This is a genomic window from Methylocystis sp., assembly GCF_051061285.1.
In the GTDB taxonomy this organism is placed as follows: domain Bacteria; phylum Pseudomonadota; class Alphaproteobacteria; order Rhizobiales; family Beijerinckiaceae; genus Methylocystis.
Genome location: NZ_JBPFEA010000003.1, coordinates 1 through 48057, shown reverse-complemented (window position 1 = coordinate 48057; position 48057 = coordinate 1). Strand labels below are relative to the sequence as shown.

The window sequence follows — 48057 nt, the reverse complement described above, 5'->3', positions numbered from 1 at the left end:
GTCCCTGGCTGAATCAGCTTGATGACATTATCGTTGGACACGGCGTATCACTCCTTCAATGGAGAAGTGGAGGCTCGAACACCCCCACGATACGCCGCCTTACCGATTCATGCTGTCACCAACTTTCGGCCATAGCTCGCGCCGGTGGGCTTCTGCCAACTGGCGCTCGCGAATTTTCGAGGGCGGCATGAGCGGAATTCGCTCCAAAGGATCAGTCCAATGAAGCCAATCCTACAAGCCGCCCTCATCGCTCTTGTCGCTTTCTCCGCATCCGCGTCGCCCGCCGACGCAGCCAAGAGTCACAGGCAGCGACGACCTGTCGCGGTTGTAGCGGATGACAGTTCGCCGGCATGTCTCGGCGGCTATCTGGCGCAGACGGAAGCCCAGGACTACCTCAGAGACGACATCTGGGTTTTGGAGCCGGTTCCGGGCAGCGACAATCGCCCCTATCGCTTCGACTGTCGGCAGCCGGTTTTTCTCAGGCGCTAGTTCTTAGCGCCGAGTCTTTAAAGAGCGCCCTCGCGCGCTTGATCGTCATTGTTCGAGAGCTGGGAATAGAAGATGTCGCGAACCTCGCTTTTAGCCGCAATCTTCCTCCTGAGCGTTATGAATTCCGCCTTTGCGCAGATGGCGACGCAAAGCGCGCCTTTCAATTTCGCCATAGGCATCACCAGCGGATCGCAGTCGTCCATCGACCTTTCACAGTCGGGCTTCGTGAACGTCTATTACGGAATTCAGGACTCCAATCAGGCGAATCAAGCGGTGATCAGCCAGAACGGCCTCAACAACTATTCGCAGATGCAACAGATCGGCGACTCCACGGGAGCGTCTAGCGGCAGCGCGAGCCTTCGCGGCGACGGTGCGCGTTATGGCGGACAGAATTACGCGTCCGTGACTCAGAACGGCTTGGAGAACAGTTCGCAGATCACGCAAATGGGGGGCACGAATGTCGCCGCCGTTGCGCAAAACTCCGCCGTCGGCCATGGGGCCGCGCCTCGGGTGCAAATTCCGACCGACGGTCCAATCTACCAGTCCTATCAAACCCCGGAAGGTTATCTCTCTCTTTTCGCCACGGACAGCATGAGCCTGGCGATCTGGACGCCGCCAGGTCTGACGGCGACGAACAGCTTTGGACGAATGCACTGACGACGAACCTTTGATCGTAATGTCCAAAGGACTGGCTCCGTGAAAACGCGAATAAAGATCGTCGCAACATTCGCCTGCGCCGCCGGAATGGCTGGCGCTTCGGCGGCGCGCGCGCAACCGGCAAGTTTCGACAAGGGCGTCGACGCATCGATCCTGGAAGCCACACGCGCAATCGAAGAACTGAACGCCGCATCAAAAACGCGCGTGAAAGAGAAACGTCCCGCCAATCAGCCGGTAGCAAAAGCAGCGGCGCGGCCCGTTGTGAGAATGACCGGGCCATGCAACTTGAACGGCAATACCCAGTTTTTTCAAATTCCCTATATCGGCTTTTGCGGCGCGGTCCATGGATCCTTCACCGGATTCCTGGGCAAGGACTTTGCGACCGAAGACATTGCGTTCACGACGCAGCGGCTTCCTGCGTATCGATACGGATGGAGTGGGCTCGGATTGAGCGCCGCTGTGCCGATGTTGTACTATTATAAGAATCCGCTCGTCCGCAACGAAACGTCCGGCGCTTATACCGGCACTTACAGCATGGTGAATTTTCTGGCGTTCCGGAACACGGATTACGGAACGATCTCCGTGTTCGTTAACGCGGGATTGTTCGCCAGGACGGAAAAAAATTATCAAGGCGAAACGCGCATCACCCTGAATCAGATCAACGGGCACTATTGGAGAGGCGCCTTTGATCAGGCCTGGGTTCAATTCGGCGGGCTGCGCGTCGGACTGCAGCCCTCGCTCTTCAGCTTCAGCCGCACCGGCTACACCTTCATGCCCGGCTATGCGTCCTATCTCACGACGCCGGCGATTTCGTACACCCACAGAATCGAAAATCTCAACATTCTGCCGAGTCTCTTTCCGCGCTTGGGCGCCTCGATCAGCGTTTCGGCTGAAGACCCGACGATGAGGCGTTATCCGGAAGGCGTTCTATCAAGATATCCTACAGGCATGGGGGGCTATCCGGATTTCGTCGGGCAACTGCGCGTCGGCGCGCCCGCCTTCGTCGTCCACGCGTCGGGAGCGATGCACGAAATCAGGGATGTTTCCGCCAACACGTACAATTCGTTCATGCCGAAGAACGCCACTTGGGGCTGGGCTGCGCAGCTTGCCGGCGAATATCGTTGGAAGTGGAGCGGGCTCGTTGGTCCGATTGGCGGCGAGATGTACGGCAAGGCGATGCTGGCGGCGAGCGCGACTCAAGGCGCGCTGTCGTACCTCGGCATTCCGTATATGTCGATCGACTATGTGAGCAGTTCGACTGGAACGATCCAGAGGAGCACTGGACAGTCGATCATGGGATCCTACGAACATCTCTGGACTCCCGTGTTCAAGACTTCGATCACCGGCGCGGCGTTTCAGGCCTACATGGGCTCCGCCCCGGAATTTCTCGGATTCGGCAACGTAGCTTTCGGCTTCAATACGCAAGTCAGAGGTCAGCGCGTCGTCGGAAACGCCGAATATTGGGCCGGCGAGGGATGGGCGTTCGGACTGGAAGGCGGCTGGACATGGAGCCAGGCCAACGGCCAATACCTCGGCGGACGCGGTCTGCCGGTGGCCGTCAATTTCCCGAACGTCCTCACCTATATGCGGAAGGCTTTTTGACGAGGCCGGAGACATGTGGCGTTTCGGCCACATCGAGAATTCTATCGCAGTTTGTCGAACTCGAAACGATCGACCGCAGCGCGCTGCAAAGCTAGGGTGACAGTAGCCAGTACCGAACACTGAACGCTAACTTCCAGGGACCAGATCCATGAAAAAGCTGATCGCGACAATATCCTTGTGCATGCTGGCGGCCGGACCGGCCCTCGCCGACGGTCAGAACAATAATCAGAACCAAGCTCAGGCGTACGGCAATAATTATTCGACGGTCACACAGATCGGCGTGAACAATAACGCCGCCGTCGTCCAAAACGGCTCGGTTGCCGGAAGCCTCGTCGATCTTGGATCGGGCAACCAGAATCAGAGCAATGTAAGCATCGATAAGCAAGCCTTCGCGATCGGCAGCATCATCGACTCCGCAGGCGCGACGATCAGCAAGACGGGCTCGGACAATGTGAGCCTAAATAATAATTCGCAAGCCACGATCGTCACGCCCATCCAGTAGGCGCAGAGAAGCGAAAGACGGCCGAGACTCTATAAACCCCAGCCCCGCGGGCTGGGGTTTGCGATTTCATGCACTTCGCGTCAGCAAGGCGGCGCGCCCTGGCGATCACCTATGATCCTGCGCCCGCTGGCGAACCGAGCCTACGCGGTCTATTGGGGCTGATATTTGCCCGCGCTGAACAGTCCGGTCTGCGACTGCCCATCGGGCAAGATCATCGTTCCCTGCCCGTCCGGCTCGCCATTCTGGAACTCGCCGCGGTAGGAGGCGCCATTCGGCAGGGTGAGAATGCCCTTGCCGTGCGGGCGTCCGTCGCGGAATTCGCCCACATATTTCTTGCCGTCGGGAAATGTGTAAGCGCCCTTGCCGACGATCCGGCCATTGACGAATTCGCCGCTGTAGCTTTCGCCGTTGGCGATCGTGTAAGTGCCTTTGCCGTGACGAACGCCGTTGCGGAACTCGCCGACATATTGTCCGCCGGACGCGAACGTGATCGCGCCGCGCCCGGTCGCTTTTCCGTCGCGGAACTCGCCCGTATAAACGTCGCCGTTTGGAAACTTCAGTCCACCGACGCAACGCTTCCAAGGCTTGGCCAAGCTGACGTCGCAAGGCGGCAGACCGTTTTTCGGCCCCTTCTGTTCGCTTTGCGCCGCGCTGCCGGCTTTCGGCTTCACCGCAAGTTCGCCGTCTACGAACTTTCCGGTGAATTTCTTGCCGTCGGGCATGGTGACGGCGCCCTTGCCATGGGGAACGTCATCCTTGAACTGGCCGACATAAATTTTTCCGTCAGCGGCGACCAATTTGCCCTGCCCGCTTTTCTTCCCGTCTTTGAAATTGCCGGTGTAGGACTCGCCGTCAGGATGTGTGATGGTTCCCTTGCCGTTTGGCGCGCCGTCGCGGAATTGGCCCTCATATCTCTTGCCGTCCGTGAACATGAGCGCGCCTTTGCCGTTGGCTTTGCCGCCCTTCATCTCTCCGATATAGCGGTTGCCGTCCGGCGCCGTTATGACGCCGAAGCAGTGCTTCGAGATGTTTTCTTCCGTGCATTTGGGAACGATTTGCGCCGACGCTGGAAGCGAGCCGACAGCCCCCGCACAAAGCGCAAGCATGAATATGCCGTGGCGAAATTTGGAGACTGAGGCGTAAGGCATGGCAAAACCTGCGCTGGTGAGGCGGCGGAACCGTGAGCCTTATAGCCCAGTCGTAATTTAGAACAACGAACTTTTTCAAGGAAGAATTTGCTAAAATCCGCGAGAGCGGATCGTTCAGCGGTCTTTGGACATGCGCCTTAACAGCGCGACGCGGCTCATTGCGCGCCCGCGAGCTTCGTCGCCAGCAGGGCGATCGTTTTTACGTAGACGCGCGCCTGATTCCACTCGAGCAGAATCGCGAAGTTCGGCTCGCCTTCATTCCAGCCCGCGCCAGAGCGCCAGCCTTTGCCCTTGAGGAAATTCGCCGTCGAGGCGAGCGCGTCGGGCGTGGATCGTATGAGATCGCGTCTGCCGTCGCCGTCGAAATCGACGCCATATTTCAGATAGGAGGAAGGCATGAATTGCGTCTGGCCGATCTCGCCAGCCCAGTCGCCGCGCATCTGCGCCGGAGACATATCGCCGCGCTCGACGATTCTCAGCGCGTGCTTCAGCTCTTCGTTAAATTGCGCGGAGCGCCTGCAGTCATAGGCGAGCGTCGCCAACGCCTGCATCGTCCTGAAGCGCCCATTGTCGGCGCCAAAGCCCGTTTCCAGTCCCCAGATCGCCACGAGCACCGCTCCGGGAACGCCATAGCGCGCCTCGATCTGTGCGAGCAGGGCCGCGTGCCGCTGAAGTAGCGCCCGCGCCTTGCTCAAGCGGGCGGGCGTCACCAGGCGACTCGAAAACTTCTCGAAACTTTGGTGAAAAATCCGCTGTCCGCGGTCGCGGCCAATCACCGCGTGATCGTAGGTTACGCCGGCCAGCGCGGCGTCGAGCGTCCGCGGCGAAACGCCTTCCGCCGCGGCGTCGCGTTTCACCTCCTCGAGCCATTGGCGAAAACCGGCCGCAGACGATCCGCAGGGCGCGGCGCGCGCCGATACGGCGCAAGCGCCCAAAGCCAGCGCGCTGGCGGCGAGTAACGCGCCCCACGCCTTGGCGCTTTTCGACAGCCGGTTCATGGCCGGCAGTTTAGTGGGCCTGCGAAGGCGCTGCAATCAAGCTGCGTGCAACCTCACAGCGCCCGACGACCTTGGCGGAATGCGCGGCCAGCGCCGGCATTCCTCAAGCGAAGAGCTGAATCAGCGGCGCTTTGCCCTGAACTGGCGTTTGCAGGCGCTTGAAAGCTCGTTCATATGCGCGCGCAGGCACCTTTCGACGGCGATCGCATTGGGCTCTTCCGCCGCGCAGAACTTGTGGGAATCGCGCTCGCATGCCGCGCGCTGCTTGTCCATCGTCCGGGCTGTCGCGGGGTTGAACGCGGCGAGGCCAATGAAGGCCGCAAGAAGGAAAATCAGCTTGCTCATAGATCGACTCTTTGCTGTTGGCGCTTGACCGCCGCGGTTCAAGAGCGGCGCGGCCAAAGCGACAAGTGTAGCGGCTCCAGCCAATATCAAGGGCGTCGAGGCAAGGGCGTCGAGGCAAGTGCGCCGCACGGCCTACGCGATCAGCGGCGCATCGACGAACTGATGCTGATCGAGACAAAGAAGCCCGAGTCGGCTCCACAGATCATTGCAAATTCGAGACGCAAGAGAACGCCAACCGGCGTAGCGCTTTCAATCACTGAGAGTTCCGAAGCGCTTGTGCGCACAGACGCTGAGGCGAGTCGTCGTTCAGGCGGGCCTATCGACGATCGGCATCTCAGGCGTAACTTCCGGCACGATCAGCCGCGCGCCGGTGCAGGCGACGATATCCGCGACGCTGACGCCGGGCGCGCGTTCGCGTAGCGCCAGCCCTTCATCGGTCGACTCGATGACCGCGAGCTCCGTCACGATGAGGCTGACGCGCCGCGCCGCGGTCGGCGGCAAGGTGAGAGTTTCGACGATCTTCGGCTCGCTCTTGGCGACGTGTTGCATCGCTATGATGACGCGCTTTGCGCCCGCGACGAGGTCCATGGCGCCCCCCATCCCCGGTGTAAACTTTCCCGGAATCATCCAGCTGGCGAGATGTCCCGCGGCGTCGACCTGCAGCGCGCCGAGCACCGCCATGTCGACATGGCCGCCTCGAATCAGCGCGAAGCTCGTCGCGCTGTCGAAACTGGCGGCGCCCGGCAGCGACATGATGAGTCCGCCGCCGGCGTCAATGAGATCGCGATTCTCCATGCCATCCGGCGGCGGCGCGCTGAAGCCGATAAGGCCATTTTCGCTCTGCATGGCGACGGACATCCCCTTTGGGATGAAACGCGCCACGTGAGTCGGCAGGCCGATCCCGAGATTGACGAGCATGCCGTCGCGCAGCTCCAGGGCGACGCGGCGCGCGATGATTTCCTTGGCGTCCATCAGCGCGCCCTGCCCACGATGTGCGTGACGAGCACGCCCGGCGTGCGCACCGCGTCGGGCGGAATGACTCCGACGGGCACGATCTCGTCGGGTTCGGCGATGACGCAATCGGCGGCGAACGCCATGACCGGGTTGAAATTGGCGGCCGTGAGTCGATAGGTCAGATTGCCGTAATAGTCGGCCTCATGCGCGCGCAGCAGGGCGAAATCCGCCCGCAGCGGCTTTTCGATGAGAAAGCGTGCGCCGTCGATCTCAACCATCTGCTTGCCTTGCGCGACGACCGTTCCCACGCCGGTCGGCGTCAAGACGCCGCCAAGCCCCGAGCCGCCGGCGCGGATTCGTTCGGCGAGCGTGCCTTGCGGTATGAGCTCCACTTCGATCGCGCCGGCGCTCATCAACCGCTGCGTGGTCGGATTGGTGCCGATATGCGAGGCTTCAACACGCGCAACGCATCCCGCTTCGATCAGCCTGCCGACGCCGACGGTCGGATAGGCGGTGTCGTTGCCGATGATCGTCAGTGCGCGCGCGCCACGCGCGACGAGCGCGTCGATCAACCGATCAGGCGATCCGACGCCAAGAAAGCCGCCGATCATGACGCGCGCTCCGTCGGGAACGAGGTCGGCGGCAGCTTCGACGGCGATCGCGCTTTTTCTCATCTCGCTGAACCCTGGCGCGTGCGCTTGTCGAGATAATGCGTTTCGGAAACCTCACGCAGACGCGCCGCCGCCGTTTCCGGCGTGATGTCGCGTTGCGGTTCGCCAAGCATCTCGAATCCGACCATGAATTTCCGCACGGTGGCCGAACGCAGCAGCGGGGGATAGAAATGCGCGTGAAAATGCCAGTTGGCGTGCGGCGCGCCGTCGGTGGGGCGCTGATGAAATCCCATTGAATAGGGAAAGTCCGTTTCGAATAGATTTTCGTAGCGAATGGTCACGCGCTTAAGGATTTCGGCAAGCGCCCTCGCCTCGCTGCCAGTCAATTCGTCAAACGAACCGATATGCCGTGTTGGGATCACCATGGTTTCAAACGGCCAAATCGCCCAGAACGGCACAAGCGCAACAAAATGATCGTTACCGCAAACGATTCGCTCGCAGAGGCTTTGTTCAAGCTCGAGATAGTCGCACAGGAGACAGGAGCCGTTTTGGGCGAGATATGCGCCCTGCCGCTCCGATTCCTTGGCGGCTTCGTTCGGTATGCTGTGCGTCGCCCAGATCTGGCAGTGCGGATGCGGATTGCTGGCGCCCATCGCCGCGCCGCGATTTTCGAAAATTTGCACGTAGTTGATCGCATCGAGGGCGCCGAGCCGCATCGTTTCGTCGCGCCATGCGTCGACGACGCGAGTGATCTCTGGGACGCTCATGCGCGGCAAGGTCAGATCGTGGCGCTCGGAAAAGCACAGCACGCGGCATCGGCCGGTCTCGCTTTGCGCGACAAGAAGTCCGTCTTGAACGATCTCTTCCGCTGACGCCTGCGGCGTGAGCGCCGCGAAGTCGTTATCGAACGCGAAAACGCCCTCATAGGCCGGGTTGCGTTCGCCATTCGCCCGCTCGTTTCCAGGACACAGATAGCAGGACGGATCATATGTGGGCCGATCCGTTGCGCGATCCTTTTCGACCTGGCCTTGCCATGGCCGGCTGGTCCGATGCGGCGAGACGAGCACCCATTCGCCCGTGAGCGGATTGAGTCGGCGATGCGAGGCGTTACTCAGCAAAGACACGAGCCGCTCCTAATCGCCGACAGGGCCCGCGCCGGGACCGGGAACGCAGGTGAGGATGGGCGGCGTCACCCCAATCGCTGCGCGATATCTGTCGGCCATCGCCTGCGCGAAAGCTTCCGCGCGGCTCGCCTCCACGAGATTGATGGTGCAGCCGCCAAATCCGCCGCCCATCATCCGCGCGCCATAGACACCCGGAAGGCTGCGCGCGATATCGACCATGAGATCAAGCTCGGCGCAGCTCACCTCATAGTCGTCGCGCAGGCTTTCATGCGAAAGATACATGAGGCGGCCGCACTCCTTAAGATCCCCCGCGTCCAGCGCCGCGGCGGCGCGCAACGTCCGGTCGATCTCGCCAACGACGTGCCGCGCGCGGCGAAAGACGAGTGCGGGCATCGCGTCGGCGTGTCGCATCAATTGGGCGAATGTCACGTCCCGCAGCGCCGCTATTCCATCGATCCGCGTCGAGAGAACCGCGACCGCGCGCTCGCAGTCCGCGCGGCGCAAATTATATTCATCGCTCGCGAGCTGGTGGCGCACCATCGTGTCGCAAAGGACAAGACGCGCGTTCGGATCGATCGCAACCTTCCGCGAAACGAGACTGCGACAGTCGAGCAGCAGGGCGCTCCCAGCGACGGCGCAGCACGATATGTATTGGTCCATAATGCCGCAGCGAACGCCAACGAACTGATTTTCGGCGCGTTGACAGATTTTGGCGAGTTCGACTCTGTCGACCTCGCAGCCGGAGATCGTCAAAAGCGCGAAGCCCGCGGCGACTTCGAACGCCGCCGAGGCCGAAAGTCCCGCGCCGATGGGCAGATTTCCGTCGAGGACGAGATCGGCGCCGCTGAGTTCATAGCCGGCGCGTTCTAGAAAGATCGCGACGCCACGCACATAATCGGTCCAATCGCCGCGCGGCTGTGCGTTCGCATCCTCGAGATCGAATTCGACGACTTCGTCCATGATCAGCGAGCCTATGCGCAAGCGCCGGTCGAAGCGCGGCGCGATGGCGGCCCAGATCGAGAGGTCGAGCGCCGCCGGCATGACGAAGCCGTCGTTGTAATCGGTATGCTCGCCAATGAGATTGATGCGGCCCGGCGCCCGAAAAAGGCGCGGCTCGCGCTCGAAACTGCGGCGGAAGGCGGCTATCAGATCTTGCTCGATCCTCGACTCCATTCCGGCCACAGTCCCATTGTCATCAAACCGTCAAGGCGACGCCGCATCGGATCGGCGGTAGGGGATCAAATGATAGACCGCGCATGACACGTCAACGCCTTGGCGTTTGCTACTATCCTGAACATTGGCCTCAGTCACGCTGGAGCGAGGACGCGGCCATGATGAAGGGGATAGGTCTTTCCTTTGTGCGGATTGGCGAATTCGCCTGGTCACGGCTGGAGCCGAACGAGGGCGCCTACCGTTTCGAGTGGCTGAGCCGCGCCGTGGATACGCTGCATCGCGCCGGGCTCAAGGTCGTGCTCGGAACGCCGACGGCGACGCCGCCGAAATGGCTCGTCGACAAGATGCCGGAGATGGCGGCGCTCGACGCCGATGGCAGGCCGCGCAAATTCGGTTCGCGCCGCCATTATTGTTTCAGCCACGAAGGCTACGCTCAAGAATGCGACCGCATCGTCGAGCATCTGGCGCGAGCTTTCGGCGGCCATCCCGCCGTGGCGGCGTGGCAGACCGACAATGAATATGGCTGCCACGACACTGTGCTGAGCTATTCGCTGGCCGCGCTGCAGGCGTTTCGGCGATGGTGCGAGGCAAAATATCGCTCGATAGAAACGCTGAACGAAGCCTGGGGCAATGTCTTCTGGTCGATGGAATATCGACGTTTCGACGCGATCGAGCTGCCGAACCTGACCGTCACCGAAGCCAATCCGTCGCTTCTGTTAGATTTTCAGCGTTTCTCGTCCGATCAGGTCGTGGCCTTCAATCGACGCCAAGCGCGGATCATCCGGCGTCATGCGCCGGACGCGACGATCCTCCATAATTTCATGGGCGCGTTCGTCGACTTTGATCACTATGCGCTGTCGGATGATCTCGATATCGCCGCGTGGGACAGCTACCCGCTCGGCTTTCTCGAACGCTCTTCTCGAGACGATACCTTCAAGCTGCGCTACATGCGCGTCGGCGATCCTGACTTTCAGGCCTTTCATCACGATCTCTACCGCGCCTGCGGGCGCGGCCGATGGCAGGTGATGGAGCAGCAGCCGGGACCGGTGAATTGGGCGCCGTGGAATCCGGCTCCCGCCAAGGGCGCCGTGCGGCTCTGGACCTTCGAGGCCTTTGCCGCCGGCGCCGAGGCGGTGAGTTATTTTCGCTGGCGGCAGGCGCCTTTCGCGCAAGAGCAGATGCACGAGGGGCTGCTGCTGCCAAACGCCGCGCCGAGCGAAGCCTATGATGACATCGCGCGTATTTCGAAGGAACTCGACGCTCTCAACGCGCATGTCGAAACGGCGCACGCGCCAGTGGCGCTGATCTTCGATTATGAAAGCGCCTGGGCGTGGCGCATCGAGCCGCAAGGTCAGGACTTTTCTTATTTCGATCTTGTCATGTGCTTCTATCGGGCGCTGCGGCGCGCGGGGCTTTCCGTCGACGTCGTTCCGCCGACCGCGGCGGCGATCGCTGATCGAAGGCTGATCATTATCCCCGCGCTTTTTGCGCCGTCTCACGACTTCGCCGAGGCGCTGGCGAAAAGCGGCGCGACGGTGTTGCTTGGCCCGCGCACGGGATCGAAGACGGCTGATTTTCAAATACCCGCGGAACTGCCTCCCGGAATTTTGCGAAGCGTGATCGACATTCGCGTCAGACGAGTCGAAAGCCTTCGTCCAGGCGTACGGATTACGCTCTCCGGACAAGGCGCTTTCATGCGGTGGCGCGAATTCTTGGCTTTCGGCGAGAGCGTCGCGCCCGTGCTTGTCTCGGAGGACGGCGAGACTGCGCTCGCGCGATCCGACAACGTCTTTTATCTCGCCGGTTGGCCCGACGAAGAATTGCTGAGAAGCGTGCTGCGACGAGTTTTCGTCGTCGCCGGCATATCGACGCTCGATCTTCCGGAAGATATCCGCGTCCGCGACAATGGGGCGATGCGCTACATTTTCAATTACGGCGCGACGACGGATATTTCGGCGCTGGTCGAGGAAGAAACTCTCTTGATCGGCGAGCCGATTCTCGAACCTTGCGGCGTCGCCGCCTTCAGACGCGCACCGATCGCTGAATTCTTCGAAGTCTCTTAACGAACGGCTCAGAACACAAGAAAGGAAGCGACGACGAAGTAGGTCAGTAGCGAAAAGGTGTCCTGCACCACGGTCGCGACCGGGCCGGAGCCGAGCGCTGCGTCATAGCCGAGCCTTGCAAACAACCAAGGCATTAGAAATCCGAACGCCGTGGCGATGGTGCTCGCGACCGCCAGCGAAATCCCGACGGTCGCGGCAAGGCCCACGCTCGAAAAGAAGAACCAGACGATCGGAAAAGCGAGACAGCCAAGCATCGCTCCGAGCAACGCTCCGGTGCCGAGTTCGCCCGCAAAGAGCGGCAGCAGGGCGGAATCGGTCAGGGACAGCCCGCGCACGACCACGACTTCCGACTGCGTGCCAACGGAATCGGCGAGATAGATGATCGCCGGGATAAAGAAGGCGACCGCGATATGCGCGCTGAGCGCAGTTTCGAAGCGCGACATCATCGCGGTCGCAGCGGCGCTGCCGGCCATGCCGACAAGCAACCAGGGCAATCGATAGAGCGCGCGACGGTGCGGCGCGGCGGTCAGGGCGTCTTTTGCGGCCTCCGACTTGCCGAGGATGCCCACCATATGATGCAGATCCTCGAGATGCTCGTCGCGCAAGATGGTCATGAGCGCGCGCGCCGGCACGGCGCCGAGGAACCTCCCTTCCGCATCATCACAGACCGCCAATATTGACAGACCTGCACGAATGGCGACGCTCGCCGCAACTTCGCGATCGGCGTCGAACGAGACGCTATAGGCTTGGGCGTTTCGCGCGATGTCGTGCAGCGGCGTCGTCTCCGGCGCCCCAAGCAGATCGCGTATGGCGACGACGCCAATGAGGCGACCGTCTTCGGCAAGCACGAAAACATGCGAGGCGTCGTCGAAACGCTGGCCAATCAACCGCGCCCGCGCCTCGCCGGCGCTCTCCCGCGAGCGGGCCACCGGCACAGAGGTCACGAGATAGCGCCCCACGGTCTGGCCGTTCGTCTCCACTGGAGGCAGGCGGTCTAGCGTCGGGATACGGGACATTACGGTCATGGCTTCTTATGTTCTGAGAGACAAGCGGCGTCCGGGCCGATTGAAAAGCGGGCAGCCACAGCTCATAGGAACGCGCCACGTTACAGTTATGTGACCGCGTCGGCGCGCTCTTTTCGCGATCGCGTCGATTGTTGCTGATGGGATGTCTTGATAGAATTTCCTGGCCGTCACCGCTTGGTCCTGGCGGCCCTTAGCGAATCGGACCGGAGTCGAAGTGATGAAACCCTTTGGATTTGCGTTGGGCGCGTTGACGGGCGCCGCCGCCGTTTTGCTCCTGAACCGTCAGGGAACGCAGCGCGTGCGCCCGATCGCCAAGGCGGCGATGAAAGCCGCGGTGATGGCCTATCACGAAGCGCGCGTGCAAGGCGCCGAACTCGCCGAGGCCGCCGAGGATCTCTTCGCCGAAGCGAAGACCGAGGCCGCCGCCGATATTTTCGCGGCCGCGGTGGCCGCCGCCCAGGCCAAGGCCGCGCAAGCCAGAACCGAAGCGAAGACCGAAACGAAGCCCGAAGCGACGTCAAAGCCCGAGAGCGCGGCGCCAGCGAGCGAGGCTCCCGCGTCGCGGGCCGCAGGCGAGAGCGCGTAAATGAACGACGCAATCCTGCCCCTGGCGCAGGTGGCCCACGCCATGCCCGGCCGCGCGCGGCTGCGTGTCGCCGACCGCCGCGGCGACACCGCTTATTTCGCTTCGGTCTCCAAGGGCCTGTCGGCGATCGCCGGCGTTCGCAACGTCGAAGTGACGCCGCTGACGGGCAGCGTGCTGATTCAGCACAGCGGACCCTTGGCGCGCATCGGCGTCGCGGCGCAGGAGGCGCGGCTCTTTGTCGTCGGCGAAGCGCCTCACGCCGCGCGCGAGACGCCGGAAGTTTCCATCGACCCCAAGGTCGTCGCGGCGCTCGCGCTCTTTGCAGCGGCGCTGTGGCAAATGTCGAAGGAGCGGGTTTTGCCGCCGGCGATCACCCTGCTGTGGTACGCCACCCGCCTCAGTGGCGTTTGGTCGCTGGATGGCGACGGCGATAATGGCGAGTAGGCCTAGCCCTTAAGCGCATCAACGATGTCGGTCGCTTCCCACGGGAGATCGAGATCGGAACGGCCGAAATGCCCATAGGTCGCGAGCGGAAGATAGAAGCCCCTCGCGCCTGAGGCTTGCGGCGCGGTGCGCAAGCCAAAGCGGCGAACAATGGAGGCTGGCCGGAAATCGAGAAGCTCTGCGAGGCGCCTGGCGATTTTGTCATCCGCAAGATAGCCCGTGCCGAAGGTCTCGACCGAGAGACTGATGGGCTCCGCCTGCCCCGCCGCGTAAGCCAGGTGGACTTCGCAGCGCTCGGCGAGGCCCGCCGCGACGATGTTCTTGGCGGCGTGCCGCGCGGCGTAAGCGCCAGCGCGTTCGATGCGCGAAGGGTCCTTGCCTGACAGCGCCGAGCCGCTCTGGCGCGCGATCTCGCCATAGGCGTCGATGCCGTTCTTGCGCCCGGTCAGGCCGGCGTGGCGCGCCGGTCCGCCGATTTCAAAGGGTTCGCCGGCGTTGACGTGAACCGTCGTGCGAGCATCCGGCCTCATGTCGCCCGCAAAAAGCGCATCGAGCGCGATCGCGCGCAGCCGGTCGAACTTGTCGTCGTCCATCGCCGCGCCGTCAAAGGCGACGGTCAACGAAACCCCATAGATTCGTGCGGGGCGACCGCCGCGATATTCAATCGAGACTTGCGTCTTGGCGTCGGGCGAGAGCGAAGAAAATCCGCCGCGACGAGCGGCGTCGAGCGCCCGCGCGACCTTATGCGCGAGGCTGATCGGCGCCGGCATGAATTCAGGCGTATCGCGACAGGCGTAGCCGAAAACATTGGCCTGCTCATGCGCGACGCGCCTGCTGATCGCCGCGTCGTCGTCGAGCTCTTCGAGAGGCGGCTCGCGCGCCTCGAGCGGCAATTCGACGAAGCTCGTCAGTATCGAGCAATTGCGCGCGTCGAAGCTCCCGGCGGCGTAGCCGGCCTCCTGCATGACCGCGCGCGCGAGCGCCGGCAAATCGACGAGCGCGTCAGCGGCGTATCGCGCAGCGAGAAAGACGACGCCCGTCGCCAGGGCGCATTCCACAGTTGCGCGCGCGCGATCATCTTCACGCAGCAGCGCATCAATGGCCGCATCGCTGATCTGATCGCAGAGCTTGTCGGGGTGCCCCGGAGTCACCGACTCCGACGTGAAGATCATGTCAGGCGACATGGCTTTCTCCGTTGCCGCGCAGCGGCGTCTCTTCGCGATCGGCGACTCTGCCGATGATATCGTTGGCGAGCGAACTGCCGAGGGCGATGGCGCCGATCCGCAACAGGTCGCCGGCGCCGAGCGGCGACAGGCCGAGAAGGCGCCGGGCCAATGGAAAGAGTTGCACGCCCGCCTGCAGCAGTAGGGTCGCGCCGACGGCGCCATAGAGCGTCGGATTGGGGGGCCTGCCGATCTCGCAACTTAACCCCCGCAACTCGGAGCGACAGGACAGGCTATGGAGCAACTGGCCGCAGGTGAGGCCGTGAAAGGTGACGGTGCTGGCGCGCGCGCCGCCTGCGCCGCCGCCGAGGCTGAAATAGCCGATAAGCGCCGCGACGCCCATCACCGACCCCTCGCGAAGAATGCGCCTAAAATCGGAGGCGGCGAGAATCGCCGCCTTCGGATCATGCGGCGGCCTGTCGAGCACGTCCGGCTCCGGCGGCTCAAGCCCCAGCGCGATCGCCGGCAGCGCGTCGGTCGCCAGATTGAGCCAGAGCAGTTGCATCGGCGTCAACGGCTCGCCGCCGACAAGCGCGGCGCCGAGCATGGCGATGGTCTCGGACGCGTTGGTCGATATGAGATAGCGCAGCACCTTGCGAATATTCGCGTATGTGGCGCGGCCGAGTCGTATGGCCTCGACGACGCCATCCATGTCGTCGGTCGCGAGCACGATGTCGGCGACCTGACGGGCGACGTCGGCGCCCTCTCCGCCCATGGCGATTCCGACGTCCGCCGCGCGCAAGGCGGGGCCGTCGTTGACGCCGTCGCCGGTCATCGCCACGATATGGCCATGGCCTTGCAGCGCCTTGACGATGTTGAGTTTGTCGACGGGGGTGACGCGCGCGAAGACATGCGGCTGCCTCGCCAGCGCCTCAAGCATCTCGGGCTGCATCTTCGCCATCTGCCCGGCTTCGAGCACGCGCAGCTCGCCGCCGTGATTGAGATCGAGGCGCCGCGCGATGGCGAAGGCGGTCGCGCTTTGATCGCCGGTGATCATCACCGTGCGCACGCCGGCTCGATGCAGCTGCTTGAGCGCCGGGCCGACGCTGGCGCGAATAGGATTCGCCATGCCGGCGAGTCCGAGCCACAGGAGATCCCGCTCGTCACGGGGATCGCCGCCGGCTTCGCCGATCGCAACGCCAAGGACGCGCAGCGCATCGCCGGCCATACGTTCATTGGCCTTGAGAATGGCGGTCCGCGCCGGGCCGTCGAGCGGCGCGGCGCCATCGGCCATGCTGCGGGTCGCGCAACGCGCCAGCACCTCGACCGGATCGCCTTTGACGCAGAGCATGCGCGCGCCGCCGGACGCTTCGTGGAGCGTGCTCATGCGCTTGCGGCCCTCGCCGCGCGCCACGCTCGTCAGCAAAGGGGTAGATTGCCGAAGCGCGAGGGGATCGACTCCCATCGCCACGCCCGCCTCGATCAGCGCGGTTTCCGTCGGCGTGCCGTCGATCTCCCAATCTTTCGGCGCGGGCTTTGCGACGGCGTCGCTGCATAGCGTCGCCGCTTCGAAGAGGCGACGCGCAATAGCGACTGTTGCGGCGTCGGCATCGACGCCGTCGCGCAACAGTCGGCCTTCCTGCAGCTCAAACGCGCCATTGTCGACGTGAACGCGCACCGCCGCCATGCGGTTTTCGGTGAGTGTGCCTGTCTTATCGAGTCCGATCGTTTCGATCGCCCCAAGCGTCTCCACCGCGTCGATCTTGCGCACCAGAACCTTGCGCTTGCGCATGTCCTGCACGCCCAAGGCGAGCGTGGTGGTCGCGACGGCGGGGAGCCCTTCGGGGATGGCCGCCACCGCGAGCGAAATCGCGCTGCGCAAGGTCGGGATAAGCCCATGGCCGCGTAGAAGGCCAAGAGCGAAGACGCACGCGCAAATGGCGCCATTGACGATGACGAGTTCGCGCTCGACGTCGCCAAGTTCGCGCTGGATGGGAGTCTGGGGCCGCTGCAGCGCGCCGAGCAACTGCTGCACGCGGCCGATCTCGGTCTGCGCGCCGACCGCGGTGATAATGGCTACGCCGGATCCGCCGGTCACCGCCGTGCCGCGAAACACCATATTGCGACGATCCGGGACTCCCATGTCCGGCGATAAGACGAGCTTTGCGTCTTTTGGGGCCGGTTGCGCCTCGCCGGTGAGCGGCGATTCGTTCACGGTCAGATCGTCGCTGGCGATCAGGCGCGCGTCTGCCGGCACGAAGGCGCCGCGCTCGATCAGCAGGAGGTCGCCCGGCGCGAGATCGCGCGCGTCGACCCTCAATCGCGCGCCATTGCGGATCACGGCGGCGTCCGATAGCTCCTCCGAGGCAAGGCCGGAAATTGTGCGGTCCGCTTGACGCTCGGTGGCCGCGGCGATGCCGGCGTTGATCAGCACCACCGCAGCGATCATCACCGCGTCGGCGACGCCGCCGGTGGCCAGCGACACCACCGCCGATGCGCCGAGCAAAACGATCGGCAAACTGGTCAATTGCTCGGCGAAAACAATCGCAGCCGAGCGCGGCTCAGCGCGGCGGAGCTCGTTGCGTCCCCATTTCCGCAGTCGTTCCGACGCGTCCTCTGCCGTTAAGCCTCGACCGATGTCCGTCTCCAGCCGCGTCGCGAGCGCATCGATCGCCTCGGCGTGAGCGGCGTTTTCCGGCGCGAGCGACGCGCCGTCGCCGACGTCCCATGCCGGCTCTTCGGCGACCGCCGCTTCGAGCGCCTGCATCAGCCGCGCGCTTGTGAGAGGCTGCTGAAATTCGATGAGAGTCGAACCCGTCAATTCGCTGGCGCGAACGAAAAGGACGCCGGGCAGACGTCGAAGCCGCTTCTCGACGGCCCGCGCGAGCGCTGCGCGGCCGCGAAGACCCAGATGGCGAATCCGCGCGCGGCCGCAACAAGCATCATGAATAAGCTCGGCGCCAAATTGCGCACGGGACTCCACGCCGAAGCGAGGTGAACCTTTGGGCGCGTGATCTGAGTCCGCTTCAGCCAGGATCATTGAGCACATTGTCTGGCGCGCATCGAAGCCCGCTTTTCACGACCGTTCGATGACACTTTCGGCTCTGCGGAATCGCTCGCGCGAGAATAGCGCTTCTCCGCCGCGCCGCTGATCGCCGCGACACGCAACGCCGCAGCGCACTCCGCACGTTTGAGCCGCTACTATAGTTGTGCGAGGGATTGGCGCAACCGCGCGCCACTGCGCTGCAAATTCGACTGCCGGCGGAACCTTAGCGAAGGATCGGCGTTCCCCCACAAGCGGCAAGCTTATATTGCGCCTTTGTCAGTTTGCAAATCTGATAGTGTTTTCAGTTTCGTCGATTCGGGTGGGAGCGAACAATGTTCTTGAGAGAGCTGCTTGCGGCGAGCTTCGCCGCAACCGCATCCGCTATCGCGCCGCTCAACGTTCTTCACAACGTCGACAACGCCATTCTAGGCATGAAGTTCAAGCGGGCGTATAACGCCATTGCGGCGGACTTCTTTCAGATGCGCAATTCAAAAATCGCTTTCTCGAGGGGAGGACAATCATGACAAAGAGACGGAACGCGTCCGTCGCGGCCGCCATGCTTTTGGCCGTGTCAACAAGTCCGCGCCAAGGCGCCTGCGCCGAGCAGGCGGCGGCCGCCGTCGCGACGCCGCCCCCGCTCACCAAGTTTGAAAAGGCGCCTCCGGGCGAAGCCGAGCAGATTGGGCAGATCATTTCGCTCACCACGCAGCTTCTGCAGATGCGCTATCCTGAAGGCATGGCGCGGCGCGGCGTGCATCCAAAAGATCACGGATGCGTCAAAGCGACGTTCACCGTCAATCCCGACATTCCTCAGCAATACAGGGCCGGCGTCTTTGCAACGCCGGGGAAGAAATACCCAGCCTGGATTCGCTTCTCCAACGCGACGCCCTTTCTCGCGCCTGATCTCGGCAAAAATGGTCCCGACAGCCGCGGCATGGCGATCAAGCTCATCGGCGTCGAAGGCGAGACGCTGCTGAATGAACCTGGCGCGAAGACGCAGGATTTCCTGCTGATCAATCTTCCGGCTTTCGCCTTTCCGAATGTCTCCGAATATTTGGAAGTCACCAAAATCCAGCTTGCGAACCACGACGACATTCGGCCCTTTTTGGCGCCGCCGCTGTCGCCCGAGAGGAAGAAGACTCTGGGCGTCGTCACGAAGATCAAGCAAACCAACGTCGGCAATCCGCTCGAGAGTCCGTATTTTTCCGCTGCGCCGTTTCTTTATGGCCCCGACAGGGTCGCTAAATTCAGCGTGACGCCGAGAAGCGCGGAAAAGACGCCAGTGCCGCAGAATCCAACCACGAATTATCTGCGCGAGGCGATGAAGAAGAGCCTCGATCCCGCCAATGGCAAGCCGGCTGTGTTCGATTTCAAAGTCCAGCTGCGCAATGACGATTCGCTGCCGATCGAAGACGCGACCGCCGAATGGTCGGAGACGACCGCGCCGCCGCAAAATGTCGCGACGATCGAAATCGATCAGCAAGATTTCGACAATGCGTTTCAGGTGACGGAATGCGAGCATATGGCGTTCACGCCATGGCACGGGCTCACGGCGCATCAGCCGATCGGCGGCATCAATCGGCTGCGTCGCGACGTCTATATCGCCTCTTCGAAGTTCCGGTCCCAGCCCAAAGAGCCGACGGGATTCCCAAAATGGCCGTGGTGACGCGTCTCACTAGCGCGATCGCGCGCATTTCATTCGTCGCATGCTTGGCGCTGGCGTCACACGCCTGCCTGCACGCGCCGGTTTGGGCGCAAACGGCGCCGGCCGGGGGCGAGTGGCGCGCCGAGCAAGAAAGACGGTTGAAGGCGCTCGACGCCTATATCAGCCGCAAGCCGGTCGCCTATCGTTGGTTCGCGGATTTTCCCTTCGGCCTGACGGATGGCGCGCCCTTCATCATCCTGAAGCTGCTGCCGAAGCTCGCGCCCGAAGAATGGGGAAGCGGGAATAACTTTCTCGACGTCGCCGGCCTCTTCATCGATGAGCGCGATCCCACCTACCCTATCGCCCGCGGCTTCGGCTGGACCGGATTGGCGCGCAACGATCCCAGCGGGGCCGTCGATTACGCGGCGTTGAGTTGCGGCGCCTGCCATATCGGCCGCGTGCGTCTCGATGACGGCAGTTTTCGCTATCTCGACGGCGGCGTGAACGCGCAGTTCAATCTCGTACAATATCGCGTCAGAGTGAAAAACACGATCGAGAAGATCACCGCCGGCGCGACGACGCCGGAGGAGAAGATCGAACGCGCCACTCGGGCCATTCTTACAGCGCTCGACAAGGCGCATGCCCAAGACAGAAATTACTTCTACAAGAATTACTCCTTCGCTGGCCGCCGCTTCGACGCCGCCTATGAGACGCGTCAGATCGAGCTCTTCATGCAGGACGCGCCAGCGATCGTCGGCAAATACCTGACGCGCGCCGGACTGGAATACGTCTCGCTGCTCGACCTCGTCTACAAGAACTACAAAGGCTTCGAGGAGCAGATGACGCAAGGTTTCGGCGGCATGGCCGACGCGACCGGAGTCAGCACGTCGATGGTCTACGCCGCCGCCGAAGCGCGCGGCGAAAATCCGGATCCGAAGACAAGCCTGCCGCCGACGCCCGGCATCACCGACTTCATGGCCGTGTGGGAGCAGGAGAAGCGTCTGGCGCGCTGGTCCGCGGATCACACGCAACTTGTCGACGGCGGCGGGCAATGGAACGGCAATATTCCGATTCCGATCTTCCGCAACCTTGCCGCCGAACTGACGCTGGGGCTCGGACCCGACACCGACATTCGCATCGCCGCTTTCAGCGAGGATCTGCTGCGCGATCTGCCGGCGCCCGTCTATCCCTTCCCCGTCGATCTCGCGCTCGCGAAAAAAGGCGCGGCGCTCTTTGAAGAAAATTGCGCGGCGTGTCATCGGCCGCATAACGGCAAGGTCTACGACCTCGGCACGGATCTCGGCCGGGCGCGGGTCGTTAGCGACATAATTGCGAAAAACGCCCGCGACAGTTTCACGAAGATCTGTCCGCCAGCGAGAGTCGTCGAGATGCCGCCCTCGGGCGACCGGATCGCGCCCTGCGCGAAGTTCGAAGGGGTCTCGCTGGAGAACCGCGCCGACGTCTCCATGGCCGATCCGAAGGCGCATGACGGCTATAACGCGCTGCCGCTTGGCGGCGTCTGGGCGCAGGCGCCTTATCTGCACAACGGCTCGGTGCCGACGCTCTATCATCTCCTCGTTCCGCGCGAGCGCCCGGCCATCTTCATCAAGAGCCGGCTCGACTACGACAAGAAGCTCGTCGGCTTCTCCTGGGAGGTTCCTCAGACCTTGATGCGCGACGAAGGCTATCGTTTCGATACAACGGCCTTTCCGGCGCTCTCCAACAAGGGGCACGACAAGGACGTCATCGAGGACGGCAAGACCTTGAAGCTCAATTGGTCGGACGACATCCCCGGCGCCATGGCGATCGTCGAATATTTGAAGACGAAGTGAGAGTCAGAAGACCAAGCGAGTGCAGGCTAGGGTCGCGCCTATTCTTCCATGGCGATTGAATGAAGATTTCCTCATCCTGAGGAGCGTGCGCAGCACGCGTCTCGAAGGACGAGGAAATCTTCATGCGCCGCCCACTGGACCTCGCCCTCGTGCGCGCCTTGACGCAACTTCCGAGACCATCGCCTCGGTTCGACGCGACTCCTTCGATGTGGACTCGACAGGTCGTTCGTGTCGATCTGATCTGCAAGCGCGCGAGGCGCCATCGAAAGCTCTTGCTACCGCAGGATATACTCCCTGCTTATGATTTTGTTTAAGGTTGAATATGGTAACTCACACTGGCACATGCATTGTCCAAATCCGCCAAAGGCATAATCCCCGTAATAAAGCTTCGCAGATGAATCTGTAAAACTCCAGTATTCCAGATCGCGGGTCCTATCTGAAAGTTCTTCCCGTTCATCGTCGCTTAGATTCTCCTTAACGGATGATTTTTCTCCGCTCATGTCGTCACGTTCGTCCTTTTGCTCTTTTATCTGTGACGCGCAGAGCTGCAATATTTGCTTTGCGCCGGCCTCATCAAATAAATCATTAAAATTTAAAACACGCCCGGAATTGACGTCAAATGTCGTATTTACTGAATAACGGAATGGCTGTGGCTGACCAAACCAGCTATCATATTCAACGCCAATAGACGCAAGATTCGCAGAGAGATAATTCAACCGCGCTGACACGTCCGCATAAAATTCATTTCCCTGCGATGAAGAGACTTCGTCATTCTCCATTTTTGAGTCGCCCATCGCGCGTTGTATATGTTTGTTAATAAACCTATTTGCGTCCGCCATCCATCCCTCGCCGGCGTGAAACTGAAAGGCCTCAACAGTCAATCTAGCCTGACGCTTTGTGGCGGGACCGCGCTTAAATAATGGCCTCCCCACAACCAAGTGGCTGCCACTCCCTGACGGCGCACGCCCAGCCAAATAGGCCTCCCTTCGCTTGGTGCTTTCAATCAAACATTTTACATATGGCGCGGGCGCACGTTCTCTTTCACATGAGTTATCGCGCACCTGGATCCATTCAGTTTGAGATTCCTTTAATGCCGACCGTTCCTTAGCTTTAAGCTCTTCTCGCAAGCGATTGTATGCGAGACCCAACAAATCATCGGCAGCGCGAGCTTCTGTATCGGCGCAAATCGCTTTGTCGGCTCGGGTTTGCGCGAGCGCGCAATCAATTGCTCTGGCGGGCGCAGCCGAACAAAATAAAGAAATAGCCGAGATGCATGCGCCTGTCCCCGCTGACAAATAGTTTCGCTTATTACGATCCAGACTGGATTGAACCTCTCCATATGGAGCTGCACCGGCACGCGCCGCGACACTTGGAATATGAGTCGAAATCCGACGGGGCGCCGCGACCCCAATTGACCTCGCGGAGGCATCGTTGCCCGGAAATTCTTTACCGGCCGTCGTGACGATCGCCAGCATCGATTCAGTTGTCGAGGAGGACATGACCATTCTCTCGCGCGCGTCGTTAATTCACATCTCAATGGCATACGTCCCATCTAACACAGCCGCTCTCGCTGAAGCACGCGTTGCGCGCCGCGCCGCGACCAGCTCTGCTGCAGCTTATTCGCGCGCGTTGAGCAATGGGGAATTCTCCCCAAGAGATTTGTGCTGGCGCCGTCGCGCCCCTTCCGTCTCTCGCCCCGGCTTGACTCTCCCGCATCGGGAGTCATTATAAGAACATAACAGGAACTCATGAGATGACCCAACCGCTGGCGTCGCTGCGGAAAAGCCTGGCTTGCGCCTATCCGGCCGCAGCCGCCGAGACGATCGCGCTCGGCGCGCCCGCTCTCGATCGGCGGCTTGGCGGCGGAATTCTCCGCGCGGCGCTGCATGAGGCCTATGCCGAGACCGCCGCCGACGCCCCGGCGGCGACGGGCTTCGCTTTGGCGCTCGCCAGGCGCGCACTGGCGGGCGCGGAAAAGCCGCTGCTCTGGGTCCGGCAGGAGGCGCTGACCGCCGAATCCGGCGCGCCCTATCCGCCCGGCCTCGCCGACATCGGCATTGATCCGGCCGCCGTCGCCTTCATTCGCGTGCGCGACGCCAAGGAAGCGCTGCAGGCGGGCCTGGAGGCCGGGCGCTGCGCAACTGTGGGCGCGACGCTGATCGAACTCTTCGGCGAGGCGCGCGCCTATGACCTCACCACGAGCCGGCGCCTCGCTCTGGCGGCGGCCGCCGCCGGCGCGCCGATCTTCGTCACGCGCATCGCCGCCTCCCCCACGCCGAGCGCCGCCGCGAGCCGCTGGCTTGTGCGCGCCGCGCCTTCCCGCGCGCTTGCGGCGAATGCGCCGGGATCAGCGGCCTTTGCGATTTTTCTGCTGCGCCAGCGTGGCGGCGCGGCGGGGCAAGAGCAGCATGAGTGGCGTGTGGAGTGGAACCGTGACCCTGGCGCCTTCGAGGACAGAACATTCGACGCATCGTCGCTATCTGGCCCTGTGGCTTCCCTTCCTGTCGGCGGAGCGTCTGGCGAAAGCGCGCCGCAGAGGGCCGGACGCAAATTCGGATGATTCGCCGCTCATTCTCGTCAAGAAAGAACGCAGCGCGCTGCGCGTCAACGCCCTCGATCGAAAGGCGATCGCGCTCGGCCTGACGCCGGGCATGACGCTCGCCGACGCCAGGGCGCGCGCGCCCCATCTCGCCGTCGCCCAGGCCGACCCTGACGCCGACGAGCGGCTGATGCTGCGGCTCGCCGCCTTTGGCGAACAGTTCACGCCGCTCGTGGCGCTCGATCCGCCCTGCGGCCTCATGCTCGACGCGACCGGCTGCGCGCATCTTTTCGGCGGCGACGCGATGATGCGGACCAGCGTCCTGCGGGCGATGGCGCGCCTCTCCTTCACGGGCCGCGCCGCCCTCGCCGGAACGCCGGACGCCGCGCGCGCCCTGGCGCGTTTTGGCGCGGAAGGCGTCACGCCTCCGGGCGAAGATGAAATTTTCACCCGCCCGCTCTCCATCGCCGCGCTCGAAGCGCCAAAAGAAACGAGCGTGGCGCTGACGCGCGCCGGACTTACGACATTGGGCGATCTCGCCGATCGTTCCTCGGCCGCGCTGACAGCGCGTTTCGGCGCCGAAACCATGCGGCGGCTGACGCGCATTCTGGGACGCGAGGACGCCCGCATCACGCCCTTGCGGGCCTTGCCGGAATGCATGGTCGAGCGGCGCTTCGCCGAACCCTTTCTCGATCTCTCTGCGATAGAAAACGTTCTGCGCCCGCTGATCGCGGAAGCGATGGGCATTCTCGAAAGGCGCGGGCAAGGCGGCCGCGCTTTTGAAGCGCGCTTCTTTCGCACCGACGGCGCCGTCGCGTCCCTGCGTTTCGAGACCGGCGCGCCCTCGCGCAATGTCGAAGCGCTGCTGCGGCTCTTTCGCCTGAAGGCCGAGTCGCTCGCCGATCCGCTCGATCCGGGATTCGGCTTCGACGTCATCCGTTTTTGCGTTCTTTGCGCCGAAACTCTGGCGCAAGGCCAGATCGGCTTCGAGCGGCAAGGCGCGCAGGAGAACGACGTCGCCGATCTCGTCGATCGCCTGGCGGCGCGTTTCGGACGCGAACGCGTGCTGCGCTTTGCGGCGCATGAGACGCATGATCCCGTGCGCGCGGCTTCCTATGTTTACGCCGCCGCGTCTCCGTCTTCTCGGCCCTATTCCTGGGTGAAGCCGGAACAGGGCGAGCCGCCCTTGAGGCCGCTGTTTTTGTTCGATCCGCCGCACCCCATCGAAACCATGGCGGAGACGCCGGACGGTCCGCCGATGCATTTCAAATGGCGGCGCGCGCGCCACATGATCGCCCGCGCCGAGGGGCCGGAGCGCATCGCGCCGGAATGGTGGCGCAACGCAGTCGGCAGCGACAGGCGAACGCGCGACTATTACCGGCTGGAGGATCGCGACGGCCGCCGCTTCTGGGTGTTTCGCGAGGGCCTCTATGAAAGCGAAACCGCCGCGCCGCGCTGGTTCCTGCATGGGCTCTTCGCATGAACGCGCCTTTCGCCGAACTCGTCGCGGCGACGAATTTCTCCTTCCTGCGCGGCGCGTCGCATCCGTCAGACATGGCGCTGACGGCGCTGCTGCTCGGCCATAGCGGAATTGGAATCGCCGACCGCAACAGCGTCGCCGGGGTCGTGCGCGCCTACGCCGCGCTTAAGGAGCTACGCGAAAAATTAAGCGATCCGCCGGCTGGCGACGACGCCGCGCTTCTGGCGCAGATCGACGCAGCGCGCATTGACTCCTTCAAGCTCGTCGTCGGCGCGCGGCTCGTCTTCGCCGACGAGACGCCCGACATCGTCGTTCATCCACAAAATCGCAACGGTTGGGCGAGGCTCACGCGGCTGCTGACGAGAGGGAATCTGCGCGCCAAGAAAGGCGAATGCCGTCTTTATGTCGACGATCTCGCGCAGGCCGCCCGCGATCTGCTGCTGATCGTCATGCCTTCGCGCAATCTGGCGCGCCTGCCGTCGACTCTGGCGCGTCTGAGCGATCTGACGCAAGGCGACGTCTGGCTGGGCGCGACCATGCCGCGGCGCGGCGACGACAGGCGGCGTCTTGCAAAACTGGAAGAGATCGCCGCGCGGACGCAGACGCCCTTGCTCGCGACCAATGACGCGCTTTACGCCGATCCCGGCCAGCGCGATCTGCAAGACGTCATGACCTGCATTGGCGAAGGCGTGACGCTCGCGCAAGCCGGGCGCCGGCTGGAGGTCAACGCCGAACGCCATTTAAAGACGCCAGAAGAAATGGCGCGTCTCTTTACCGACGCGCCGGAGGCGATCGAGGAGACGCAATGTTTTCTCGCGCGCGTCGATTTCTCGCTCGATCAGTTAAAATATGAATATCCGGACGAGCCTGTTCCGCCCGGGCGCAATCCGCAGGACTGGCTCGAGGAGCTGACCTATCGCCACGCGGCGATGCGCTATCCGCGAGGCGTGCCGGAGAAGGTCGAGAAGCTCCTGCGCGAAGAACTGGCGCTCATCAAGACGCTCGACTACGCGCGCTATTTTCTCACCATCCACGACATCGTGCGGATCGCCGAAGACAAGGGGATTCTCTGTCAGGGACGCGGCTCCGCCGCCAATTCCGCCGTCTGCTACGTGCTCGGCGTCACCTGCGTCGATCCGGCGGAGAATGATCTGCTCTTCGCCAGATTCATCTCGCAGGAGCGCAAGGAGCCGCCCGACATCGACGTCGATTTCGAGCATGAGCGGCGCGAGGAGATCATTCAGCATATTTACGGCAAATACGGCCGCGAGCGCGCCGGACTCGTCGCGACCGTCATCAGCTACCGGCCGCGCAGCGCCATTCGCGAAGTCGGCAAGGTCTTCGGATTGACTGAGGATGTGACCGCCGCTCTCGCCAGCACGCAATGGGGGAGTTGGGGATCGGACATTCCGCAGGCATACATTCGCCAGACCGGGCTTGATCCCGAAAATCCCGTCATTCGCCGCGCCATTCATTTCGCTCAGCGGCTGCTCGGCTTTCCGCGCCATCTCTCGCAGCATGTCGGCGGTTTCGTTCTCGCGCGCGGGCGGCTCGACGAGCTGACGCCCATCGCCAACGCCGCGATGCCGGAACGCACCTTCATCGAATGGGACAAGGACGACATCGACGCGCTCGGCCTGATGAAGGTCGATGTGCTGGCGCTCGGCATGCTCACCTGCATTAGAAAATGTTTCGATTATTTGCGCGCGCATGAAGGAAAGGACATCGGCCTCGCCGACGTGCCGGCCGACGACAAAGCGACCTACGACATGCTGTGCCGGGGCGATTCGATCGGCGTCTTTCAGGTGGAGAGCCGCGCCCAGATGAACATGCTGCCGCGCCTGAAGCCGCGCGAATTCTACGATCTCGTCATTCAGGTGGCGATCGTGCGGCCGGGACCCATACAGGGCAATATGGTGCATCCCTATCTGCGCCGCCGCTCCGGAAGCGAGCCAGTGATCTATCCTTCGCCCGCGCCGGAGCACGGGCCGGCGGACGAATTGCGCAAGGTTCTCGAAAAGACCAAGGGCGTGCCGCTCTTTCAGGAGCAGGCGATGAAGCTCGCCATGGTCGCGGCGAAGTTCTCAGACGTCGAAGCCAATCGCCTGCGCCGCGCCATGGCGACCTTTCGCAATCTCGGCACCATCCATCAATTCGAGGCGCTGATGGTCGAACGCATGGCGGCGCGCGGCTATGACCGCGGCTTCGCGCAAAGCTGCTTCGAACAGATCAAGGGCTTCGGCTCCTATGGCTTTCCGGAAAGCCACGCCGCATCCTTCGCCAAGCTCGTCTACATCTCCTCCTGGATCAAATGCCATCATCCGGCGATCTTCGCCTGCGCGCTGCTCAATTCGCAGCCGATGGGCTTTTACGCGCCGGCGCAGATCGTGCGCGACGCGCGCGAGCATGGCTTCGACGTGCGCCCCCTCGACGTCAATTTCAGCGACTGGGACAATAGGCTGGAGCGCGCCGTCGACGGCGCTCTCGCGCTGCGTCTCGGCTTTCGGCAGGCGGACGGCGTGCATGAGAATGAAGGACGACGCATCGTGGAAGCGCGCACGAAACCCTACGACAGCGTCGAAGATCTGGCGCGGCGGGCGGCGCTCAACGGCGCGACGATGCGCGCGCTCGCCGACGCCGACGCTTTCCGCTCCTTGCAAAGCGACCGTCGCGACGCGCTCTGGGCCGTGCGGCGTCTGCCAGACGCCAAACCCCTGCCGCTCTTTGCGGCCGCCGATGCGCGCGAACTCGCCAAGGAACAAGATCCGCTGCTGCCGCAGATGTCGCTTGGCGAACATGTCGCCGCCGATTATCAGACGCTGCGGCTCTCGCTGAAAGCCCATCCAATGGCGGTGCTGCGGCCGATTTTCGCGCGCGAAGGGATCATGGCCTGCGCGGAAGTTTCGGCGCTTGCTGACGGCGCCTTTGCGCGCGGCGCCGGCGTCGTGCTGGTGCGGCAGCGGCCGGGACAAGGCAACGCCATTTTCGTGACGCTCGAAGACGAAACCGGCGTGCTCAATATCGTCATCTGGGCGCGGCTCTTCGAGCGCTACCGCCGCGAGACGATGGCGTCACGACTCATGCTGGTGGAAGGACGGGTGCAGAAGAGCCCCGAAAATGTCGTGCATCTGATGGCGCGGCGCATTATCGACCGCAGCCAGGACCTCAATAGACTGTCAGAAGCGCATCGGCCGGAAATCGTCCTGTCTCGCGCGGACGAATTCATCCATCCCCAGCATCCGCGCGGCGGCCATCCGCGCAATGTCCGCATCCTGCCGAAATCGCGGGACTTTCACTAAAGCAGGTTCCGAAAAAGGTGACAGACCTTTTCGATGACAACCTGCTCCAATTTTGATTTTGAGCGATTCCTTATCGATCACATGATTCCATGTGATCGATAAGCGCTCTAAGGCGCGGCGACACAGGAAGCCGCTTAACTGCTCTTCACTCTCTTATCGGCCGGCAGGCTCGCCAACGCCTGCTGACGCAGCTTATCGATCTCCACACGCGTCTTGCGCGCCTCGGCGCGAGCGACCTTCGCGGCGCGGCGCACGGAGAGATGCCCAAGCCAGGAAGAGATCCCGCCCGCGAGCACGCCAATCGCCATGGACGCCAGAACGACAAGGAAGATCGGCGCCTCGAAAGAAGGACCCGATCCGTCGCTCGGCGCGAAGGGATCAAGCCCGATGCGCACCGAGCCGCGGTTGGCCATCGAGAAAAACAGAATGATGAGCGCCAGAGGAACGAAAACGATGACGCGCAGGATGGACTTCATAACATTTCCCTCTTGCCGGCGCCGCGCAACACGCTGGGCAGCCGCCACATACAGCCGCCGCTTCGCCGCTGCCGCGCGTCCCGAGACCGAGAGGACGCAGCCGCTTTAAATCGCCTCAGCCCGGATAATTCTCGTTGAGGCGCTCGCGCATCTCTTTACCGGTTTTGAAGAACGGCACGCTCTTTTGCTGCACCGAAACCTGCGCGCCCGTGCGCGGGTTGCGGCCGGTCCGCGCATCGCGCTTCTTGACCGAAAAAGCGCCGAAGCCCCGCAATTCGACGCGATCGCCCCGCGCCAGCGCAGAGGTGATCTCGTCAAGAATCGTGCTGACGATCGTCTCGACATCGCGCTGGTACAGGTGGCCGTTTCGGCGCGCGATACGTTGAATAAGTTCCGACTTTATCATGAGCCGATCCAATGTGTTGGCGTCGAAAGCAACGCGACGCCCGAGTCAGTTGGCGGCTGAATGCTGCCAAATCGCCAAAAGGCCGTCAAGCTCGCCGCTCCGTTCGAGGAGAATTGATTTTTCTAAAAAACCGGCGATCGACTCCAGTCCGGCGACCCGCGCGACGCCGGCGGCGGCGCCCATAAGCCCAAGCCGCTCCAGGCTGGATTTCTTCTTCCATTCGCGCACAGGCATGTCTTTGGCAATTCCCTTGTTGGCGACCAGCCAGTCGATGGCCTCGCGCTGCCCGCCGATGAGATCGACGAGCTTCAGCGGCACACCCTGCCGCGCGGTGAAGACACGGCCGTCAGAGACCTTCGCGAGCTCCGCCTCGTCGAGATTACGCCGCTCTCGAACGAGGCCTTTGAACCAAGCGTAGGAATCGGCGACAAGACTGGCGACCGCCTCGCGCGCCTCCGGGCTCGTCGGTTCGAGCCCGTTGGGCGCGGCCTTGAGCGGCGACGATTTTATCGTCTCGACCTCGACGCCCCAATTATTGAGCAGCTTCGAGACGTTGGGATATTGGAACAGCACGCCGATCGAGCCGACGAGCGAATTGCCGCGCGCAACGATCGTATCGGCGGCAAGCGCGGCGATATAGGCGCCGGACGCGGCCACCGTTCCGACAACGGCGACGACGGGCTTCTTTTCCGCGACGCGCCGAAGCTCCTCATAGAGCCGTTCCGAGCCTGTCGTCGTGCCGCCGGGACTCTCAATCTCCAGCAGCAGAGCCTTCGTCTGGTTCGACTCCCCGATCTTCTTGATCATATCGATTGTATCGTCGTCGCCGGTAATGACGCCCTGCAGTTCGAGACGGGCGATATGCGGCGTGAGCTTATCCGCAGAGTCGGCGCCGCCGAGCCGCACCACGGCGACGAGGCCGGCAAGACCTAAGGCGATCAGGGCGGCGAGACGCCACCAGCCGAGCTTGCGGCGAAGCCTGCGGCGATCAACGAAATAGTCGGTGGGAAGTGACATCCAAGGGTCCCGAAGGCTGGCGCGGCGCACGGAGCGTCGCCGCGCAGGAAAGGTAATGCCGAGATCGGCGATTTGGAAGACGCGCCGCCGGCGCGCTTACCGTCGCGTCGCCTCCATCGCCCAGGCGAGATATGCTTGGTCCGCCTCGGCGACGTCGATGCGCAGAATTTCCGGCGTCTCATAGCTATGCAGACGGCGGACCAGTTCGGCAAGCGCGGGATAGTCGTCGCCGCGCGCTTTCATGTGCAACAAGAACTCAGGCGCTTCGCGCATCTCGTCCTTCCAGACGTAATGGCTGCGAATGGGATGTATCTGAACGCAGGCGGCGAGCTTCGCGAAGAGCGCCGCCCGGGCAAGCGCGCGCGCCTTTTCCTCGTCGTCGATCGTCGTTGCGAGGATCGCAAGCGCGCTCATCTTAGCCGCCGATAACGGTCGTGAACACCTGCCCGCCGCGCGCCAGGGTGATCTTCCAATAGTAGGCGCGCCCTGCCGTTACGCTCTCCAGGTCGCGCGTCGTCCCGATCTTTTGATCATTGACGGCGAGAATTATGTCGCCGCGCTGCAGATTGAGCTGCTGCGCGTAGGAGCCGTCGTCGACCTCGGACACGACGACGCCATTGTTCGTTCCCTGCACCGACATCTCTTCGATGACCGCGGGCGAAATATTCATGACCGTCGCGCCAGCGAAGGGCGACGCGCCCTTTATCCTTATCGCGTCGCGCGGCGGCGTTTCCGGCGCCGGCGCGAGTCGAATTTGCGCGACAATCTTTTTGCCGCCCCGCAATACGCCGAGCGTCGCCTGCCCGCCAATCGGCTTGGTGGCGAGCCGATAGCCGACCGCCTCTGGGTCATCGGCCGTCTGGCCGTCGACCGAAATAATGACGTCGCCGCGCTTTAGACCGGCTTCAGCCGACGGCCCCTTTGGATCGACGTCGGCCAGCAGAGCGCCGGTGGGACGATCGAGCCCGAGGCCGTCGGCGATCTCCTGCGAGAGCATTTGCAGCGTCGCGCCCATCCAGGCCCGTCGCACCTGCTTGCCGCCGCCCTTCGCGGCGGCGATCACGCTCTTCACCATATTGACGGGGATGGCGAAGCCGATGCCGACCGATCCGCCGGACTTCGAGAAGATCGCGGAATTGATGCCGACGACGCGCCCGTTCATGTCGACCAGCGGTCCGCCCGAATTGCCGGGATTGATCGCCGCGTCCGTCTGAATGAAGAAGCCATAGTCGCTGATGCCGACATGGGTGCGCGCCAGCGCCGAAATAATGCCCTGCGTCACCGTTTGACCGACACCGAAGGGATTGCCGATCGCGAGCGTCAAATCGCCGACTTCGAGCGCATCCGAATCGCCAAGCTCCATCGTCGGAAAATTGGCGCCGTCGACCAGCTTCAGCACCGCGAGATCGGTCCGCGGATCGCGTAACAAAATCTTGGCGGCGAATTCGCGTTTGTCGGCGAGCGCCACCTTCACGTCGGTCATGCCCTCGATCACGTGATTGTTGGTGACGACAAGGCCGCTCTGATCGACGATCACGCCTGAGCCCAGCGATTGGGCCATGTTGCGTCCCGGCATGCCGCCGCCCTCGCCAAAAAAGCGACGAAAGATCGGGTCATCGAAAAGCGGGTTGGCGGGCATGCGCTCGACGCGCGACGCGAAGACGTTGACAACGGCCGGCTGCGCCTTTTTGACCACTGGCGCGAAGGAATAAATCAGTTCGCCGCGGCTCGTCGGCACGGCGCGATCAGGGGCCGGCGGCGTAAAGCTCTCGACACGGCCAGGCGGCCTTGGCGAGGCGGTCTGGGCCGGTTCAGCCGAGACTTCGGCGCGCGCGGAGGCAAAGAACGCCGCGAGGGCGCAGGTAAGCGCCGCAGCCATAATCTGACGCGCCGAAATCGTCATGAAGCGCTCCGTAGCTCGTTTTCCCGGCGCATTTATAGACGCAAAGACGCGAGACGATAAGAATGCGCCGCAATGATCCTGCTGCGCGAGATGCGTCATCGAGCGCCATCCCGAAGTGTGGTCGTCGGCCACGCAACTTTCGCGCGGGGTTCTCGGACTTGCTCTTAAAACGCTTTCGGCGCCGCATCCCGATGACCGGGACACGACGCCGCGATTGCTGATCATCATGACGATCGAAGCGGTCGCCCCCGGAGCCGTTTACGCCGCCGCCTCCTCTTCGTGGACCGGCCCGGAATCCTGCCCCTTGGCGTTCACGTCGCGATCGACGAATTCGATGACCGCGAGCGGCGCGTTGTCGCCGTAGCGGAAGCCCGCCTTCAGCACGCGCGTATAGCCGCCGTTGCGATCCTTGTAGCGAGGTCCGAGCACGTCGAAGAGCTTGCCGACCAGCTTGACGTCCTTGATCTTCGCGATCGCCTGCCGGCGCGCATGGAGGTCGCCGCGCTTACCCAGCGTCACGAGCTTTTCGACGACGGGACGCAGATCCTTCGCCTTCGGCAGCGTCGTGACAATCTGCTCATGCTTGATGAGCGCCTGCGCCATATTGGCGAACATCGCCTTGCGGTGCTCATGCGTGCGCCCGAAGCGGCGCTTCTTGTGACCGTGATACATGCGGCTCTCCGTTGATTATGCGGCCGCCGTGCCAAGGAACGGCCGTCTCCATTATTTCCCTCTCCCGCTCGCGGGAGAGGGTGGCCCCGCGAAGCGGGGTCGGGTGAGGATATTTCCCGCGCCCTCATCCGTCGCGCATTCGCGCGACACCTTCTCCCGCAAGCGGGAGAAGGGGGAAACTCAATAATGCTCCTCGAATCTCTTCGCGAGATCGTCGATGTTCTCCGGCGGCCAGCCGGGTACTTCCATGCCCAGATGCAGACCCATCTGCGCCAGCACCTCCTTGATCTCGTTCAAGGACTTGCGGCCGAAATTCGGCGTGCGCAGCATCTCGGCTTCCGACTTCTGGATAAGGTCGCCGATATAGACGATATTGTCGTTCTTCAGGCAGTTCGCCGAACGCACCGAAAGCTCCAACTCGTCCACCTTCTTCAGCAGCGCCGGATTGAAAGCGAGCTGCGGAATCGACGGCGCGGCCTCCTCGCGGCGCGGCTCTTCGAAATTGACGAAGACGTTGAGCTGGTCCTGCAGAATGCGCGCCGAATAGGCGATCGCGTCTTCCGGGCTCATCGCGCCATTTGTTTCGACCGTCAGCGTCAGCTTGTCATAGTCGAGAACCTGGCCCTCGCGCGTGTTCTCGACGCGATAACTGACCTTTTTGACCGGCGAATAGAGGCTGTCGATCGGAATGAGGCCGATCGGGGCGTCTTCGGCGCGGTTGCGGTCGGCGGGCGCATAGCCCTTGCCGTTGGCGACGGTGAACTCGATGCGGATCTCGGCGCCTTCGTCGAGCGTGCAGATGACGAGTTCAGGGTTGAGAACCTGCACGTCGCCCGTCACCTGGATATCGCCCGCGGTGACGGCCCCCGGTCCCGTCTTCTTGAGCGTCAGGCGCTTCATGCCATCGCCCTGGTATTTTATGGCGATGTCCTTGATGTTGAGGACGATGTCGGTTACGTCCTCGCGCACGCCGGGGATCGACGAGAACTCGTGCAGCACGCCGTCGATGTGAATCGACGTGATCGCCGCGCCCTGCAAGGACGACAGCAGAATGCGGCGCAGGGCGTTGCCAAGCGTCACGCCGAAGCCGCGCTCCAGCGGCTCGGCGACGGCGGTCGCGACGCGCTTGGGATCGTCTCCGGCGGTGACTTCGAGCTTGTTCGGCTTGATGAGTTCCTGCCAGTTCTTCTGGATGCTCACGTGGAGGCCTTTCCTTGAAGCTCCTGAGTGCGGCGTTGGGGCATGCGCCGCGCCGCGCGAAATCAAATCAGACAATCTGAATGAACTCAGACGCGGCGGCGCTTGCGCGGCCGGCAGCCGTTGTGGGGAATGGGAGTCACATCGCGGATCGAAGTGACGGTAAAGCCCGCCGCTTGCAGCGCGCGCAGCGCCGACTCACGGCCGGAGCCCGGACCCGAGACTTCGACTTCAAGCGTGCGAACGCCATGCTCGCCAGCCTTGCGGGCGGCGTCTTCGGCGGCCATCTGCGCGGCGTAGGGCGTGGATTTGCGCGAGCCTTTGAATCCCATCGATCCGGCAGACGACCACGACACAGTATTGCCCTGCGCGTCGGTTATGGTGATCATGGTGTTGTTGAACGTCGAATTCACATGCGCGACGCCGGAAACGATGTTCTTGCGCTCGCGGCGACGAACGCGCGTTGTGTCCTTGGCCATTTTTTCTTGCGTCCTTCAAACGCGCCCGTAGTTCCAGGCGCTAGGGATTTCGGTTGTCATGGCCGGGCGTGTCCCGGCCATCGATGATTGTTCTGACGGCCGATTACTTCTTCTTGCCGGCGATCGGCTTCGCCTTGCCCTTGCGGGTGCGGGCGTTGGTGTGCGTGCGCTGGCCGCGCACGGGGAGTTGGCGGCGATGGCGCAGGCCGCGATAGCAGCCGAGATCCATCAAACGCTTGATGTTGATCGCGACCTCGCGGCGCAGATCGCCCTCGACCATGTAGTCGCGGTCGATGGTTTCGCGAATTTGCAAAACTTCCGCGTCGGTGAGCTGCGCCACGCGGCGTTCAGCCGGGATGCTCACCTTTTCGCAGATTTCCTCGGCCTTCTTGGCGCCAATGCCGTGGATATATTGGAGCGCAATGACGACGCGCTTGTTCGTCGGGATATTGACGCCTGCAATTCGGGCCACTTTGTCTCTCCATGTGAGAAGGAGCCTTAAGCTCCGGGATGACGCCCGCGTCCGGTGGAGCCCGGCCCATGCGGACGGTTGCGAACCGTCTTCATACGAAAACGGGCCCCGTCCCCCAATCCGGGAGCCGGAGCCGCCTGTCCAACAACGTGAAGGCTGTCTATTTAGGGGCCAATGGCGAGATGGTCAAGCGATTCCGCGAAAAAACCTAGCCGGCGCCCGACAGGGCGCGATCAATCTCCGCGGTTACATCCTCGATCGGCGCCATGCCGTCGATCTTGGTCAGTTCGCTACGCTTGGCGTAGTGCGCCGACACCGGGGCCGTCTGGGCCCGATAGGCTTCGAGCCGCGTCTTGAAGCTTTCCGGATTGTCGTCTGCGCGCACCGCGCCGCCCGCGGCGCGGGTTTCGTCGACCCGCTTGCGCATCCGGTCGACAAGCGCGCCTTCGTTGACGGCGAGTTCGAGCACGGCGTCGAGCGACAAGCCCCTGCGCACGAGAAGCTCCTGCAGCGCCTCGGCCTGCGCCACAGTGCGCGGGAAGCCGTCGAGAATGAACCCGTTGGCGCAGTCAGCCGAGCCGAGCCGTTCGTCGATCAAGCCGATCACGACCTCGTCCGGCACCAGCGCGCCAGCGTCCATGATCTCCTTGGCCCTCAGTCCAATCGGCGTTTTCGCCGCGACCGCGGCGCGCAGCATGTCTCCCGTCGACAGCTGCGGCACGCCGTGCTTTTCGACCAGACGCGCCGCCTGCGTTCCCTTGCCGGCCCCCGGCGGACCGAGCAGCACCAGCCTCATCGGGCGCGTTTCCCGCCGCGAAGCTTGGTCTTGCGAATCAGCCCCTCATATTGCTGCGCCTGCATATGACCGTGGATTTGCGCCACAGTATCCATGGTGACGCTGACGACGATGAGCAGCGACGTGCCGCCGAAATAGAACGGCAGATTGGCGTAGGCGATGAGCCCTTCCGGAATGATGCAGATGACCGCCAGATAGGCCGCGCCGAGCACCGTGATCCGCATCAGCACTTCGTCGATGAATTTCGCCGTGCGTTCGCCTGGGCGAATGCCCGGCACGAAACCGCCATGCTTCTTGAGATTGTCCGCCGTCTCGACCGGATTGAAGACGATCGCGGTGTAGAAGAAGGCGAAGAACACGATCAATCCGACATAGGCGAGCATATACAGCGGCCGCCCGTGGCCGAAATAGGCTGAGATCGTCGCGAAGACGCTTTCGCTGCCGGTCGACTGGTAGAAATTCGCCACGGTCGTCGGCAAGAGCAGCAGCGACGATGCGAAGATCGGCGGGATGACGCCGGACGTGTTCAGCTTCAGCGGCAGGAACGACGTCTGTCCCTCATAGACCCGGTTGCCATGCTGGCGCTTGGGATAGGTGATCAGCAGGCGCCGCTGCGCCCGCTCCATGAACACGATGAAGGCGACGACGGCGAAGGACATGACGATGACGCCGATGATCAGCGCCGTCGAAATGGCGCCCTGCCGGCCCAGCTCCAAGGTCGACACAATCGCCGACGGAAACGCGGCGACGATGCCCGCGAAGATAATGAGCGAGGATCCGTTGCCGATGCCGCGAGAGGTGATCTGCTCGCCCAGCCACATCAGGAACATCGTGCCGCCGACCAGCGTCACGACCGTGGTGATGCGGAAAAACAGGCCCGGATCGGTGACGACGCCCTGCTGGCCCTCCAGCCCGATCGCCATCGCGTAGGCCTGGAACGTCGCGAGCGCGACGGTGAGGTAGCGGGTATATTGGTTGAGGACCTTGCGGCCCTGCTCGCCCTCTTTCTTCAGCGTCTCAAGCGTCGGAATCACCGACGTCAGCAGCTGGATGATGATCGACGCCGAAATATACGGCATGATGTTGAGCGCGAAGATCGCGCGGCGCTGCACGGCGCCGCCCGCGAACATGTTGAAGAGCTCCAGCATGCCCTTCGACTGGCCGAAAAAGCTTTTCGCGAAAGCCTCGGGGTCGATCCCCGGCAGCGGCACGTAAGTGCCGAGGCGATAGACGATCAGCGCGCCCAGCGTGAACAGGATGCGCTTTTTCAATTCCTCGGATTTGCCGAAGGCGGAGAGATTGACGTTGGCCGCGAGCTGCTCGGCTGCCGATGCCATGAAGGAACTCCCCTTTCGCGCCGCTGTCGACGCGACGCATTTTGTTGGGCTCAGCGCTCGGAGCGTAGCAGTCGAGGCTCGCCCGCTCCGTTCGGAGCGTTTGGTATAAAACAGCGCAGCCGCTCATGCGAGAGCGGCCGCACATTTTGCTTTATTGCGCCGGCGTCTCGCCAGCGAGAAGTTTCACGGAGCCGCCTGCGCCCTCGATGGCCGCGACCGCCGATTTGGAGGCCGCCGAGACCTCGAAGGCGAGCTTTGTCTTCAACTCGCCCTGGCCGAGGATCTTGACGCCGTCGCGCGGCCTGGTGACGACGCCGGCCGCAAGCAGCGTCTCGATCGTCACCGGCGCGTTGGCGTCGAGCTTGCCGGCGTCGAGCGCCTGTTGAATGCGCCCGAGATTGACTTCGTTGTAGTGCGTCGAGAACGGATTGTAGAATCCGCGCTTCGGCAGGCGCCGATGCAACGGCATCTGACCGCCCTCGAAGCCCTTGATCGCCACGCCGGTGCGCGCCTTCTGGCCCTTGACGCCGCGCCCGCCAGTCTTGCCCTTGCCGGAGCCGATGCCGCGGCCGACGCGCATGCGGTTCTTGCTCGCGCCGGGATTGTCGGTAATTTCATTGAGTTTCATGGCCGCGTCCTCACTTCCCGTCGACGGTTTTGGCGTCGACGATTTTCACGAGATGCGCCACCTTAGCGATCATCCCGCGCACGGCCGGCGTGTCTTCCAGCGCGCGGCGGCGGCCGATGCGCGTCAGGCCGAGGCCAAGAAGCGTACGGCGCTGCCGTTCGGGACGGCCGATCGGGCTGCCGATCTGTTCGACGACGATCTGCTGCGTGCTCTTCGTCATGGGTCGTCTCCTTACGCGTCGACGGCGTCGGCGTCGACGCCTTGACGGCGCGACTGCAGCACCGAAACTTTAAGCGAGCGGCGCGCCGCGACGGAGCGCGGCGAGTCTTCGCGGCCGAGCGCATCGAAGGTCGCGCGGATCATGTTGTAGGGATTGGACGACCCCTGGCTCTTCGCCACGACGTCATGCATGCCCAGCGTTTCGAAAATCGCGCGCATGGGACCGCCGGCGATGATTCCGGTGCCGGCCGGCGCCGCGCGCAGGATGACGCGGCCCGCGCCATGGCGGCCATGAACGTCATGATGCAGCGTGCGGCCTTCGCGCAGCGGCACGCGGATCAACGCGCGCTTGGCCGCTTCCGTCGCCTTGCGGATCGCCTCAGGCACTTCGCGCGCCTTGCCGTGTCCATAGCCAACGCGGCCCTTCTGGTCGCCGACGACGACGAGCGCGGCGAAGCCGAAACGCCGGCCGCCCTTCACCACCTTCGCGACGCGATTGATGTGGACCAGACGATCCACAAATTCGCCGTCGCGATCGTCACGATCCCGATCGCGGCCGCGACCGCCTTCTCCTTCACGCGCCATTGTCTCTTCCGTCACTTACGCGGCGTGATGCGCCGCTCGCTTCCTTCACTGCCGACCCATCGGATCGACGCCCGGCGCATCTGCGCCGGCACGCATTCCGCGCGAGAAGCGCACGCCCTCAACGGCGCGCGCCCCCAGTTAGAACTCCAGACCGCCCTCGCGGGCGCCGTCGGCCAGCGCCTTGACGCGTCCGTGATACATGTAAGCGCCACGGTCGAAAACGACCTCTTTGACGCCCTTGGCGACGGCGCGCTCCGCGAGGAGCTTGCCGACGACCTTCGCCGCCTCGACGTCCGCGCCGGTCTTCAGACCCTCGCGGTTCGCCTTCTCGAGCGAAGAGGCGGCGACGACCGTCGCGCCCTTCTCGTCATCGATGATCTGCGCGTAGATCTGCTTGGACGAGCGAAACACCGAAAGGCGCAACCGCCCCTTGGCGCGTTCACGGATCGCCCGGCGCACCCGCGCCTTTCGACGCTGTTCGACTTTGACATCCCTGGCCATGGCGGGTCCTTACTTCTTCTTGCCTTCCTTGCGGAAGATGAATTCATTGGCGTATTTGACGCCCTTGCCCTTGTAGGGCTCGGGCGGGCGCAGGGCGCGGATCTCGGCGGCGACTTGACCGACCTGGCGCCGGTCCATGCCGCTGATGCTGATTTCCGTCGGCTTCGGCGTCACGATCGCAATGCCGGCCGGAATCGGATAGCTCACGTCATGCGAATAGCCGAGCGCGAGCTGCAGCGTTTTTCCCTGCACCGCGGCGCGATAGCCGACGCCGGTGATCTCGAGCTTCTTCTCAAAGCCGGTGGTCACGCCGACGACGATATTGTTGATCTGGGCGCGCGTCGTTCCCCACAGCGCGCGGGCGCGCTTGGTTTCATTGCGCGGGTCGACCGAGATGGCGTTGTCCTGCTGGACGACGGAAACGTCGTCGGGCGCCAGGAACTCCAGCTGGCCCTTCGCGCCCTTCACCTGCACGAGCTGACCGTCCACCTTGGCGGTGACGCCGGCGGGAATGACGACAGGCTTCTTGCCGATACGAGACATGGTTGCAAATCCTGTTTGATGAGGCGCAAGGTCTAGAAGACCTTGCACAGCACCTCGCCACCGACATTATTCTCGCGCGCCGCGTGATCGGCCATGACGCCCTTCGGAGTCGACACGATGGTGACGCCGAGGCCATTCGCCACGCGCGGCACTGCGTCAACCGCCGCATAGACGCGGCGGCCCGGACGCGAAACGCGTTCGATCTGCTTGATGACCGGTTCGCCGTCGAAATATTTCAGTTCGATCTCGAACTCGGTCCGGCCATTGCCGAAGTCGGTGCTGCTATAGCCGCGGATATAGCCCTCTTCCTTCAGCACGTCGAGCACATGCGCGCGCAGCTTCGAGCCGGGTGAGGACACCTTATCCTTGCGGCGCATCTGCGCGTTGCGGATGCGGGTGAGGAGATCGCCCAATGGATCGTTGATCGCCATCTGCGTCTCCTTACCAGCTTGACTTCACGAGGCCGGGCACCAGGCCGCGGGACCCCAACTCGCGCAGCGCAATGCGCGACATTTTCAGCTTGCGATAAAAGCCGCGCGGACGGCCCGACACTTCGCAGCGGTTGCGCACGCGAACCGGCGCCGAATTGCGCGGGAGCTCAGCAAGCTTGAGACGCGCCTCGAACTGCTCTTCGACGCTCAGCGTCTTATCATTCGCAACCGCCTTCAGCCGCGCGCGCCGCCCGGCGTAAGACTTCACGAGCCTTCGCTTCCGCTTGTTGTTCTCAATCGCGCTTTTCTTCGCCATTACCAGTTTCGCCTTTCAGTATCCGCGTTTGAGGAGCTGTTACGCCCTCACTGCCGGAACGGGAAATTGAACGCCTTCAGCAAGGCGCGCGCCTCTTCGTCGGTCTTGGCCGTCGTACAAACGATCACGTCCATGCCCAGGATCGACTCGGCCTTGTCGTAGTCGATTTCGGGGAACACGATGTGCTCCTTGATGCCGAGCGCATAATTCCCGCGCCCGTCGAACGACTTCGGATTCAATCCGCGGAAGTCGCGCACGCGCGGCAGCGCCACGGTGATGAGACGATCCAGAAACTCATACATCCGCGTCTTGCGCAGCGTCACCTTCGCGCCAATCGGCATGTTCTCGCGCAGCTTGAAGGTCGAGATCGCCTTGCGCGCGCGGGTGACGACCGGCCGCTGGCCGGCGATAAGGCTAAGGTCGGCCGCCGCCGACGTCGCCTTCTTGCTGTCGTTGACGGATTCGCCGACGCCCATGTTGAGCACGATCTTCTCGATCGTCGGCACTTCCAGCGCGTTCTTATAGCCGAACTGCTTCTGCAGCGTCTCGCGCACGACCTCTTCGTAATGCTTCCGCATGCGCGGCACATAGGCGCCGTCCACGCCGACCGCAGCCGCGTCGTCGCCGGCCTTCGCCGGCTTTTCCTTGGCCGCAGGCTTTTCAGCCGATTTGGCGGCGGCCTTCTTCGGCTCCTTCGCCTCCGCGCCCTCGGCGGCGGGCTTTTGAGCCTTGGCGGGCTTTTCGGCCTTGGGCTTCTTTTCCTCAGCCATCGATCAATTCTCCGGAACGCTTGGCGACGCGGACCTTGCGGCCGTCGTCGAGAATCTTGAATCCAACCCGCGTCGCCTTGCCGTCCTTGGGATCGGCGACCGCCAGATTCGACAAATTGATCGGCGCGGCCTTGTTGATGATGCCGGCTTCGCGATCCTTGGTCTGACGCTGATGGCGCTTGACGATATTGACGCCGTCGACGACGGCGCGGCCCTCGTCGGGAATCACGCGCAGCACTTCGCCGCTGCGGCCCTTGTCGCGGCCGGCGAGAACGACGACTTTGTCGCCCTTCTTGATCTTGGCGGCCATTACAAAACCTCCGGGGCGAGCGAGATGATCTTCATGTGGTTCTTGGCGCGCAGCTCGCGCGGCACCGGCCCGAATATGCGGGTGCCGATCGGCTCTTTCTGATTGTTGATCAGCACCGCGGCGTTCGAATCGAAACGGATCACGGAGCCGTCGGCACGCTTGATGTCCTTCGCGGTGCGAACGACGACGGCCTTCAGCACATCGCCCTTCTTCACGCGGCCGCGCGGAATCGCCTCCTTGATCGACACGACAATAATGTCGCCGACGCCGGCGTATTTGCGCTTGGAGCCGCCCAGCACCTTGATGCACATCACGCGGCGCGCGCCGGAGTTGTCGGCGACGTCGAGATTGGTTTGCATCTGAATCATGGCTTACCCGCCTTTCGTTCCGGTCTGGTTTCGGCAAGCCCCACTTTGGACTCGCCGACTTCGTCCGGACAGTTCGTTCTAACGACTACGCCTCGGCCGTCACTTCGACGACCCGCCAGCGCTTCAATTTCGAGATCGGCGCGGTCTCTTCGATCGTCACCGAATCACCCACCTTGAACGCGCCGTTTTCGTCATGGGCGTGATAGTTCTTCGTGCGGCGCACCGTCTTCTGGAACAGCGGGTGGGTGAAACGGCGTTCGACCTTCACCACCACGGTCTTGTTCTGCTTGTCGCTGACGACGACGCCCTGGAGAATTCGCTTCGGCATGGCGCTTTAACCCTGCTTTTCGGCGCGCTTATGCGCGGCGATGGTTTTCGTGCGGGCAATGTCGCGACGAACGACGCGCACGCGTGAGGTGTTCTCGAGCTGGCCGGTCGCCCGCTGGAAGCGCAGATTGAACTGCTCTTTCTTGAGCTTCAGCACTTCGTCATTGAGCTGATCTTCGGTCATCGCCTTGATGTCGGAGAGGCGCTGTTTGGATTTCATCACGTTCCCCTTATTCGGCGATGCGTTCGATGAAGCGCGTCTTGATCGGCAGCTTCGCGGCGGCGAGCGTCAAGGCCTCGCGCGCGAGAGGCGCCGGCACGCCGTCGATCTCGAACATGATGCGTCCGGGCGCAACGCGCACGGCCCAGAATTCCGGCGCGCCCTTGCCCTTGCCCATACGCACTTCGGTCGGCTTCTTGGAGACCGGCACGTCTGGAAAGATACGGATCCAGACGCGGCCGGCGCGCTTCATATGGCGCGTCATGGCGCGGCGCGCGGCCTCGATCTGGCGCGCGGTGATGCGCTCCGGCTCCAGCGCCTTAAGGCCGAACTGACCGAAGTTCAGCGAAAAGCCCGCCTTGGAGGCGCCACGGATGCGGCCCTTGAAGGCCTTGCGGAACTTGGTGCGTTTGGGTTGCAGCATGATTGCGCTCTTTAATCTTGTTCGTTACGCCGCGTCGCGCGGTTCGCGGTGCTCGCGACGGCGGCGTTCGCCGCCGCGGTCGCGATCGCCATGATCGCCGCCGGACGCCTGTTCGGCCGCCTTCTTGTCCTGCGCCATCGGATCGTGCTCAAGGATTTCGCCCTTGAAGATCCAGACCTTGATGCCGCAAGCGCCATAGGCGGTATGCGCGGTGGCGGTGCCGTAATCGACGTCGGCGCGCAGCGTGTGCAGCGGCACGCGTCCTTCGCGATACCATTCGAGACGGGCGATCTCGGCGCCGCCGAGACGGCCCGAGCAATTGATGCGAATGCCCTGCGCGCCCAACCGAATGGCCGATTGCACGGCGCGCTTCATCGCGCGGCGGAAGGCGACGCGGCGCTCCAGCTGCTGCGCGATCGACTCGGCGACGAGCGCCGCCTCGGTTTCAGGCTTGCGCACTTCGACGATATTGATGACGACTTCGCTGCCGGTGAGCTTGCCCACGAGCTTGCGGATCTTGTCGATGTCCGCGCCCTTCTTGCCGATGACGACGCCGGGACGCGCCGAATAGATCGTCACGCGGCACTTCTTGTGCGGGCGCTCGATGACGATCTTCGACACCGCCGCCTGCTTCAAGGTTTTCGACACGGTTTCGCGGATCGCCATGTCCTCATGCAGGAGCTTGGCGTATTCGCCCTTACTGGCGAACCAGCGCGAGTCCCAGGTGCGGTTGACGCCCAGTCGCAGCCCGATCGGATTAACCTTCTGACCCATGGTTTTAAATCCTTTAGGCGTTGGCTTGCGCTTGGACTTCGCGCACGATGATCGTCAGATTGGCGAAAGGCTTCTCGACGCGGCTTGCCCGGCCGCGGGCGCGGGCGTGGAAACGCTTCATCACCAGCGCCTTGCCGACAAAGGCCTGGGCGACGACGAGATCGTCGACGTCGAGACCGTGATTGTTCTCGGCGTTGGCGATGGCGCTTTCAAGCGCCTTCTTCACCTCATGCGCGATCCGCTTTCTGGAGAACTCCAGATCGGAGAGCGCGCGTTCCACCTTCTTGCCACGGATCAACTGCGCGAGCAGATTGAGTTTCTGCGGCGAGACGCGCAGCATGCGCGCGACGGCCTTCGCTTCATTTTCCGCAAGCCGGGGCGGATTGGCTTCCTTCGACATCGTGAGCCTCTCTTAGCCTCTCTTAGCCCCTCTTGGCCTTCTTGTCGGCCGCATGGCCGTGGAAGGTGCGGGTCGGAGCGAATTCGCCGAATTTGTGCCCGATCATGTCTTCCGACACGGACACGGGAATATGTTTCTGGCCGTTATGGACGCCGAAGGTCAGTCCCACGAATTGCGGGATGATCGTCGAGCGGCGGCTCCAGATCTTGATCACCTCGGAACGGCCTGAACCGCGCGAGGTCTCGGCCTTCTTAAGAAGATAGCCGTCGACGAACGGGCCCTTCCAAATCGAGCGCGCCATGGGTTAGCCCTTCTTCTTGCGATTGTGTCGCGAGGACACAATGAAACGGTCGGTGGATTTATTGGTGCGGGTCTTCTTGCCCTTGGTCGGCTTGCCCCAGGGCGTGACCGGGTGACGACCGCCAGAGGTGCGGCCTTCGCCGCCGCCATGCGGATGGTCGATCGGATTCATCGTGACGCCGCGATTGTGCGGGCGGCGGCCGAGCCAGCGCGAACGACCGGCCTTGCCGATCGAGGTGTTCATATGATCGGGATTGGACACGGCGCCGAGCGTCGCGAAGCACTGGCCGTGCACGAGGCGCTGCTCGCCAGAATTCAGTCTGATGATCACATAGCCTTGATCGCGGCCGACGATCTGCGCATAGGTGCCGGCCGACCTCGCGATGGCGCCGCCTTTGCCGATCTTCATCTCGACATTGTGCACGATGGCGCCGACAGGGATGTTGGCGATCGGCATGGCGTTGCCGGGCTTCACGTCGACCTGATTGCCGGCGATCACTTCGTCGCCGACGGAGAGCCGCTGCGGCGCGAGAATATAGGCAAGCTCATTGTCCGCGTAGCGAATGAGCGCGATGAACGCCGTGCGGTTCGGATCATATTCGAGCCGCTCGACCTTGCCCGCAACATCGAGCTTGCGCCGCTTGAAATCGACGACGCGATAGGCCTGCTTATGGCCGCCGCCGCGAAAACGCACGGTGATCCGGCCGGCGTTGTTGCGCCCGCCCTTTGAACTCTTGCCCTCGGTCAGAGTCTTGACCGGCTTGCCCTTGTAGAGCTCTCTGCGGTCGACAATGACGAGCTGGCGAAGGCTCGGCGTGACCGGCTTGAATGTCTTCAGCGCCATCGTTCTATCCTCACGCCTTCCTTACAGTCCGGTCGTCACGTCGATCTTGTGGCCCTCGGCGAGAGTCACGACCGCTTTCTTGACGTCGCTCTGCTGGCCGCGCTGACCGCGGAAGGTCTTGACCTTGCCCTTGCGCACCAGCGTATTGACCGCTTCGACTTTGACGTCGAAGAGACCTTCGACCGCCGCCTTGATCTGCGGCTTCGTCGCGGTCTTGGCGACCTTGAAGACCACCTTGTTGCTCTCCGAGGCGAGCGTCGCCTTCTCGGTGATGACCGGGGCGACGATCACGTCGTAATGGCGAACGTCCTTGCTCATTTCAGTCGCGCCTCCAGCGCGTCCACGGCGGCGCGGGTCAACACCAGCTTCTCGCGGCGGAGGATGTCGTAAACATTGACGCCTTCGACGGGCAGAATGTCGATCTTCGGGATATTGCGTGCGGCGAGCACGAAATTGTTCTGCGGCGCGCCGCCGACAATGATGATCGCGTTCTCGAGGCCGGTCTTGGCGAAACTCGATGCGAGCAGCTTCGTCTTGGGCTCGGCGAGCTCCGCCGTCTCCCAGACGATGATGCCGCCGTCCTTGGCTTTCGCGGACAGAGCATGTTTCAGCGCGAGCTGGCGCACCTTCTTGGTCAGGTCATGCGCATGGCTGCGCACCACCGGGCCGAAGGCGCGTCCGCCGCCGCGGAACTGCGGCGCGCGCGCCGAGCCGTGACGGGCGCCGCCGGTGCCCTTCTGCTTGTGCAGCTTCTTGCCCGAGCGCGCGATCTCGGCGCGGTTCTTCACCGCATGGGTGCCGGCGCGCCGCTTGGCGAGCTGCCAGCGGATCATGCGGAAGATCAGGTCCTTGCGCGGCTCAAGGCCGAAGACCTCATCGGAGAGTTCGATCGAACCGGCCGCCTGGCCGTCGAACGACGTGACGTCGATCTTCACGGCTCAGTCCTCCTTCTTCTCTTCTTGCGGAGCGGCGTCCAAATTCGCGGCTTCACCCTGTCCGTTGCCGAGGCGGAATTTGCCCGGCTGCGGCGCATCCTTCGGCAGCGCGCGTTTCACCGCGTCGCGCACGAAAATCCAACCGCCGGCCGTGCCCGGCACCGCGCCCTCGACCAGCAGCAGTCCCCGCGCCGGGTCGGTCTGCACCACCCGCAGATTTTGCGTGGTGACGCGCTCGACGCCCATATGGCCGGCCATTTTCTTGTTCTTGAAGGTTTTGCCCGGGTCCTGACGGCCGCCGGTCGAACCATGCGAACGATGCGAAACGGAGACGCCGTGGGTCGCGCGCAGACCGCCGAAGCCCCAGCGCTTCATCGGGCCGGCGAAGCCTTTGCCGGTGGAGGTTCCGGTCACGTCGACGAACTGGCCGACGACGAAATGATCCGCCGTGATCTCGGCGCCGATCGGCAGCAACTCTTCCTCTTTCACCCGAAACTCGGCGAGCTTCATCTTCGGCTCCACCGAGGCCGCGGCGAACCGCGTGCGTTCAGCCTTCGAGACATTCTTGACCTTGGCGCGGCCGATGCCGAGTTGAACGGCGGTGTAGCCGTTCTTCTCTTGAGTCCGCTGCGCGACGACCTGGCAGCCGTCGAGCTTCAGGACCGTGACCGGCACATGCTCGCCCGCCTCCGTGAAGATGCGGGTCATTCCGACCTTTTGCGCGATGACGCCCGACCGCATGATCCAATCCTTCGCAAAGCGCGCTCGCATCCTTAGCGAGCGCCGCTTGAATTCCGTTTAGAGCTTGATCTCGACATCCACGCCGGCGGCGAGATCGAGCTTCATGAGCGCGTCCACCGTTTGCGGGGTGGGATCGACAATGTCGAGAACGCGTTTGTGCGTTCTGATCTCGAACTGTTCGCGCGACTTCTTGTCGATGTGCGGCGAACGGTTCACCGTGAATTTTTCGATGCGCGTCGGAAGCGGAATCGGACCGCGGACCTGAGCGCCCGTGCGCTTGGCCGTCGAGACGATCTCCTTCGTCGACGTGTCGAGAATCCGGTGATCGAACGCCTTGAGGCGAATCCGGATATTTTGACCGTTCATTGTTCCGTCCTTTAGGACCGCGAGCGGTTCTGCTCGCCTTCATGCGCCGCGCGCTTTTGCGCGCGGCTTCTTTCACAAGAGCGAGCGCTTGGCCCGCGGCCCGGGATTCGCTTTACTCGATGATGCTGGCGACGACGCCGGCGCCGACGGTCCTGCCGCCTTCGCGGATGGCGAAGCGCAGCTTCTCCTCCATGGCGATCGGCACGATCAGCGCGACTTCCATCGTCACATTGTCGCCCGGCATCACCATCTCCACGCCCTCAGGCAATGTGACGATGCCGGTCACGTCCGTCGTGCGGAAATAGAACTGCGGGCGATAGTTGGTGAAGAACGGCGTATGACGGCCGCCCTCTTCCTTGGTGAGGATATACGCCTCAGCCTTGAACTTGGTGTGCGGCTTCACCGAGCCCGGCTTGCACAGCACCTGGCCGCGCTCGACGTCCTCGCGCTTCGTGCCGCGCAGCAGGCAGCCGACATTGTCGCCCGCCTCGCCCTGGTCGAGCAGCTTGCGGAACATCTCGACGCCCGTCACCGTCGACTTCGTCGTCGGACGGATGCCGACGATCTCGACTTCC

57 protein-coding genes are annotated in these 48057 nt (G+C 63.1%); 13 read left to right on the top strand and 44 right to left on the bottom strand.

Annotated features, from left to right (window positions below):
* Positions 1 to 219 precede the first annotated feature (219 nt).
* From ACR65T_RS00670 to ACR65T_RS00655, 4 genes are all read left to right on the top strand, one after another.
* The gene (locus ACR65T_RS00670) at positions 220 to 489 is read left to right on the top strand and encodes a hypothetical protein (protein ID WP_434494674.1); all 270 of its coding nucleotides are present in this window, start codon (positions 220 to 222) and stop codon (positions 487 to 489) included.
* 72 nt (positions 490 to 561) lie between these two features.
* Positions 562 to 1146 (top strand): hypothetical protein, encoded by a 585-nt coding sequence (locus ACR65T_RS00665; protein WP_434494673.1) that lies wholly within the window; start codon positions 562 to 564, stop codon positions 1144 to 1146.
* Positions 1147 to 1185: 39 nt separating this feature from the next.
* Positions 1186 to 2748 carry a porin gene (locus ACR65T_RS00660; protein WP_434494672.1) on the top strand — a complete coding sequence of 521 codons (1563 nt, stop codon included), beginning with the start codon at positions 1186 to 1188 and terminating at the stop codon, positions 2746 to 2748.
* Positions 2749 to 2896: 148 nt separating this feature from the next.
* A complete protein-coding gene (locus ACR65T_RS00655; RefSeq protein WP_434494671.1) occupies positions 2897 to 3250 on the top strand; it encodes a hypothetical protein in 354 nt (117 codons plus the stop codon).
* A 149-nt stretch (positions 3251 to 3399) separates the two neighbouring features.
* Here the strand turns inward: ACR65T_RS00655 and ACR65T_RS00650 are convergent, their stop codons facing one another.
* From ACR65T_RS00650 to galK, 7 genes are all read right to left on the bottom strand, one after another.
* Positions 3400 to 4398, bottom strand: coding sequence for an MORN repeat-containing protein (locus ACR65T_RS00650; RefSeq protein ID WP_434494670.1), 999 nt, complete (start codon positions 4396 to 4398; stop codon positions 3400 to 3402).
* A 155-nt stretch (positions 4399 to 4553) separates the two neighbouring features.
* Positions 4554 to 5396, bottom strand: coding sequence for a lytic murein transglycosylase (locus tag ACR65T_RS00645; protein WP_434494669.1), 843 nt, complete (start codon positions 5394 to 5396; stop codon positions 4554 to 4556).
* A gap of 120 nt (positions 5397 to 5516) precedes the next feature.
* Entirely contained in the window at positions 5517 to 5741 is a 225-nt protein-coding gene (locus tag ACR65T_RS00640; RefSeq protein WP_434494668.1) for a hypothetical protein, read from the bottom strand.
* A 306-nt stretch (positions 5742 to 6047) separates the two neighbouring features.
* Positions 6048 to 6713 (bottom strand): 3-oxoacid CoA-transferase subunit B, encoded by a 666-nt coding sequence (locus tag ACR65T_RS00635; protein WP_434494667.1) that lies wholly within the window; start codon positions 6711 to 6713, stop codon positions 6048 to 6050.
* Positions 6713 to 7369 carry a CoA transferase subunit A gene (locus ACR65T_RS00630; RefSeq protein ID WP_434494666.1) on the bottom strand — a complete coding sequence of 219 codons (657 nt, stop codon included), beginning with the start codon at positions 7367 to 7369 and terminating at the stop codon, positions 6713 to 6715. Before ACR65T_RS00630 ends, ACR65T_RS00635 begins: the two co-directional genes overlap by 1 nt.
* On the bottom strand, positions 7366 to 8430 hold the full coding sequence (locus ACR65T_RS00625; protein WP_434494665.1) for a UDP-glucose--hexose-1-phosphate uridylyltransferase: 1065 nt from the start codon (positions 8428 to 8430) through the stop codon (positions 7366 to 7368). Before ACR65T_RS00625 ends, ACR65T_RS00630 begins: the two co-directional genes overlap by 4 nt.
* A 9-nt stretch (positions 8431 to 8439) precedes the next feature.
* A complete protein-coding gene (gene galK / locus ACR65T_RS00620) occupies positions 8440 to 9603 on the bottom strand; it encodes a galactokinase (protein ID WP_434494664.1) in 1164 nt (387 codons plus the stop codon).
* An 83-nt stretch (positions 9604 to 9686) separates the two neighbouring features.
* On the opposite strand from galK, the gene ACR65T_RS00615 reads away from it, so the two are divergent.
* Positions 9687 to 11666, top strand: coding sequence for a beta-galactosidase (locus tag ACR65T_RS00615; RefSeq protein WP_434494663.1), 1980 nt, complete (start codon positions 9687 to 9689; stop codon positions 11664 to 11666).
* Between the two features lie 8 nt (positions 11667 to 11674).
* Here the strand turns inward: ACR65T_RS00615 and ACR65T_RS00610 are convergent, their stop codons facing one another.
* On the bottom strand, positions 11675 to 12691 hold the full coding sequence (locus ACR65T_RS00610) for a magnesium transporter (RefSeq protein ID WP_434494662.1): 1017 nt from the start codon (positions 12689 to 12691) through the stop codon (positions 11675 to 11677).
* A gap of 217 nt (positions 12692 to 12908) precedes the next feature.
* Here ACR65T_RS00610 and ACR65T_RS00605 point away from each other — a divergent pair, with 217 nt between their 5' ends.
* Together ACR65T_RS00605 and ACR65T_RS00600 are read left to right on the top strand one after the other, a co-directional pair.
* Entirely contained in the window at positions 12909 to 13277 is a 369-nt protein-coding gene (locus tag ACR65T_RS00605; protein ID WP_434494676.1) for a DUF5132 domain-containing protein, read from the top strand.
* Positions 13278 to 13721, top strand: a complete 444-nt coding sequence (locus ACR65T_RS00600) for a hypothetical protein (RefSeq protein ID WP_434494661.1) — start codon at positions 13278 to 13280, stop codon at positions 13719 to 13721.
* Positions 13722 to 13723: 2 nt separating this feature from the next.
* Here the strand turns inward: ACR65T_RS00600 and metK are convergent, their stop codons facing one another.
* Positions 13724 to 14905, bottom strand: coding sequence for a methionine adenosyltransferase (metK, locus tag ACR65T_RS00595; protein ID WP_434494660.1), 1182 nt, complete (start codon positions 14903 to 14905; stop codon positions 13724 to 13726).
* Positions 14895 to 17705 (bottom strand): cation-translocating P-type ATPase, encoded by a 2811-nt coding sequence (locus ACR65T_RS00590; protein WP_434494659.1) that lies wholly within the window; start codon positions 17703 to 17705, stop codon positions 14895 to 14897. The genes metK and ACR65T_RS00590 overlap by 11 nt, the downstream gene beginning before the upstream one ends.
* A gap of 557 nt (positions 17706 to 18262) precedes the next feature.
* On the opposite strand from ACR65T_RS00590, the gene ACR65T_RS00585 reads away from it, so the two are divergent.
* Genes ACR65T_RS00585 through ACR65T_RS00575 form a run of 3 tightly spaced genes read left to right on the top strand, consistent with a single transcriptional unit; the run spans position 18263 to position 21407 of the window.
* The gene (locus tag ACR65T_RS00585; RefSeq protein ID WP_434494658.1) at positions 18263 to 18454 is read left to right on the top strand and encodes a hypothetical protein; all 192 of its coding nucleotides are present in this window, start codon (positions 18263 to 18265) and stop codon (positions 18452 to 18454) included.
* A complete protein-coding gene (locus ACR65T_RS00580) occupies positions 18451 to 19596 on the top strand; it encodes a catalase family protein (RefSeq protein WP_434494657.1) in 1146 nt (381 codons plus the stop codon). The genes ACR65T_RS00585 and ACR65T_RS00580 overlap by 4 nt, the downstream gene beginning before the upstream one ends.
* Positions 19584 to 21407 (top strand): c-type cytochrome, encoded by a 1824-nt coding sequence (locus ACR65T_RS00575; protein WP_434494656.1) that lies wholly within the window; start codon positions 19584 to 19586, stop codon positions 21405 to 21407. The genes ACR65T_RS00580 and ACR65T_RS00575 overlap by 13 nt, the downstream gene beginning before the upstream one ends.
* Positions 21408 to 21682: 275 nt before the next feature.
* Here ACR65T_RS00575 and ACR65T_RS00570 read toward each other — a convergent pair whose 3' ends face one another.
* Complete coding sequence (locus ACR65T_RS00570) at positions 21683 to 22906, bottom strand: lysozyme inhibitor LprI family protein (RefSeq protein WP_434494655.1); 1224 nt, start codon at positions 22904 to 22906, stop codon at positions 21683 to 21685.
* Between the two features lie 254 nt (positions 22907 to 23160).
* Here ACR65T_RS00570 and ACR65T_RS00565 point away from each other — a divergent pair, with 254 nt between their 5' ends.
* The 3 genes from ACR65T_RS00565 to ACR65T_RS00555 all read left to right on the top strand — a co-directional run bounded on the left by ACR65T_RS00565 (position 23161) and on the right by ACR65T_RS00555 (position 28725).
* Positions 23161 to 23967, top strand: coding sequence for a hypothetical protein (locus tag ACR65T_RS00565; RefSeq protein WP_434494654.1), 807 nt, complete (start codon positions 23161 to 23163; stop codon positions 23965 to 23967).
* A 91-nt stretch (positions 23968 to 24058) separates the two neighbouring features.
* A complete protein-coding gene (locus ACR65T_RS00560) occupies positions 24059 to 25429 on the top strand; it encodes a Y-family DNA polymerase (protein WP_434494675.1) in 1371 nt (456 codons plus the stop codon).
* Entirely contained in the window at positions 25426 to 28725 is a 3300-nt protein-coding gene (locus ACR65T_RS00555; RefSeq protein WP_434494653.1) for an error-prone DNA polymerase, read from the top strand. The genes ACR65T_RS00560 and ACR65T_RS00555 overlap by 4 nt, the downstream gene beginning before the upstream one ends.
* A 134-nt stretch (positions 28726 to 28859) precedes the next feature.
* Here the strand turns inward: ACR65T_RS00555 and ACR65T_RS00550 are convergent, their stop codons facing one another.
* From ACR65T_RS00550 to ACR65T_RS00390, 33 genes are all read right to left on the bottom strand, one after another.
* Positions 28860 to 29201: a LapA family protein gene (locus tag ACR65T_RS00550; RefSeq protein WP_175095552.1), complete on the bottom strand. Its 342-nt coding sequence runs from the start codon at positions 29199 to 29201 to the stop codon at positions 28860 to 28862.
* A gap of 115 nt (positions 29202 to 29316) precedes the next feature.
* Entirely contained in the window at positions 29317 to 29607 is a 291-nt protein-coding gene (gene ihfB / locus ACR65T_RS00545; protein WP_014890734.1) for an integration host factor subunit beta, read from the bottom strand.
* 45 nt (positions 29608 to 29652) lie between these two features.
* Entirely contained in the window at positions 29653 to 30624 is a 972-nt protein-coding gene (sppA, locus tag ACR65T_RS00540; RefSeq protein WP_434494652.1) for a signal peptide peptidase SppA, read from the bottom strand.
* A 96-nt stretch (positions 30625 to 30720) separates the two neighbouring features.
* On the bottom strand, positions 30721 to 31038 hold the full coding sequence (cutA, locus tag ACR65T_RS00535; protein WP_434494651.1) for a divalent-cation tolerance protein CutA: 318 nt from the start codon (positions 31036 to 31038) through the stop codon (positions 30721 to 30723).
* Position 31039: 1 nt separating this feature from the next.
* Positions 31040 to 32527 carry a DegQ family serine endoprotease gene (locus tag ACR65T_RS00530; protein ID WP_434494650.1) on the bottom strand — a complete coding sequence of 496 codons (1488 nt, stop codon included), beginning with the start codon at positions 32525 to 32527 and terminating at the stop codon, positions 31040 to 31042.
* A 258-nt stretch (positions 32528 to 32785) separates the two neighbouring features.
* Positions 32786 to 33199 carry a 50S ribosomal protein L17 gene (rplQ, locus tag ACR65T_RS00525; RefSeq protein ID WP_434494649.1) on the bottom strand — a complete coding sequence of 138 codons (414 nt, stop codon included), beginning with the start codon at positions 33197 to 33199 and terminating at the stop codon, positions 32786 to 32788.
* Positions 33200 to 33379: 180 nt separating this feature from the next.
* The gene (locus tag ACR65T_RS00520; RefSeq protein ID WP_434494648.1) at positions 33380 to 34399 is read right to left on the bottom strand and encodes a DNA-directed RNA polymerase subunit alpha; all 1020 of its coding nucleotides are present in this window, start codon (positions 34397 to 34399) and stop codon (positions 33380 to 33382) included.
* 86 nt (positions 34400 to 34485) lie between these two features.
* Entirely contained in the window at positions 34486 to 34875 is a 390-nt protein-coding gene (gene rpsK / locus ACR65T_RS00515) for a 30S ribosomal protein S11 (RefSeq protein ID WP_014890740.1), read from the bottom strand.
* A gap of 103 nt (positions 34876 to 34978) precedes the next feature.
* Entirely contained in the window at positions 34979 to 35347 is a 369-nt protein-coding gene (rpsM, locus tag ACR65T_RS00510) for a 30S ribosomal protein S13 (RefSeq protein ID WP_018406003.1), read from the bottom strand.
* A 208-nt stretch (positions 35348 to 35555) separates the two neighbouring features.
* Positions 35556 to 36143: an adenylate kinase gene (locus ACR65T_RS00505; protein WP_434494647.1), complete on the bottom strand. Its 588-nt coding sequence runs from the start codon at positions 36141 to 36143 to the stop codon at positions 35556 to 35558.
* A complete protein-coding gene (gene secY, locus ACR65T_RS00500) occupies positions 36140 to 37480 on the bottom strand; it encodes a preprotein translocase subunit SecY (protein WP_434494646.1) in 1341 nt (446 codons plus the stop codon). The genes ACR65T_RS00505 and secY overlap by 4 nt, the downstream gene beginning before the upstream one ends.
* A gap of 151 nt (positions 37481 to 37631) precedes the next feature.
* Positions 37632 to 38108 carry a 50S ribosomal protein L15 gene (gene rplO / locus ACR65T_RS00495; RefSeq protein WP_434494645.1) on the bottom strand — a complete coding sequence of 159 codons (477 nt, stop codon included), beginning with the start codon at positions 38106 to 38108 and terminating at the stop codon, positions 37632 to 37634.
* A 10-nt stretch (positions 38109 to 38118) separates the two neighbouring features.
* On the bottom strand, positions 38119 to 38328 hold the full coding sequence (gene rpmD / locus ACR65T_RS00490) for a 50S ribosomal protein L30 (RefSeq protein ID WP_014890745.1): 210 nt from the start codon (positions 38326 to 38328) through the stop codon (positions 38119 to 38121).
* Between the two features lie 11 nt (positions 38329 to 38339).
* Complete coding sequence (rpsE, locus tag ACR65T_RS00485; RefSeq protein ID WP_014890746.1) at positions 38340 to 38912, bottom strand: 30S ribosomal protein S5; 573 nt, start codon at positions 38910 to 38912, stop codon at positions 38340 to 38342.
* Positions 38913 to 39050: 138 nt separating this feature from the next.
* Positions 39051 to 39413 carry a 50S ribosomal protein L18 gene (gene rplR / locus ACR65T_RS00480; protein ID WP_014890747.1) on the bottom strand — a complete coding sequence of 121 codons (363 nt, stop codon included), beginning with the start codon at positions 39411 to 39413 and terminating at the stop codon, positions 39051 to 39053.
* A 9-nt stretch (positions 39414 to 39422) separates the two neighbouring features.
* Complete coding sequence (gene rplF / locus ACR65T_RS00475; protein ID WP_434494644.1) at positions 39423 to 39956, bottom strand: 50S ribosomal protein L6; 534 nt, start codon at positions 39954 to 39956, stop codon at positions 39423 to 39425.
* 32 nt (positions 39957 to 39988) lie between these two features.
* Positions 39989 to 40387, bottom strand: coding sequence for a 30S ribosomal protein S8 (gene rpsH / locus ACR65T_RS00470; RefSeq protein WP_014890749.1), 399 nt, complete (start codon positions 40385 to 40387; stop codon positions 39989 to 39991).
* Between the two features lie 10 nt (positions 40388 to 40397).
* A complete protein-coding gene (gene rpsN, locus ACR65T_RS00465) occupies positions 40398 to 40703 on the bottom strand; it encodes a 30S ribosomal protein S14 (RefSeq protein ID WP_014890750.1) in 306 nt (101 codons plus the stop codon).
* Positions 40704 to 40750: 47 nt separating this feature from the next.
* Positions 40751 to 41473 (bottom strand): 50S ribosomal protein L5, encoded by a 723-nt coding sequence (gene rplE / locus ACR65T_RS00460; protein WP_434494643.1) that lies wholly within the window; start codon positions 41471 to 41473, stop codon positions 40751 to 40753.
* Positions 41466 to 41783 carry a 50S ribosomal protein L24 gene (rplX, locus tag ACR65T_RS00455; RefSeq protein ID WP_018406011.1) on the bottom strand — a complete coding sequence of 106 codons (318 nt, stop codon included), beginning with the start codon at positions 41781 to 41783 and terminating at the stop codon, positions 41466 to 41468. Before rplX ends, rplE begins: the two co-directional genes overlap by 8 nt.
* The gene (gene rplN, locus ACR65T_RS00450; RefSeq protein ID WP_018266630.1) at positions 41783 to 42151 is read right to left on the bottom strand and encodes a 50S ribosomal protein L14; all 369 of its coding nucleotides are present in this window, start codon (positions 42149 to 42151) and stop codon (positions 41783 to 41785) included. Before rplN ends, rplX begins: the two co-directional genes overlap by 1 nt.
* Positions 42152 to 42236: 85 nt before the next feature.
* Positions 42237 to 42479: a 30S ribosomal protein S17 gene (gene rpsQ, locus ACR65T_RS00445; RefSeq protein WP_018406012.1), complete on the bottom strand. Its 243-nt coding sequence runs from the start codon at positions 42477 to 42479 to the stop codon at positions 42237 to 42239.
* A gap of 6 nt (positions 42480 to 42485) precedes the next feature.
* A complete protein-coding gene (rpmC, locus tag ACR65T_RS00440; protein WP_018406013.1) occupies positions 42486 to 42698 on the bottom strand; it encodes a 50S ribosomal protein L29 in 213 nt (70 codons plus the stop codon).
* Between the two features lie 10 nt (positions 42699 to 42708).
* Positions 42709 to 43122 (bottom strand): 50S ribosomal protein L16, encoded by a 414-nt coding sequence (gene rplP / locus ACR65T_RS00435; protein ID WP_434494642.1) that lies wholly within the window; start codon positions 43120 to 43122, stop codon positions 42709 to 42711.
* A gap of 24 nt (positions 43123 to 43146) precedes the next feature.
* Entirely contained in the window at positions 43147 to 43896 is a 750-nt protein-coding gene (gene rpsC, locus ACR65T_RS00430) for a 30S ribosomal protein S3 (RefSeq protein WP_014890757.1), read from the bottom strand.
* 13 nt (positions 43897 to 43909) lie between these two features.
* Complete coding sequence (rplV, locus tag ACR65T_RS00425; protein WP_434494641.1) at positions 43910 to 44296, bottom strand: 50S ribosomal protein L22; 387 nt, start codon at positions 44294 to 44296, stop codon at positions 43910 to 43912.
* A 22-nt stretch (positions 44297 to 44318) separates the two neighbouring features.
* The gene (rpsS, locus tag ACR65T_RS00420; RefSeq protein WP_014890759.1) at positions 44319 to 44597 is read right to left on the bottom strand and encodes a 30S ribosomal protein S19; all 279 of its coding nucleotides are present in this window, start codon (positions 44595 to 44597) and stop codon (positions 44319 to 44321) included.
* A gap of 3 nt (positions 44598 to 44600) precedes the next feature.
* Entirely contained in the window at positions 44601 to 45440 is an 840-nt protein-coding gene (gene rplB / locus ACR65T_RS00415) for a 50S ribosomal protein L2 (protein WP_434494640.1), read from the bottom strand.
* Positions 45441 to 45461: 21 nt separating this feature from the next.
* Positions 45462 to 45758: a 50S ribosomal protein L23 gene (locus ACR65T_RS00410; RefSeq protein ID WP_014890761.1), complete on the bottom strand. Its 297-nt coding sequence runs from the start codon at positions 45756 to 45758 to the stop codon at positions 45462 to 45464.
* The gene (gene rplD, locus ACR65T_RS00405) at positions 45755 to 46375 is read right to left on the bottom strand and encodes a 50S ribosomal protein L4 (RefSeq protein ID WP_175095542.1); all 621 of its coding nucleotides are present in this window, start codon (positions 46373 to 46375) and stop codon (positions 45755 to 45757) included. The genes ACR65T_RS00410 and rplD overlap by 4 nt, the downstream gene beginning before the upstream one ends.
* Before the next feature lie 3 nt (positions 46376 to 46378).
* Positions 46379 to 47116: a 50S ribosomal protein L3 gene (gene rplC / locus ACR65T_RS00400; protein ID WP_434494639.1), complete on the bottom strand. Its 738-nt coding sequence runs from the start codon at positions 47114 to 47116 to the stop codon at positions 46379 to 46381.
* A 57-nt stretch (positions 47117 to 47173) separates the two neighbouring features.
* On the bottom strand, positions 47174 to 47482 hold the full coding sequence (rpsJ, locus tag ACR65T_RS00395; protein WP_014890764.1) for a 30S ribosomal protein S10: 309 nt from the start codon (positions 47480 to 47482) through the stop codon (positions 47174 to 47176).
* Between the two features lie 112 nt (positions 47483 to 47594).
* A partial coding sequence (locus tag ACR65T_RS00390) for an EF-Tu/IF-2/RF-3 family GTPase (protein WP_434494638.1) occupies positions 47595 to 48057 on the bottom strand: 463 nt, incomplete at its 5' end.

Excerpts from the sequence above, each read along its gene's own strand:
- ACR65T_RS00670 (WP_434494674.1), top strand. The coding sequence starts at position 220 with ATGAAGCCAATCCTACAAGCCGCCCTCATCGCTCTTGTCGCTTTCTCC.
- ACR65T_RS00665 (WP_434494673.1), top strand. The coding sequence starts at position 562 with ATGTCGCGAACCTCGCTTTTAGCCGCAATCTTCCTCCTGAGCGTTATG.
- ACR65T_RS00655 (WP_434494671.1), top strand. The coding sequence starts at position 2,897 with ATGAAAAAGCTGATCGCGACAATATCCTTGTGCATGCTGGCGGCCGGA.
- ACR65T_RS00650 (WP_434494670.1), bottom strand. The coding sequence starts at position 4,398 with ATGCCTTACGCCTCAGTCTCCAAATTTCGCCACGGCATATTCATGCTT.
- ACR65T_RS00645 (WP_434494669.1), bottom strand. The coding sequence starts at position 5,396 with ATGAACCGGCTGTCGAAAAGCGCCAAGGCGTGGGGCGCGTTACTCGCC.
- ACR65T_RS00640 (WP_434494668.1), bottom strand. The coding sequence starts at position 5,741 with ATGAGCAAGCTGATTTTCCTTCTTGCGGCCTTCATTGGCCTCGCCGCG.
- ACR65T_RS00635 (WP_434494667.1), bottom strand. The coding sequence starts at position 6,713 with ATGGACGCCAAGGAAATCATCGCGCGCCGCGTCGCCCTGGAGCTGCGC.
- ACR65T_RS00630 (WP_434494666.1), bottom strand. The coding sequence starts at position 7,369 with ATGAGAAAAAGCGCGATCGCCGTCGAAGCTGCCGCCGACCTCGTTCCC.
- galK (WP_434494664.1), bottom strand. The coding sequence starts at position 9,603 with ATGGAGTCGAGGATCGAGCAAGATCTGATAGCCGCCTTCCGCCGCAGT.
- ACR65T_RS00615 (WP_434494663.1), top strand. The coding sequence starts at position 9,687 with ATGACACGTCAACGCCTTGGCGTTTGCTACTATCCTGAACATTGGCCT.
- ACR65T_RS00610 (WP_434494662.1), bottom strand. The coding sequence starts at position 12,691 with ATGACCGTAATGTCCCGTATCCCGACGCTAGACCGCCTGCCTCCAGTG.
- ACR65T_RS00605 (WP_434494676.1), top strand. The coding sequence starts at position 12,909 with ATGAAACCCTTTGGATTTGCGTTGGGCGCGTTGACGGGCGCCGCCGCC.
- ACR65T_RS00600 (WP_434494661.1), top strand. The coding sequence starts at position 13,278 with ATGAACGACGCAATCCTGCCCCTGGCGCAGGTGGCCCACGCCATGCCC.
- metK (WP_434494660.1), bottom strand. The coding sequence starts at position 14,905 with ATGTCGCCTGACATGATCTTCACGTCGGAGTCGGTGACTCCGGGGCAC.
- ACR65T_RS00585 (WP_434494658.1), top strand. The coding sequence starts at position 18,263 with ATGTTCTTGAGAGAGCTGCTTGCGGCGAGCTTCGCCGCAACCGCATCC.
- ACR65T_RS00580 (WP_434494657.1), top strand. The coding sequence starts at position 18,451 with ATGACAAAGAGACGGAACGCGTCCGTCGCGGCCGCCATGCTTTTGGCC.
- ACR65T_RS00575 (WP_434494656.1), top strand. The coding sequence starts at position 19,584 with ATGGCCGTGGTGACGCGTCTCACTAGCGCGATCGCGCGCATTTCATTC.
- ACR65T_RS00570 (WP_434494655.1), bottom strand. The coding sequence starts at position 22,906 with ATGTCCTCCTCGACAACTGAATCGATGCTGGCGATCGTCACGACGGCC.
- ACR65T_RS00565 (WP_434494654.1), top strand. The coding sequence starts at position 23,161 with ATGACCCAACCGCTGGCGTCGCTGCGGAAAAGCCTGGCTTGCGCCTAT.
- ACR65T_RS00560 (WP_434494675.1), top strand. The coding sequence starts at position 24,059 with ATGACGCTCGCCGACGCCAGGGCGCGCGCGCCCCATCTCGCCGTCGCC.
- ACR65T_RS00555 (WP_434494653.1), top strand. The coding sequence starts at position 25,426 with ATGAACGCGCCTTTCGCCGAACTCGTCGCGGCGACGAATTTCTCCTTC.
- ACR65T_RS00550 (WP_175095552.1), bottom strand. The coding sequence starts at position 29,201 with ATGAAGTCCATCCTGCGCGTCATCGTTTTCGTTCCTCTGGCGCTCATC.
- ihfB (WP_014890734.1), bottom strand. The coding sequence starts at position 29,607 with ATGATAAAGTCGGAACTTATTCAACGTATCGCGCGCCGAAACGGCCAC.
- sppA (WP_434494652.1), bottom strand. The coding sequence starts at position 30,624 with ATGTCACTTCCCACCGACTATTTCGTTGATCGCCGCAGGCTTCGCCGC.
- cutA (WP_434494651.1), bottom strand. The coding sequence starts at position 31,038 with ATGAGCGCGCTTGCGATCCTCGCAACGACGATCGACGACGAGGAAAAG.
- ACR65T_RS00530 (WP_434494650.1), bottom strand. The coding sequence starts at position 32,527 with ATGACGATTTCGGCGCGTCAGATTATGGCTGCGGCGCTTACCTGCGCC.
- rplQ (WP_434494649.1), bottom strand. The coding sequence starts at position 33,199 with ATGTATCACGGTCACAAGAAGCGCCGCTTCGGGCGCACGCATGAGCAC.
- rpsK (WP_014890740.1), bottom strand. The coding sequence starts at position 34,875 with ATGGCCAAGGACACAACGCGCGTTCGTCGCCGCGAGCGCAAGAACATC.
- ACR65T_RS00505 (WP_434494647.1), bottom strand. The coding sequence starts at position 36,143 with ATGAGGCTGGTGCTGCTCGGTCCGCCGGGGGCCGGCAAGGGAACGCAG.
- secY (WP_434494646.1), bottom strand. The coding sequence starts at position 37,480 with ATGGCATCGGCAGCCGAGCAGCTCGCGGCCAACGTCAATCTCTCCGCC.
- rplO (WP_434494645.1), bottom strand. The coding sequence starts at position 38,108 with ATGAAACTCAATGAAATTACCGACAATCCCGGCGCGAGCAAGAACCGC.
- rpmD (WP_014890745.1), bottom strand. The coding sequence starts at position 38,328 with ATGACGAAGAGCACGCAGCAGATCGTCGTCGAACAGATCGGCAGCCCG.
- rpsE (WP_014890746.1), bottom strand. The coding sequence starts at position 38,912 with ATGGCGCGTGAAGGAGAAGGCGGTCGCGGCCGCGATCGGGATCGTGAC.
- rplR (WP_014890747.1), bottom strand. The coding sequence starts at position 39,413 with ATGGCCAGGGATGTCAAAGTCGAACAGCGTCGAAAGGCGCGGGTGCGC.
- rplF (WP_434494644.1), bottom strand. The coding sequence starts at position 39,956 with ATGTCTCGTATCGGCAAGAAGCCTGTCGTCATTCCCGCCGGCGTCACC.
- rpsH (WP_014890749.1), bottom strand. The coding sequence starts at position 40,387 with ATGGCGATCAACGATCCATTGGGCGATCTCCTCACCCGCATCCGCAAC.
- rpsN (WP_014890750.1), bottom strand. The coding sequence starts at position 40,703 with ATGGCGAAGAAAAGCGCGATTGAGAACAACAAGCGGAAGCGAAGGCTC.
- rplE (WP_434494643.1), bottom strand. The coding sequence starts at position 41,473 with ATGGCTGAGGAAAAGAAGCCCAAGGCCGAAAAGCCCGCCAAGGCTCAA.
- rplX (WP_018406011.1), bottom strand. The coding sequence starts at position 41,783 with ATGGCCGCCAAGATCAAGAAGGGCGACAAAGTCGTCGTTCTCGCCGGC.
- rplN (WP_018266630.1), bottom strand. The coding sequence starts at position 42,151 with ATGATTCAGATGCAAACCAATCTCGACGTCGCCGACAACTCCGGCGCG.
- rpsQ (WP_018406012.1), bottom strand. The coding sequence starts at position 42,479 with ATGCCGAAGCGAATTCTCCAGGGCGTCGTCGTCAGCGACAAGCAGAAC.
- rpmC (WP_018406013.1), bottom strand. The coding sequence starts at position 42,698 with ATGAAATCCAAACAGCGCCTCTCCGACATCAAGGCGATGACCGAAGAT.
- rplP (WP_434494642.1), bottom strand. The coding sequence starts at position 43,122 with ATGCTGCAACCCAAACGCACCAAGTTCCGCAAGGCCTTCAAGGGCCGC.
- rpsC (WP_014890757.1), bottom strand. The coding sequence starts at position 43,896 with ATGGGTCAGAAGGTTAATCCGATCGGGCTGCGACTGGGCGTCAACCGC.
- rplV (WP_434494641.1), bottom strand. The coding sequence starts at position 44,296 with ATGTCGAAGGAAGCCAATCCGCCCCGGCTTGCGGAAAATGAAGCGAAG.
- rpsS (WP_014890759.1), bottom strand. The coding sequence starts at position 44,597 with ATGGCGCGCTCGATTTGGAAGGGCCCGTTCGTCGACGGCTATCTTCTT.
- rplB (WP_434494640.1), bottom strand. The coding sequence starts at position 45,440 with ATGGCGCTGAAGACATTCAAGCCGGTCACGCCGAGCCTTCGCCAGCTC.
- ACR65T_RS00410 (WP_014890761.1), bottom strand. The coding sequence starts at position 45,758 with ATGAGCAAGGACGTTCGCCATTACGACGTGATCGTCGCCCCGGTCATC.
- rplC (WP_434494639.1), bottom strand. The coding sequence starts at position 47,116 with ATGCGGTCGGGCGTCATCGCGCAAAAGGTCGGAATGACCCGCATCTTC.
- rpsJ (WP_014890764.1), bottom strand. The coding sequence starts at position 47,482 with ATGAACGGTCAAAATATCCGGATTCGCCTCAAGGCGTTCGATCACCGG.